At 72.8% G+C, this 57671-nt stretch carries 44 protein-coding genes and 3 tRNA genes (2 of these 47 cut by a window edge); 23 read left to right on the top strand and 24 right to left on the bottom strand.

Annotated features, from left to right (window positions below):
* The 3 genes in view from AB0M54_RS15050 to AB0M54_RS15040 are tightly spaced (at most 36 nt apart) and all read left to right on the top strand, a layout consistent with a single transcriptional unit that may run on beyond the window.
* A protein-coding gene (locus tag AB0M54_RS15050; RefSeq protein WP_364471516.1) for a M14 family zinc carboxypeptidase crosses the window boundary here: on the top strand, positions 1-2424 show its 3' portion. 54 nt of this gene lie to the left of the window's left edge; 2424 of the gene's 2478 nt are visible here — the last part of the coding sequence; the start codon falls outside the window, past its left edge; the stop codon is at positions 2422-2424.
* A gap of 10 nt (positions 2425-2434) precedes the next feature.
* The gene (gene lhgO / locus AB0M54_RS15045) at positions 2435-3589 is read left to right on the top strand and encodes an L-2-hydroxyglutarate oxidase (protein ID WP_364321152.1); all 1155 of its coding nucleotides are present in this window, start codon (positions 2435-2437) and stop codon (positions 3587-3589) included.
* Between the two features lie 36 nt (positions 3590-3625).
* Entirely contained in the window at positions 3626-4273 is a 648-nt protein-coding gene (locus AB0M54_RS15040) for a hypothetical protein (protein ID WP_364471514.1), read from the top strand.
* Positions 4274-4310: 37 nt separating this feature from the next.
* Here AB0M54_RS15040 and AB0M54_RS15035 read toward each other — a convergent pair whose 3' ends face one another.
* The 4 genes from AB0M54_RS15035 to AB0M54_RS15020 form a co-directional block, all read right to left on the bottom strand.
* Entirely contained in the window at positions 4311-5876 is a 1566-nt protein-coding gene (locus tag AB0M54_RS15035; RefSeq protein WP_364321158.1) for a tetratricopeptide repeat-containing diguanylate cyclase, read from the bottom strand.
* A complete protein-coding gene (locus AB0M54_RS15030; protein ID WP_364471511.1) occupies positions 5873-7108 on the bottom strand; it encodes an HDOD domain-containing protein in 1236 nt (411 codons plus the stop codon). The genes AB0M54_RS15035 and AB0M54_RS15030 overlap by 4 nt, the downstream gene beginning before the upstream one ends.
* Before the next feature lie 52 nt (positions 7109-7160).
* On the bottom strand, positions 7161-9749 hold the full coding sequence (locus AB0M54_RS15025; protein ID WP_364471508.1) for a glycoside hydrolase family 97 catalytic domain-containing protein: 2589 nt from the start codon (positions 9747-9749) through the stop codon (positions 7161-7163).
* A 95-nt stretch (positions 9750-9844) separates the two neighbouring features.
* Positions 9845-11194 (bottom strand): DUF1996 domain-containing protein, encoded by a 1350-nt coding sequence (locus AB0M54_RS15020; RefSeq protein WP_364471505.1) that lies wholly within the window; start codon positions 11192-11194, stop codon positions 9845-9847.
* A gap of 193 nt (positions 11195-11387) precedes the next feature.
* Between AB0M54_RS15020 and AB0M54_RS15015 the strand changes: the two genes are divergently transcribed.
* Both AB0M54_RS15015 and AB0M54_RS15010 read left to right on the top strand, forming a co-directional pair.
* Entirely contained in the window at positions 11388-13121 is a 1734-nt protein-coding gene (locus AB0M54_RS15015) for a BTAD domain-containing putative transcriptional regulator (protein WP_364321170.1), read from the top strand.
* Between the two features lie 434 nt (positions 13122-13555).
* A complete protein-coding gene (locus AB0M54_RS15010; RefSeq protein ID WP_364471503.1) occupies positions 13556-17494 on the top strand; it encodes a tetratricopeptide repeat protein in 3939 nt (1312 codons plus the stop codon).
* A gap of 72 nt (positions 17495-17566) precedes the next feature.
* On the opposite strand, the gene AB0M54_RS15005 is transcribed toward AB0M54_RS15010, so the two are convergent.
* The 8 genes from AB0M54_RS15005 to AB0M54_RS14970 all read right to left on the bottom strand — a co-directional run bounded on the left by AB0M54_RS15005 (position 17567) and on the right by AB0M54_RS14970 (position 26312).
* On the bottom strand, positions 17567-19696 hold the full coding sequence (locus AB0M54_RS15005) for a hypothetical protein (protein WP_364471500.1): 2130 nt from the start codon (positions 19694-19696) through the stop codon (positions 17567-17569).
* Positions 19697-19783: 87 nt separating this feature from the next.
* Positions 19784-20953, bottom strand: coding sequence for a glycosyltransferase family 4 protein (locus AB0M54_RS15000; protein WP_364321179.1), 1170 nt, complete (start codon positions 20951-20953; stop codon positions 19784-19786).
* Between the two features lie 53 nt (positions 20954-21006).
* Positions 21007-21669: a response regulator transcription factor gene (locus tag AB0M54_RS14995; RefSeq protein WP_364321182.1), complete on the bottom strand. Its 663-nt coding sequence runs from the start codon at positions 21667-21669 to the stop codon at positions 21007-21009.
* Positions 21670-21672: 3 nt separating this feature from the next.
* Complete coding sequence (locus AB0M54_RS14990) at positions 21673-22335, bottom strand: class F sortase (RefSeq protein ID WP_364471497.1); 663 nt, start codon at positions 22333-22335, stop codon at positions 21673-21675.
* On the bottom strand, positions 22332-22985 hold the full coding sequence (locus tag AB0M54_RS14985) for a DUF4142 domain-containing protein (protein ID WP_364321188.1): 654 nt from the start codon (positions 22983-22985) through the stop codon (positions 22332-22334). Before AB0M54_RS14985 ends, AB0M54_RS14990 begins: the two co-directional genes overlap by 4 nt.
* A 92-nt stretch (positions 22986-23077) precedes the next feature.
* Positions 23078-23671 (bottom strand): LuxR C-terminal-related transcriptional regulator, encoded by a 594-nt coding sequence (locus tag AB0M54_RS14980; protein ID WP_364321191.1) that lies wholly within the window; start codon positions 23669-23671, stop codon positions 23078-23080.
* On the bottom strand, positions 23671-24552 hold the full coding sequence (locus AB0M54_RS14975) for a hypothetical protein (RefSeq protein ID WP_364321194.1): 882 nt from the start codon (positions 24550-24552) through the stop codon (positions 23671-23673). Before AB0M54_RS14975 ends, AB0M54_RS14980 begins: the two co-directional genes overlap by 1 nt.
* A 419-nt stretch (positions 24553-24971) precedes the next feature.
* Positions 24972-26312, bottom strand: a complete 1341-nt coding sequence (locus AB0M54_RS14970; protein WP_364471494.1) for a BTAD domain-containing putative transcriptional regulator — start codon at positions 26310-26312, stop codon at positions 24972-24974.
* Between the two features lie 71 nt (positions 26313-26383).
* On the opposite strand from AB0M54_RS14970, the gene AB0M54_RS14965 reads away from it, so the two are divergent.
* The 6 genes from AB0M54_RS14965 to AB0M54_RS14940 are packed head-to-tail and all read left to right on the top strand — an operon-like array spanning position 26384 to position 34444.
* On the top strand, positions 26384-27043 hold the full coding sequence (locus AB0M54_RS14965; RefSeq protein ID WP_364321316.1) for a response regulator transcription factor: 660 nt from the start codon (positions 26384-26386) through the stop codon (positions 27041-27043).
* Positions 27040-28296 (top strand): HAMP domain-containing sensor histidine kinase, encoded by a 1257-nt coding sequence (locus tag AB0M54_RS14960; RefSeq protein ID WP_364321200.1) that lies wholly within the window; start codon positions 27040-27042, stop codon positions 28294-28296. The genes AB0M54_RS14965 and AB0M54_RS14960 overlap by 4 nt, the downstream gene beginning before the upstream one ends.
* A 55-nt stretch (positions 28297-28351) precedes the next feature.
* The gene (locus tag AB0M54_RS14955; RefSeq protein WP_364471491.1) at positions 28352-30271 is read left to right on the top strand and encodes a fibronectin type III domain-containing protein; all 1920 of its coding nucleotides are present in this window, start codon (positions 28352-28354) and stop codon (positions 30269-30271) included.
* Positions 30265-31215 (top strand): MoxR family ATPase, encoded by a 951-nt coding sequence (locus AB0M54_RS14950; protein ID WP_364321206.1) that lies wholly within the window; start codon positions 30265-30267, stop codon positions 31213-31215. The genes AB0M54_RS14955 and AB0M54_RS14950 overlap by 7 nt, the downstream gene beginning before the upstream one ends.
* A 2-nt stretch (positions 31216-31217) precedes the next feature.
* Positions 31218-32324, top strand: a complete 1107-nt coding sequence (locus tag AB0M54_RS14945) for a DUF58 domain-containing protein (RefSeq protein WP_364321209.1) — start codon at positions 31218-31220, stop codon at positions 32322-32324.
* A complete protein-coding gene (locus tag AB0M54_RS14940; protein WP_364471488.1) occupies positions 32303-34444 on the top strand; it encodes a transglutaminaseTgpA domain-containing protein in 2142 nt (713 codons plus the stop codon). Before AB0M54_RS14945 ends, AB0M54_RS14940 begins: the two co-directional genes overlap by 22 nt.
* Here AB0M54_RS14940 and AB0M54_RS14935 read toward each other — a convergent pair.
* The gene (locus AB0M54_RS14935) at positions 34401-35657 is read right to left on the bottom strand and encodes a hypothetical protein (protein WP_364471485.1); all 1257 of its coding nucleotides are present in this window, start codon (positions 35655-35657) and stop codon (positions 34401-34403) included. The genes AB0M54_RS14940 and AB0M54_RS14935 overlap by 44 nt on opposite strands.
* A gap of 133 nt (positions 35658-35790) precedes the next feature.
* On the opposite strand from AB0M54_RS14935, the gene eccD reads away from it, so the two are divergent.
* Positions 35791-37110, top strand: a complete 1320-nt coding sequence (eccD, locus tag AB0M54_RS14930) for a type VII secretion integral membrane protein EccD (RefSeq protein WP_364471482.1) — start codon at positions 35791-35793, stop codon at positions 37108-37110.
* A 1-nt stretch (position 37111) separates the two neighbouring features.
* Entirely contained in the window at positions 37112-38518 is a 1407-nt protein-coding gene (eccB, locus tag AB0M54_RS14925; protein WP_364321221.1) for a type VII secretion protein EccB, read from the top strand.
* A gap of 2 nt (positions 38519-38520) precedes the next feature.
* Here the strand turns inward: eccB and AB0M54_RS14920 are convergent, their stop codons facing one another.
* From AB0M54_RS14920 to AB0M54_RS14910, 3 genes are read right to left on the bottom strand one after another with little or no spacing between them, the layout of a single operon-like run.
* On the bottom strand, positions 38521-38895 hold the full coding sequence (locus AB0M54_RS14920) for a VOC family protein (protein WP_364471479.1): 375 nt from the start codon (positions 38893-38895) through the stop codon (positions 38521-38523).
* Between the two features lie 23 nt (positions 38896-38918).
* A complete protein-coding gene (locus tag AB0M54_RS14915; RefSeq protein WP_364471476.1) occupies positions 38919-39740 on the bottom strand; it encodes an alpha/beta hydrolase in 822 nt (273 codons plus the stop codon).
* A gap of 12 nt (positions 39741-39752) precedes the next feature.
* On the bottom strand, positions 39753-40541 hold the full coding sequence (locus AB0M54_RS14910) for a poly-gamma-glutamate hydrolase family protein (protein WP_364471473.1): 789 nt from the start codon (positions 40539-40541) through the stop codon (positions 39753-39755).
* 50 nt (positions 40542-40591) lie between these two features.
* Between AB0M54_RS14910 and AB0M54_RS14905 the strand changes: the two genes are divergently transcribed.
* Complete coding sequence (locus tag AB0M54_RS14905) at positions 40592-41173, top strand: nucleotidyltransferase family protein (RefSeq protein WP_364321233.1); 582 nt, start codon at positions 40592-40594, stop codon at positions 41171-41173.
* Between the two features lie 19 nt (positions 41174-41192).
* On the opposite strand, the gene AB0M54_RS14900 is transcribed toward AB0M54_RS14905, so the two are convergent.
* From AB0M54_RS14900 to eccCa, 3 genes are read right to left on the bottom strand one after another with little or no spacing between them, the layout of a single operon-like run.
* On the bottom strand, positions 41193-42497 hold the full coding sequence (locus tag AB0M54_RS14900; RefSeq protein WP_364471470.1) for a hypothetical protein: 1305 nt from the start codon (positions 42495-42497) through the stop codon (positions 41193-41195).
* Between the two features lie 3 nt (positions 42498-42500).
* A complete protein-coding gene (locus tag AB0M54_RS14895; RefSeq protein ID WP_364321239.1) occupies positions 42501-42800 on the bottom strand; it encodes a hypothetical protein in 300 nt (99 codons plus the stop codon).
* Positions 42801-42822: 22 nt separating this feature from the next.
* Positions 42823-46719, bottom strand: coding sequence for a type VII secretion protein EccCa (gene eccCa, locus AB0M54_RS14890; protein WP_364471467.1), 3897 nt, complete (start codon positions 46717-46719; stop codon positions 42823-42825).
* 123 nt (positions 46720-46842) lie between these two features.
* Between eccCa and AB0M54_RS14885 the strand changes: the two genes are divergently transcribed.
* Positions 46843-47187 (top strand): hypothetical protein, encoded by a 345-nt coding sequence (locus AB0M54_RS14885; protein ID WP_364471464.1) that lies wholly within the window; start codon positions 46843-46845, stop codon positions 47185-47187.
* Positions 47188-47189: 2 nt separating this feature from the next.
* The gene (locus tag AB0M54_RS14880) at positions 47190-47495 is read left to right on the top strand and encodes a hypothetical protein (RefSeq protein WP_364471461.1); all 306 of its coding nucleotides are present in this window, start codon (positions 47190-47192) and stop codon (positions 47493-47495) included.
* Positions 47496-47549: 54 nt separating this feature from the next.
* Here the strand turns inward: AB0M54_RS14880 and mycP are convergent, their stop codons facing one another.
* On the bottom strand, positions 47550-48746 hold the full coding sequence (gene mycP / locus AB0M54_RS14875; protein ID WP_364471458.1) for a type VII secretion-associated serine protease mycosin: 1197 nt from the start codon (positions 48744-48746) through the stop codon (positions 47550-47552).
* A gap of 195 nt (positions 48747-48941) precedes the next feature.
* On the opposite strand from mycP, the gene AB0M54_RS14870 reads away from it, so the two are divergent.
* Together AB0M54_RS14870 and AB0M54_RS14865 are read left to right on the top strand one after the other, a co-directional pair.
* Complete coding sequence (locus AB0M54_RS14870) at positions 48942-49382, top strand: hypothetical protein (RefSeq protein WP_364471455.1); 441 nt, start codon at positions 48942-48944, stop codon at positions 49380-49382.
* A gap of 14 nt (positions 49383-49396) precedes the next feature.
* Positions 49397-49822 carry a PPOX class F420-dependent oxidoreductase gene (locus AB0M54_RS14865; RefSeq protein WP_364471452.1) on the top strand — a complete coding sequence of 142 codons (426 nt, stop codon included), beginning with the start codon at positions 49397-49399 and terminating at the stop codon, positions 49820-49822.
* Here AB0M54_RS14865 and AB0M54_RS14860 read toward each other — a convergent pair.
* The 4 genes from AB0M54_RS14860 to AB0M54_RS14845 all read right to left on the bottom strand — a co-directional run bounded on the left by AB0M54_RS14860 (position 49819) and on the right by AB0M54_RS14845 (position 54628).
* Complete coding sequence (locus tag AB0M54_RS14860; RefSeq protein WP_364471450.1) at positions 49819-51312, bottom strand: FAD-binding oxidoreductase; 1494 nt, start codon at positions 51310-51312, stop codon at positions 49819-49821. The genes AB0M54_RS14865 and AB0M54_RS14860 overlap by 4 nt on opposite strands.
* Positions 51313-51339: 27 nt before the next feature.
* The gene (locus AB0M54_RS14855) at positions 51340-51597 is read right to left on the bottom strand and encodes a hypothetical protein (RefSeq protein WP_364471447.1); all 258 of its coding nucleotides are present in this window, start codon (positions 51595-51597) and stop codon (positions 51340-51342) included.
* Between the two features lie 57 nt (positions 51598-51654).
* Entirely contained in the window at positions 51655-53286 is a 1632-nt protein-coding gene (locus AB0M54_RS14850; protein WP_364471444.1) for a VWA domain-containing protein, read from the bottom strand.
* A 166-nt stretch (positions 53287-53452) separates the two neighbouring features.
* Positions 53453-54628 (bottom strand): GNAT family N-acetyltransferase, encoded by a 1176-nt coding sequence (locus AB0M54_RS14845; protein ID WP_364471441.1) that lies wholly within the window; start codon positions 54626-54628, stop codon positions 53453-53455.
* Between the two features lie 378 nt (positions 54629-55006).
* Here AB0M54_RS14845 and AB0M54_RS14840 point away from each other — a divergent pair.
* From AB0M54_RS14840 to AB0M54_RS14820, 5 genes are all read left to right on the top strand, one after another.
* Positions 55007-55079 (top strand) — tRNA-Gly (locus tag AB0M54_RS14840).
* A 39-nt stretch (positions 55080-55118) separates the two neighbouring features.
* Positions 55119-55189, top strand: a tRNA-Cys gene (locus AB0M54_RS14835).
* Positions 55190-55205: 16 nt separating this feature from the next.
* Positions 55206-55280, top strand: a tRNA-Val gene (locus AB0M54_RS14830).
* A gap of 788 nt (positions 55281-56068) precedes the next feature.
* Positions 56069-57205, top strand: a complete 1137-nt coding sequence (locus AB0M54_RS14825; protein ID WP_364334222.1) for an FIST N-terminal domain-containing protein — start codon at positions 56069-56071, stop codon at positions 57203-57205.
* Between the two features lie 18 nt (positions 57206-57223).
* Positions 57224-57671, top strand: the start of a protein-coding gene (locus AB0M54_RS14820) for an ATP-binding protein (protein ID WP_364471438.1). It continues 1760 nt past the right edge of the window; the window shows 448 of its 2208 coding nt (coding positions 1-448); its start codon is at positions 57224-57226; the stop codon falls past the right edge of the window.

Below are 57671 nucleotides of genomic sequence, written 5' to 3'. Positions count from 1 at the left end.
CTGCTCGGTAACCCCGCGCCGGCCGCACCGGACGACAGTCCCTCCACTCGCGACTTCGGCAACGGGCCGGAGCGCAACTCGGTCGCCGCGGAGATTCCGCCGATCGGGCAATCCGCGTCCACGTTCAAGATCGCTACGGGTACGACGGGTTACCCCCGCCAGAACGTGCTGCGCGTCTACCCGGAGAACCCCGCCGACAAGTCGATCAAGCTCGGGCTCGTGCCGTACCACGGGATCGCGCCGAAGCTGAACGCGTTGCAGCAGGCCTCGAACCGGGTGTCGGCCGAGGTGATCGGGCACTCCGCCCTGGGCCGCGACCTCTACCTGGTCACCGTGACCGCGCCCGAGACGGCCGCCCAGGCCCGGAAGCAGGACCGGTGGCGGGCGCTGATCGAGGACGATCCGCGTCAGGCGAACCGGGACGCGGCGCTGAAGCTGGGTTACAAGACCCCGGTCTGGATCAACGCGAACATCCACGGTGACGAGTGGGAGGGCACCGACGGGGCGCTGCGGGTGATCGAGCGGCTGGCCGGCGCGACCGACCCGGCCACGGCGGCGCTGCTCGCGCGTACCCGCGTGTATGTGACCGTGACCAACAACCCGGACGGTCGCATCGCCGGGACCCGGGTCAACGGCGCCGGTTTCGACATCAACCGCGACCACGCGACCGGGTCGCAGCCCGAGTCCCGGGCGGTGCGCGACGTGGTGATCGGGACGCAGCCGTTCGTGATGCTGGACGAGCACGGCTACACCGGCACCACGCTGATCGAACCGGCCACGCCGCCGCACGGCCAGAACTACGAGTACGACCTGTACATCAAGCACGCGCTGCCGAACGCGCTCGGCATGGAGGCGGCGATCCAGCGGCTCGGCCACCCGGAGACCGCGCGGGCGGACATCCCGTTCCGTGACTACGCGCCCGGCGACTGGGACGACTGGCCGCCGATCTTCACCCCGATGTACGGGATCTACCAGGGCGCGGTCGGCCACACCGTGGAGATTCCGCTACAGGTCAACCGGGGCGTCTACGACTCGCTGCCGGTCGAGGAGCTGCGCCGCCGCTCGGCGGTCAACACCGACGTGGCCTCGGCGACCATCACCGCGGCGATCTCGTACGCCGATGTGCACCGACGATCTCTGCTGGAGGGCCAGATCGAGCAGTTCCGGCGGGGCTGGGCGGGCGAGCCGTCGCCGGAGATCCCGGACGGTTTTGTCGAGGGCTTCGGCCCGGAGGACCGCTACTCGACGACCTTCCCGCGCGCGTACGTGATCCCGGACAGCGGCCCGGCCGCGGCCCGGCTGGTCGACCACCTGATCGCCAACGACGTGCGGGTGACCCGGGCGACGCACGCCTTCACGCTCACCGGCCGCTCCTACCCGCGCGGCACCTACCTCGTCGACATGCGCCAGCCGAAGCGTGGCCTGGCCAACGTGCTGCTCGAGGCCGGTCGCGACATCTCCCAGCTGGTGCCGCAGATGTACGACATCTCGGGCTGGAGCCACCGCCTGCTCTGGGGCGCGCCGGTCGACATCAGCCGCGCAGCCGCCCCGCGCGTGTCCACCCGTCCGGTGGTCGCCGCCGGTCCCGCCGGTCACGTGCCGTCGGGAGGTAGGGACCTCCTGCTGACCCTCCGGGACGGCAGCGACGTGCGGGCGCTCAACACGTTGCTCGATCTCGGGGTGGCGGTGCGGCAGACCACCGCGGCCACCGTGCTGGTACCGGCCGCGGCGCGCGACGCGGCCTCGTTGGTGGCCGACCGCTTCGGGGTACGGTTCACCGCCGCGCCCCGGTCCGCGACCGGCACCCCGCTGACCAGGCCCACGATCGCGGCCGCGGTCTCGGCCGACGAGTTGTTCGTGCTGCGGGACATGGGATTCCAGCCGCGCGTGGTCTCCACGGCGCGGCTCAACGCCGGCGCCGATCTGTCCGACGTGGACACCCTGGTCGTCTCGTCCGGGCTGTCCTACGCCGGGCTCAACGCGACCGGCCGGGCCGAGGTCGACGAGTTGCTGGCCCGCGGCGGCGTGGTCACCCGCGGCTCGACCGGCGCCGCGTTCAACGCCGCGGCCGGGCTGCTCCCGGCGACCGCGGTGGCCGCCCGGAGCGACGCCAACGGGGTGGTCGCGGTGGACAACACCGGGCCCGTGGTGGGCGCCGGCTCGCCGCCGCACTCGTTCGTCTACTCGCCGCTGTGGTTCACCGGCACCGGGTTCACCGTCGAGCAGCGGTACGCCTCGACCCCGCTCGTGGCCGGCCACTGGCTGCCGTCCTCGACCGAGGCGGCCGGGCGGGCGGCGGTGATCAGCGGGCCGACCGCGCGGGGCGGCCGGGCCGTCCTGTTCGGCACCGAGCCGCTGTTCCGGGCCCACCCCAAGGGCCTGTACGCCCCGTTCGCCCGGGCCCTGTACTGGACCGCGGGGTAGGTTCGCCGGTATGGACGCCGATCTTGTGGTGGTCGGCGCCGGCATCGTCGGGCTGGCCGTCGCGCGCGAGGTTCAGCGCCGGCGGCCGGCCGACACCATCGTCGTGCTCGACCGGGCCGACCGGGTGGCCGCCCACCAGACCGGCCACAACTCCGGCGTGATCCACGGCGGGATCTACTACCCGCCGGGGTCGCTGAAGGCGCGGCTGTGCGTGCGCGGCGCCCGGATGATGTACGAGTACTGCGCCGAGCACGACATCCCGCACGTCCGCTGCGGCAAGCTGATCGTGGCCACCTCGGCCGACGAGATCCCGCGCCTGGCCGCCCTCTTCGATCGAGGCGTGGCCAACCGGGTGCCCTCGCTCCGGCGGATCGGGGCGGCGGAGCTCACCGAGCTCGAACCGGCTGTACGCGGCGTGGCCGCCCTGCACGCGCCGGACACCGGGATCGCCGACTTCGCCGCCGTGGCCCGGTCGATCGCGGCGTCCCTGCCCGACGTGCGCCTCGGCGTCGACGTGACCCGGGTCGGCCCGGACGGGGTCGTCGACCATCGCGGCGGCTCCCTCCGCGCCCGCCGGGTGGTGGTCTGCGCCGGCCTCTGGTCCGACCGGCTGGGCGCGGCCGGTGGAACCCGGGTCATCCCGTTCCGGGGCGCCTACCTGCGGCTGCGGGAACCGTTCACCCGGCACATGATCTATCCGGTGCCCGACCCGCGGCTGCCGTTCCTCGGCGTGCACGTGACACCGCACGTGGACGGCCACACGATGCTGGGCCCGACCGCGCTGCTGGCGCCGGCCCGTGACGCGTACACCCTGGCCCGCTGGCGCCCCCGGGACGTCTGGCTGACCGCGACCTGGCCCGGCACCTGGCGGCTGGCCCGGCGGTTCTGGCGGACCGGCCTGCACGAGATGAGGATGGCCGTGGACAAGCGGGCGTTCGTCCGCGAGGCGGCCCGGTACGTGCCGTCGCTGTCCGTCGGCGACCTCGACGGCACGGTTCACGCCGGGGTGCGGGCGCAGCTGCTGGGCCGCGACGGCGCGCTGGTCGACGACTTCATGATCGACCGGATTGGTGTCGTCACCCACCTGCGGAATGCCCCGTCACCGGCGGCGACGTCGGCTTTCGCCCTCGCCGGGAAGATCGCCGACGGAATTCTCGAGCCCTGAGTGCACAGAACCGGGCGCTGGTGCATTTCAAGAGACGTGACCAACGAGAATCATGACTCCCACGAGCTCGGCGAGGCCCTGGAGTCGGCCGAGCACGCCAAGACCCGTCGCCGCCGCCTGATCCAGGCCGCGGGAGGCGCCGTGCTCGGCGCCGCGGTCATCACCGGCGCATTCTCGATCCCCGGCCTGCTCCGCGCCGACGACGCGGCCGCGGCCAGTTCCGGCGGGGTCGCCGTCGTGCAGGCCGGCGCCCCGGCCGCCGGCCCTAGCCCGGCCGCGAAGCCGGGCGCCACGGAGGACGCGTCGCGGCCGAACGCCGGCCCGGGCGTCTCCGACCAGGAGGAGAAGGCGCTCGACAAGTACTTCGCCTCCGGCTACGACCTGGGCGAGGGCAAGAAGCTCCAGAAGCTCTGGAAGATGCAGGACAAGGAGCTCATCCAGGTCAAGGCGATCGCCGGGCAGAAGCTGCTCGACGGCGAGAAGCTCCCGGTCAAGCCGGGCTACGTCGTGCCGGCCGACCAGCCGGTCAAGGACAAGCAGGTCGACGCCTTCTTCAAGGAGGGCTACGACTACGACGACGCCGCCCAGCTGGCCAAGCTGTGGAAGCTGCCCAGCCCCTACGACGCCAAGGTCGCCGGCGGCAAGAAGATCCTGGCCGGCGAGACCCTGCCGATCAAGCCCTGATCAACGGTGCCACCGCGGCCGTGACCGCGTCGTGCCGTCAGTCGGCGACGACGCGGTTGCGGCCCTGGTGCTTGGCGGCGTAGAGGTTGCGGTCGGCGCGGGACAGGATCGCTGACGACGGCAACTGACCGTCGAACACGGTGGTGATGCCGATGCTCGCGGTCACCGGCAGCGTGCCCGTGATCGTCGACCACGGGTAATCGGCGATCCGCCGGCGCAGCGCCTCACAGCGACGTTCCGCCTCGTCCGCCTCGGTCGCCGGGAAGATCAGCACGAACTCCTCGCCGCCCATCCGGGCCGCGATCTCCCCGCCGCCGGCCGCCTCGGCCATCAACAACTGGCCGAGGTGCTGGAGCACGGAGTCGCCGGTGCTGTGCGAGAGCGTGTCGTTGATCCGCTTGAAGTGGTCGAGGTCGATCAGCGCCAGCGACAACGGAGTGCCGTCGAAGGCCACCTCGCCGAGCAGCGCCGGCATCCGCTCGTTGACGTACCGGCGGTTGTAGAGGCCGGTCAGCGCGTCCCGGTGGGCCATCTCGCGGAAGTGCTCGCCGACCCGGCGGGCCTCCTCGGCGTCGTACACCGCCTGCAGCGCGTGGGCCCGGGCCTCCCGGGCCAGCGAGGACAGCGCGTTCATCTCGGTGTGGAACTCGCGGTGCTCCTCGTACGCCTTCTCGAACTGGCCGGTCGCGGCGTACAGGGCGGCCTGCTCCTCACGGGCCAGGGCCCGGATCCGGTGCAGGCTCCGCTCGTCGGCCAGCGTCAGGACGCCGTTGAGCGCCTCCTGGGCCTCGGCGTAGCGGCCGGCCAGCCGGTAGGCCAGCGCCAGCGAGTGCAGGCAGATGGCGATCGCGTCGCCCTCGTTGCCGACCACCGAGGACGACGGGTCGAGGACCGCGTTCAGGGTGGCGATGGCGGCGTCGTGATCGCCGATCATCATCTCGATGCGGGCGATCGTGTCGATCTGGCCGGCGCTGAACGAGAACGCGCTCTTCGCCTCGATGTCGCGCATGCGCTGCACCAGGGCCAGCGCGGACTCTTCGTTCTCCCGTTCGTACTCGGTGTAGGCCATGCTGTTCAGGATCTGCACGGTCTGCTCGATGTCGCCGGCCGCCGTGGCCAGGTCGAGCGCCTCCTGGAACCGGCGGTCGCCCTCGGCGTGGTGCCCGTTCTCGTCGACCGCGATGGCCATCCGCACCACGTGCCGGGCCATGATGTGCGGCGGCACGTCGTCGGGCAGCTTCGAGACGCACTCGACGCCGTGGGTGTGCGCGGACTCCAGGTCGCCGATCAGGCGGTAGAACATGCTGAGTTCCTGATGCGCCCGGGCGGTCAGGTACGCGTGGCCGTTCTGCTGCGCCCAGGCCAGCACCTGGTGCGCCTCGCGGCCACTCTGCTCGATCTTGCCCTCGCGCAGCCCGACGCTGATCACGAGCAGCCGGGCACGCTGGGCGATCTCGGACTCGCCGAGCTCCTCGGCCCGGCGGCGGATCTCGGTGGCCGGTTCGACGATCGTCCGCAGGGCCGACACCGGCCGGGCCTCGAGCTCGGCGACGCTCTCCAGCAGCGTCGCGCGCTCGTCGCGGAGCAGGGCCGGGGCGGTCACAGCGCCGCTCCCAGCGTCATCGTCGACCAGCGCATCGCGGCCATCACGCTGCCCACCAGGTCGTCGCCGCGGTACGCGGTGGCGGCCTCGGTCAGGTCGCCGTGCTCGTACGCGCTGACCACCCGCAGCACCTGGCCGAGCGGGCCGGCGCCGCGGGCCAGCGCGGTGCCGATCTCGAGGCTCAGCGGCAGCTCGTGGGCGAGCGCGGACGGGGAGGTGCCGAGCAACTGGGCCACGGCCGAGATCAGGCCGGCCATGAACGCCGCGTCCGGGCTCACCGTGAACGAGGGTGCGATGTTCTCGCAGAGCCGGGCTCTGGTCAGGGCGTCGGCCATCTGGGCCGGGGTGGCGTCGGCCGCCTCCTCGACGGCCATCAGCATCGCCCACCGGCGTACCTGGGCCAGACCCACCAGGACCACCGCCTGCCGCACCGAGGACACCCGGCCCGGGATGCCGACGGCGGCCGAGTTGGTGGCACGGAGCAGCCGCAGCGTCAGGGCCGGGTCGGCGGCGATGATCTCGAGCACGTGGTCGAGGTCGCCGTCGACGGTGCTGAGCGCGCCGAGCAGTTGCAGGCTGTGCATCCGGGACGGGGTCAGCGCGGTCGCGGTGAGCACCTGCGGGCGGCTGAGCACGTAGCCCTGGCGCAGCTCGATGCCGTACCGGTTGGTCAGCGCCAGCTGCTCGCCGGTCTCCAGGCCCTCGGCGACCAGCACGATGCCCGGGTAGGCCCGGCAGCGGCGGACCACCTCGGCGAGGTCGCCGGGCTTGGACTGCAGAAGATCGAGTTTGACGTACGAGGCCAGCGGGAGCAGCCGCTCGTGCGCCGTGCCGAGCTCGAAGTCGTCGAGCGCGATCCGGTAGCCGGCCTCGGCGAGCGCGGTCACGCCGGCCACCACCTCGTCGTCCACGGTGATGCTCTCGAGCACCTCGAGCACTACGCCCTCCGGGCCGAACGGGAGGGTGAGCTCGCCGATCAGGAACTCACGGGTCACGTTGATGAAGCAGGTGCGGTCGCCGACCACCGCGTCCACCCCGAACTCGGCGAACGCGTTCAGGATGACCTGGCTGGTGGCGTAGGCGTCCCGGCGTCCGGCGTCGATCGCGTCCATCCGGCCGCGGAAGAGCAACTCGTACGCCACGACATCACCGGCCGCATCGAAGATGGGCTGGCGAGCCACGTGCACCAGGCGGGTGCCGGGGCTGAGCGCGGGAACGGGCGGGGGGATCACGAAGCGTCAGATCGACCTGTCCGGCCGGGTCCTGAGGATTTGGACGGGTGTTTTACCGGCAAGCAAGGCGTGCGGCGGCCCAGTCGGCGTGGTCGTAGTTCTTGTTGTCGCCGCCGTCGGTGACCCGCAGGGTCAGCTGCCGGACGCCGGTCACGTCGGCCGTGACCGGGAAGCCCGGGTCGGTGCCCCGCAGCACGCCGGTGCTCGCCAGCGGGCGGCCGTCACCGAGAACCTCGAAGCTCACCGAGCCGGGCGAGGTCACCTCGTCGTCCACGCCGACGGTCGCGGCGAACGACGTGCAGGCGCCACCCAGCCAGACCGCCACCTCGGCCGGCGCGTGAGTGCCGAGTCCCTTGGGATAGGTGGTGCCGCGGAGCGAGATCGGACCACCGTCGCCCGGGGCGCTCTCGCCGTTGGCGCGGTCGCGTTCGATCGGGCCCCAGCCATTCGACTCGTTGAGGAACGCCAGGTCGCTCACCCACGTGTCGCCGGTCGGGGCGGGCGGCGGGATGAACAGGCGGACGGCCTGCTCGACGTGCACGGTCTCGCCATGCCAGGTGTAGGTGGCCACGATCGGCAGGTCGACGTCACCGGTGACGCCGGTGGGCGCGGTCAGGTCCCATTCACCCTCGACAGACTCGCCGCCGCGGAGACGGGCCTGGGTGACGGGCGCGTGGTCGATGGGCGCGAGTCGTACGTCGGTGATCGGGCCGCCGGCCGGAAGGGTGAACGTCGCTTTCACATGAACCGTGTCGCCGGGCTGAACCTCGGCCGAGGGCGGGTCGACGGTCAGGACCGTCGCCGGCACCGGCTCGATCGCCCGGTCGCAGGTCGCCGATCCGGTGTACGGGCAGAGCGCGGTCACGAAGCCGCCGTTGGTGGCGACCGGCACCGCCAGCGTGTCGGTCCTCCGCACGATCCGGCTCTCCCGGACCAGGCCGTGGCCGCCGTCCCGCAGCGTCTCGGCCAGCCAGCGGCCGGTGCCCAGGAAGTCGAGGCCGGTCGTCCAGGTGTGCGCGGGCGTCGCCGTGATCCCGCCGATCCACCAGCGTTTCCCGTCCCGCCGGGCCACCACCGCCTCGGTGCCCGGGGCGCCGGCGAGCAGCCGCGTCTCGTCCCACACCGTCGGGATCTGGCTGAGCGTGCGCAACGCCTCCGGATGGGCCTCGTACGTCTCGGGCTTGTCGGCCAGGTGCTGCCAGCCCGACTCGTAGACCACGGCCAGCGCCACCTCATGGGCATCGGTCGTGTCCCGGTCGGTGACCGCCCAGGTGACCGGCGTGTAGTCCATGCCACCGGTGACGTTGCGGGTGAACGGGAAGATCGTGTTGGTCGCCGCGCGGGTGCGGAACTGCTCGGCGCCGCGGACCGCCTCGAGGGTCATCACATGCGGCCAGGTGCGCTGGATGCCGCGCGGGATGGTGGCGCCGTGGAAGTTCACCATCAGCTTCTGTGCGGCCGTGGCGGGCAGGATCTGGTCGTACCACTGGAACCGGGCCTGACTGTCCGAGTCCATGAAGTCGATCTTCACGCCGGCCACGCCCCACGACTTCACCAGCGGGAGCATGGTGTCGCGTTCCTGCTCGGTGTCGAACGCGCTCCAGTGGAACCACAGCAGCACGTCGACGCCACGGGCCCGGGCGTAGCGGACCACCTCGGGCACCCAGGACGCGTTCCAGCCCTCGTCGATCAGCACGTAGGGCCAGCGGTTGCGCGCGGCGAAGTCGATGTACTGCTTCTGGCGCACCGGGTCGGCCGGGCTGGAGTGCTCGGACAGCCAGGACCACGCGACGACGCCCGGGCGTACCCAGGAGGTGTCGTCGATCTTCGATTTCGGCGCCAGGTCGTCGGTGAGCGTGCTCGCGGTCACGGTGGCCAGGTCGCCGACGACGGCGACGCGCCACGGGGTGCTCAGCGGGCCGGTCGCGGTGATCGCCGGGTCGGCCAGCCTGATGGTGTACGCCCCGCCGTCCGCAGCCCCGCCACCACCCAACGCCGGACTGAAGGCAGAGCTGCTTGCGTGGGTCAGCCGGGCGCCGTCGTAACGGCCGTCCACGTCCGACTCGCTGAGCATGGCGTAGGTGCCGCCGATCCGGAACAGCGACGGGAAGCCGTAGTCGCCGGCCGGCGCGGCGCCCGCCGTGGTCTGGATCCGGGTCTCCTCGTAGTTCGGGGAGTACGGCAGCAGCCAGGCCGCCGCTTCCGGGGGGATCGCCCAGGAGCTTGCTTCGGCCGTGACGGTGGCGCCGTCCGGGAGGACGTACCGATAGGCCGCGCCCTCGGCCGAGACCCGCACGACCACCTGGAGCCGCGCGCCACCGGCGCCGGTGAAGTCGAAGGTGGACTCACGCAGGGCGGTGTTCCGCTTGAGCTGCTTGCCGGTGGTCATCGTGTACTGCTCACGGACCGTGCGGCTGGTGCGCCCGGTGAAGGTCAGGCCGCCGCTGAGGTCGGCCGCGGTCGTCCGGATCCCGATCGGGGCCGGCGACAAGGGGCCCACGCCGAAACTCAGCCGGCCGCCGTCGAGGGTGAGCCGCGCGGTCATCGCGTCCTGGGCCACGGTCCATTCCTGCGCCGCCGGCGCCGCCGGAGCACCCGGTGCGAGCGAGAGGACAAGGGCGGCGGTCAGCAGAACATGCACAGAAGCTCCCAACGATGAACGTCGATGAACATCTGCGACGCTATGCGACCGCCGCCCTCATTTCTAGTGACCTTTCCTCTTTCGTTGCCGGCAGGTCAGTAGTTGCCGGCGCTGTTGCACTTCGCGTTCTGGACGACGCAGTTCTTGACCCGCTGTCCCAGAGCCGCGTTGTCCCAGGCCATCCACGAGTCACCGTGCATCGAGGACGCCATGCCCGAGGCCAGGGTGAAACCCTGAGCACTGCCCGACGTCGGGTACGCGATCAGGAACGACACCGACGGGATGGCCACCGGGAACTGTCCCGAGCAGGTGCCGGTGTAGGTGTAGGCCACGTGCTCCTTGTGTGACGGGCTGTCCAGGTGCACGCCGTCCCAGCAGTCCGGGAAGACCAGCTGGAACATCAGCGTGGCGGTCGGCGCGCAGATCGGCCAGTTGCCGTCGGTGCTCCGGCCGATCTCGCCACCCGGCCCGGCGCAGTAGAACGCGTTCACCGACCCGGCCGGCGTCGGCACCTGCAGCCGCGCGTCCCCGGCGATGTACCGGAAGCCCTGCGGGAACGGCTTCGTCCGGGTCGGGTCGGGCAGCCGCGAGCCGTAGTAGACGACCACGTCGTTGGGCTCGATCACCCGGCCGCGGTCGGTCAGGCTGGGAATCCAGTACGCCGACAGGTCCTGACCCGGCCGGCAGGTGGTGCCGGCGTTCTGCAGGAGCGTCTGCGTGGTGGTGGCCGCGTTGGTCGAGGGGTTGCCGAGGAAGCTGTGCATGTGTGAGGCGCCCGGCATGTTCGGGAACACGATCGGGTCGTCCGGCCGGGAGTGGCTGTACGAGCAGGTGGCGTTGAACTCGGGCACGCGGACCGCGCCGCCCGGGATGGTGCGGTTGGGGATGGCGTCGAACTGGGCCAGCTGCTGCTGCCACACCCCCTGGTCCATCACCACCCAGCCGGCGCCGCCGGGCTGGCCGTCGCCGAACGAGAACCAGTTGATGTTGACGAAGTCGCCGCCACCGTTGCGGAGCAGGGCGAACACGGTCTGCGCCCCGGTCGGATGGCTGGCCACGGTGGCGCTGGCGGTGGCCCAGTTCTGCCAGCCGCCGGTGCCGGTGACCGAGAACGTGGTGAGCAGCGGGCCGGTGGCCGAGCCGGTGCGCAGCTCGATCGTGCCGCCGCCGGGCACCGACGCGACCCGGGCCTGGATGACCAGGTTGCCGGCCGCGCCGAGGTCGACGTTGTCGTACCGCATCCAGTCGCCGTTGGCGAGATAGGAGGCGTTCTGGCCGCCGCCGGTATCGGCGGTCTGCTCCAGGACGACACCGGACTGAGCGGCGTACGACTCGGCCTGGACCGTGCGGGTGGCCGCCGTCGCCGGGGCGGCGGCGGCGATCACGGTGACGCTCGCGACCAGGGTGGCCGCGAGCAGGGATCTGAGGAAGGGGGATGAACGCATGGGCTACCTCCGCGGGGAAACGGGTGCCGGGAGTATGCGTCACGGGGAAGCGCTTCCTCATCATCAACGCACGTCTATCCGCGTCATCTGAGGAAATCAACGGGAGACATGGGGAAGCGGTTACCCGGGCGAAAGGCTTCAGCCCGGGCACTGCCCTGCCGATCAGAGCACCGGGTTCGTCAGGAGGGGCGCCATGCGGGTGAGAGTGCTCGGCCGGCTCGACGTGGCCGGTGACGACGGCGTGAGCCTGCCCGCCGCCGGGCTGCCCCGACGTGCCCGTCAGGTCCTCAGCGTGCTCGCCGCCCGCTACGACCGGATCCAGTCCAAGGATGCGCTGGCCGACGCCGTCTGGGGCCGTGACCTGCCCGGCAACCACGTGGCCGCGCTCGAGCACTACGTCTCGGTGATCCGCCGCCGCCTCCAGCCGGACGGCACCGCGGCCACCCACTTCATCGTCACCCGGGCCGGCGGCTACCTCTTCGACACGTCCCGGGCCTGGCTCGACCTGGCCGACCTGCACCACCGGATCCGCGGGCTCGACCTGGTGCCCACCGGCTCGCCCGAGCGCCTCCCGCTCCAGCAGGAGATCACCGCCCTGGCCCACGAGCTGCCGTTCGCCGACGACCCGTACGCCGACTGGGCCGAACCGGTCCGCAACGAGGTCCGCGTCGCGCTGCAGAACGCCCACCTGGAGATCGCCGACGGGATCATGGACCGCGACCCGGCCCGGGCGCTACGCCTGTCCCTGGCCGCCATCGAACTCGACCCGTTCCTGGAGTCCGCCTACCAGATCGGCATGGTCGCCGCCGCCGCCCTCGGCCGCCCCGACGACGCGCTGCGCCTCTACGAGCGCTGCCGCAAGGCGCTGGACGACGAACTGGGCGTGGCGCCGTCCGCCCGGACCGCCGAGCTCCAGCGCAACGTGCTGCTCAGCCGGTCGGCCACGCCCTCGCCGCCGCCTTCGCCGCCTTCGCTGACGGGAGAATCCCGGAGCGCCCCCAACCCCGCACCGGAACAGAACCGGCAGCGCTTCCTCGGCCGGAACGCCGAGATCGAACTGCTGCTCAGCAACGACCAGGTCCCGGTCGTGCACCTGGTCGGGCCCAGTGGCGCCGGCAAGACCGCGCTGCTGGACGAGCTGCGCCGGCGAGCGCCGGAACGGGTCGGCATCGGGCACGGCCCGGCCTCGGCCGGCGCGCTCCGGCTCACCTGGCTGCACAGCGCCCTCGCCGACCTCGGCGTCCGCGGCGTCGTGCCGGCCACCGTCGAGGCGGCGATGGCCGAGCAGCGCGCGCTGCGCCGCGAGGAACTGGCCGCGGTCGCCGACACCCTGTGCGGGCCGGTGCCGCTGCTGATCGCGGTCGACGACGCCGCCGGGCTGGACGAGGTGAGCGTGGCCGAGCTGGCCTGGCTGGGCCGGCACTGCGCGCGGCTGCGGGTGGTGCTCACCTACCGCTACCCGTCGCAGATCCGCGAGCGGCCGATCGCCGGCCTGGGCAGTCCGCTGGTGCTGCGGCTGAGCCCGCTCACCGAACTCGACCTGGCGCCGCTCGACCCCAAGCTGATCGAGCGCACCGGCGGCGTCGCCGCCCTGGTCGCGGTGGCCGACCGGAGCCCCGCGGTGACCGCCGCGGTGGCCATGCAGGTCGCCCGGACCCGGACCGAGTGGATGCCGGAGCCCAGCTGGGAGGTGCTGCGGTTGTGCGCGGCGCTGGGCGAGCTGACCGTGGACGACCTGGCCCGGCTCACCGGCCGCCCGGTCACCGACGTGCTGGCCTGCATCGACCGCCTGATGCACGCGCACCTGCTGGCCGAGGACGCCGACGGCCACGTGCGCCACCGAAGCACCCTGATCCGCGACGCGGTGGCCGAGCAGGTCTCCAGCGCTTCCAGCCGCCACCTGCGTTCCCAGCTGACCATCCACTAGCGACCCATCGTCCCGCCCGCCGCCGCTCCCGCCGGCCTTCGTCCTCGCCGCCGCCCGGATACCGTCAGGCTCTACCACTGTTGCGGGGGTGAGCGGCGGCGGGGTTGAGTGGGCAGCGTGGGCGCCTGACAGCCCAGCTCGGCCCATGACCAGCGTGACGGCGGGGATGGAACCTTCCGCCTCCTTCGACACAGCCACGGCACGGGCCAGCGCGCCACATCGGCCGAGGTGCCTCAGGACCCAGCGGATTGCCGGCATCGGTTTCGGCTGTGCTGTGGTGTCGCGTCCGAGACCTGTCCGTCAGATGTAGGCGGTCGTTGGCGGCGATCTCGGGTTCACCGATTTGGGGGAGTGTGCTCGGATGATGGGTGGGTCCGGATCGGCGTGGTCAGGGTTCGGTGCCTGTCGGCGGGGTGGAGAGGCGGGCGGGTGGCGTGACCGGTCTGGTGGTGGACGAGGCAGGCTTCGAGGTGCTGGTCGGCACGGAGAGTGTCGGGCCTCGGCGGGTGCTGGGCGCGGCCGACGAGGCGCTGCTGTCGGACCTTGGTGTGCGTTACGTGCGGGCGGTGCAGTCGGGCGCCGATGATCATGTCTTTGTCGGGCTCGGCCGGGAGTTGTGGTCCTGGCTGGACGGTGACGAGGGACAGCTGACGGCTCTGGTCGATCGGGCTCCGTCGCCGCTGGTGTTCGAGGTGCGGGGGCCGCGGTCGCCGTCGGACCGGGCGTGGGCGGTGTTGCGGGCGCCGTTCGAGTTGCTGGCCCGGCCCGGTGGTGGGTTCCTCGCGGCGGACGCGTTCGTGCGGTTCTGTGTGGTGCGTCGGCTGGGTGTGGCGGAGCCGCCGCCGGCGCTGGATGGGTTCCGGCTGGGGTTGGCGTTCATGGCGTCGTCGCCGCGTCGGCAGCATGAGCTGGACTTCGAGGCCGAGGAAGCGGCGATCCTCAAGGCGGTCGACGACACCCGGGTTGATCTTGTGGTGGAGGACACCGGGAACCCGGTCGAGCTGGGCCGGCGGCTGGCCGACCTGGGCGGGATGCCGGTGGTGCACCTGTCCTGCCATGGGGTGAACAGCTTCTCGGCGCGGCCGGGCGGGGCGGGGGTGCCGGCGTTGATGATGGAGGACGAGGTCGGCGACGACCGGCCGACCACCACGGACGAGCTGGTCAGATTGCTGACCAAGGTGCCGCGGCTGCTGTTCGTGTCGGCGTGCCTGACCGCCACGGCGGCCGGGGCCGCTGGACATCTGCCTGCGGGTTCAGGGCGGCGGACCGGGACCGGCGATGGTGGTGACTCTGGTGAGCTGCTCGCGCACTCGATGGCCACCGGGTTGGTCTCGGCGGGTGTGCCGGCGGTGCTCGGCTGGGATGGTTCGGTCGACGATCTGGCGGCGACCACCTTCGCCGAGAACCTGTATCAGCAGCTCAGCAACCAGGCGGATCTCGCCGTCGCGGTCGGGGATGCCCGGCGGGCGTTGCTGGGGTCGTCGACGCGGCGGGTGCGGTCGGACTGGCATCTGGCCAGGTTGTGGTTCGGCCCGTCCGGCGGTGGCCCGGTGGTGGGCGGGACCGGGCGGCGGTCGCGGGTGTCGGCGGTGCATGGCACCAAGGTGTTCCTGGACCGTAAACAGCATGTGCCGGTCGCGGCGCCGGCCATGTTCGTCGGCCGCCGACCGGAGCTGCAGCGCGCGTTGCGGGCGTTGCGGTCGCCGGATCGGGCTGGGGTGCTGCTGCATGGGCAGGGCCGGCTGGGGAAGTCGAGTCTGGCCGCCCGGATCGCGGATCGTCGTCCGGATCTCGCGCCTGCGGTGGTCTTCGGTGATTACAGCGCGGCCGCGATCCTGGACGTGCTCGACGACGCGGTGCGTTCGAATCCGGAAGCCCGCGAACTGATCAAGCACCGGCGAGCGGAGGTTCGTGACCACCCGGAGGCTCTCGGCGAACTGCTGACCGACCTGCTGAGCGGACCGTGTGGGCAGGCGGCCGATGGTGGGCGCCCAGTGTTGTTGATCATCGACGATCTGGAGCGGATCTTGGTGGCCGATCCGGACGGACCGCATCGGGTCGGTCCGCGGCTGGCGCCGGTGCTGGCCGGGGTGGTGCGGGCGTTCGACCCGGCCGAGACCGACAGCCGTCTGCTGCTGACCAGCCGCTTCCAGTTCACCCTCAACAGTCTGGAAGATCGGCTGGAGCAGATCGCGCTGCGCCCGTTGTCGTCGGTCGCCCAGCGTAAGTTGCTGAACCGGCAGCAGGCGCAGGTCACGGTGAAGCAGCGGATCGAGCGGTTCGAGCTGGCCGAGCGGGCGGTCAAGGTCAGCCGGGGCAATCCGGGCTTGCAGGATCTGATCGGTCTCCGTCTGGTGTTGAGCGATCAGGTCACCGAGGACCGGGCCGAGGCCGCGGTCGCCGGTATGGAGTCATACCTCGACCGGGGTGCGCTGCCCGAGGAAGCCGAGGTTCGCGCCTTCCTGGAGAACCTGGCCCTGGACACGCTGCTGGAGCAGGCCGGCCCGGCCCATCGCGCGTTGTTGCGTGAGCTGACCCTGTTCGACCTGCCGGTGCCGGAGCCGGTAGTCGAGGTCCTGGCCGGGCGCACGGGTGGGTCGGCCGCTCGGCTGGTCGGTCTCGGGCTGGTCGACCTGTTTCCGGACGGCTTTGATCCGCAGCGGCCGGCGCTGGCCGCCAACGCCTTGGCGGCCGGACGTCTCGACCCTCTTGACGCGGCCGAGGCCGCCGAGCTGGCCGGCGCGGTTGTGAACCCGTTGTTCACCGCGTGGGGCGGAACCACGGCCAACCGCCGCCGCGACCTGGCTCTTGACCTGCAGCTGACCCGGATCGCCCTGCACGCCGACAACCCGGCCGTCACCGCCGCCTGCGCGGCCGCCGCCGTCGACGAACTACGCGCCGGCCCGGCAACTGACGCGTTCCGGCTCGGCCAACAGGCGATCAGCCTGCTGGACCGGCGTCAGCATCCGGTGCCGGTTCTCCTGCTACGGCGGGTCGCCGATGCCGCCACCACCAGCGGAGACGGTGGCACCGCCGGGGAGCTGTTCACCCGGGCGCTCCGGGAGGCGCAGGTCGATGATCCGCAGAAGGGTGACCCGCTCGAACAGGCACGCGTCATGGCCGAACATGCCACGTACCTGATCCGCCGCGGCGAACTGGACAATGCAAAACACCTGCTCCAGCAAGCCCACGAGCTGTTCGAGGCCGCAGGCTCCGAAACGGAAGCCGCAAGCTGCCAGGGAACCATCGCTGACATCCTCTATCAGCGCGGCGACTACGACGAAGCCCTGCGCATCCACCGTGAAGTCGAACTACCCGTCTACGAGCGGCTCGGCAACACCCGCGAGGCCGCGATGACCTGGAGCCAGATCGCCGACATCTTCTACCAGCGTGGTGACTACGACGAGGCCCTGCGCATCCATCGCGACGAATCGCTGCCGGTCTACGAGCGGCTCGGCAACACCCGCGAGGCGGCGATCACCTGGGGCCAGATCGCCGACATCCTCTACCAGCGTGGTGACTACGACGAAGCCTTGCGCATCCGCCGCGACGTGCAGCTGCCGGTCTACGAGCGGCTCGGCGACACCCGTGAGGCGGCGGTCAGCTGGGGCAAGATCGCCGACATCTTCTTCCAGCGTGGTGACTACGACGAAGCCTTGCGCATCCACCGCGAAGAGGCTCTACCGGCATGCGAGCGGCTCGGCGACACCCGCGGCTCGGCGATCACCTGGGGCAAGATCGCCGACATCTTCTTCCAGCGTGGTGACTACGACGAGGCCCTGCGCATCCACCGCGACGAGGCCCTGCCGGTCTTCGGGCTGCTCGGCGACACTCGCGAGGCGGCGATCACTCGGGGCCAGATCGCCGACATCCTCTACCAGCGTGGTGACTATGACGAGGCCCTGCACATCCACCGCGAAGAAGTCCTGCCGGCGTGTGAGCGGCTCGGCGACACCCGCGGGTCGGCGGTCACCTGGGGCAAGATCGCCAACATCCTCTATCAGCGCGGCGACTACGACGAAGCCGCCGCGCTACACACCAAGGGATTGCAGGCCTTCGAGGTCATGCGCGACCTGGACAACATCGCGTCAGCCCAATGGGGACTCGCCCAAGTCGAATTCGCTCGCGGAAACTACAACACCGCATTCCCTTTGCTCGTCGACTCGTTCCAGTCTTTCCAGCAACTCCAACGCCCTGACGGCATCGCCGCAGTAGGCAACATGCTGGGACAAGTCCTGCTCGCAGCTAAACAACCAGACCGAGCTGTCGCCGTCCTGAAGATCAGCCGCGAAGCCGCGGGGAAGATCGGCGAATCGTCGTTCGCCGCCCATCTCGATGAATTGATTGGTCAGTCAAAGCACCAGTCCGAGTAGTCATACGAGAGCTCTCACCTGGCGGTACAAATGAGGGGCGGGGATGCCCCCGCCCCTCAGTCGTTCAGTGCGTCAGTTGGTGACGGTTACCGCCTGGGCCAGCGCGATCGCGCCGGTCGAGGAGACCACGCTGACCGTGCGGATGGTGCCCGGCGCCGGGCCGGTGACCCGGACGCTCCACGCGCCGACGGCGTCGACCGTGGCCGCCGTGCCGATGGTGCGGCCGGTTAGCGTGCTGCCCAGGACCACCTGCACCCGCTGGCCGGCGAGCAGGCTGTTGGTGCCGGAGATCCGCCATTCGTTGTTGCCGGTGCGGTAGCGGGTGGTGATGCCGCCGGTGAAGTTGTCGGTGGACGGCCGCACGATGACCTGGTCGGTGGCGATGCCGGCGGGGTTGCGTACGGTCAGCTCCAAGGTGACCGGCGCGTTGTCGTAGGCGAATGCCGGGTTGGGGCCGGGTGTTGCCGGCAGCGCCTGCACCGGGTAGGTGAAGGTGGGGCGGGCGCTGGTCGCGCCGGTCAGGGTCACCGCGGGCCCGGACACCTGCCGCCACGAGTAGGTCTCGACCGCCTTGGAGCGGCTGCCGTCGAGGGCCACCGCCCGGCCGCGGACCACGGTCTGGTCGACGCCGGCGTCGGCCGTGGGGGTCTGCACGTCGATCACCTGCGTTGTCACCGTCACCGGGGGGCTGACGCCGCCGGGGCCGGTCACCACCAGGGTGAAGGCGTAGGTGCCGACCCCGGCGGGCACGAACGTCGCGGTCGCCTGGTCGGCGCCGGTGAGCGTCACCTCGGGGCCGGCGACCTGGGTCCAGGCGTACGAGTCGATCTGGCCCGTGGAACCGGTGCCGTCCAGCTGCACGTTCTGGCCGACCACGACCGGGTTGCCGGTGGTCGCCGCCGCGACGGGACGGTCGGGCAGGAACAGCCGCCCGGTGCCGGTCAGCATGGCCGTGGCCGAGCCGCCGCCCGAGGACCGCACCGTGATCGACGGCGGGGGCGCCTGCACGCCGGTGAACGGTGAGCCGGTGATCGGGCCGAAACCGTCGGCGGTGAGTACGCCGGGACTGGCGTCGCCGTCCGACGAGGTGGCGGCCACCTTCAGCCGGCCGTTGTCGGCGTTGTACTCGACGTCCGTGATGCGTACGACGTCGATCAGCTTCGCCGTCTTGTGCGCCACCGGCCGGTCGCTGTTGTTCACCACCTCGACGGTCGCGCCGTCCGGCACCGAGTTCGTCACCGGGAAGCGGCCGTAGTACCGGCCGTTCACGCCGCGCAGCCGGGTGCCGCGGAAGCCGAGCGCCGGGTTGCTGACGACCTCGACGGCCTGGCCGGGCTCGCTGGTGGCGAAGACCTCGATGAAGCCGGCGCCGTCCGCGTCGGTGGTGTACGTGGCCCGGTCGATGTCGACGCCGGCGTTGGTGGCCATCCGGCCCTGGACGCTGAACAGGTCGTTGAAGCCGACCTGGCCGATGACCCCGCCGGTGGCCGGGTCGAGCTGCTCGATCCGGACGAAGTTCGTGTTGTACGGGCTGCCGGTGATCTTGTGGTCGACGCCCGGGTCACCGGTGTAGCCCGCCGGGGCGGCCGGGAGCACGGCCGGGTCCCACTTCAGGAACGGGCCGATCCGGCTGTTCAGGGCCTGTCCGAAGGCGAGCGGCGTGGTGCCGATGTCCTCGGTCATGTTGACGCCCCGGTCGGTCGCCACGATGTCGTCGATGCCGTACGGGTGGGTGATCCGGAACCGCTGACCCTCCGGCGCGGCGAACCGGATGCGGACCCGGCCGAACACCATCTGGTCGCCGTCGACCACCTCCTCGCCGGCCCAGGCGCCCTCGAGGTCCATGCCGATCGTCGCGCGTACGCCGTTGGTCAGCGTCACCGTCGAGCCGGCCAGCTGGTAGAAGAACTCGCCGGGGAAGTTGTCCGGGTACGAGACCGGCTCGTCCGGGTTCGGCACCTCGTCCAGCAGCACCGGGCACAGCGGGTCGTCCGCGGTGACGCAGGCCTCCAGGCGGAGGTTGTCGCTGTCGCGGTACCAGGCCGGGAAGCCGTGTTCGGCAGTCGGGCCGACCTGCGCCAGCCTTCCGGTCCGCGGGGTGGACGGGGTGACGACGACGGCCGAGGCGGTGGTGGCGACCGGGGCGATGACCGCCACCATCACGCCGCAGGTGAGGCCGAGACGGCTGAGCGTTCTCCTCATGGGACTCCTATCGGGGTCAGCACAGAGGGGAAGATTCGGACACGCTCCAGTGGCCCGGCTCATGCCTTCCTGAATGAAAGCTGAGTGCTACCGATCTTTCGCCAGTTCCGCGAAGAAACGTTCCCAGTGGGCGGATACCGACGGCATCGAGAACGGCTCGCTGCTCGTCAACGCCGCGGCGCCCATGGCCCGCAGCCGCTCCGGGTCCTCGATCAGCTCGCACAGCGCCGCGGCCAGGGCGTCCACGTCCTCCGGGGGCACCAGGCGGCCGTTGACGCCGTCCTCGATGACCTCCCGCGGGCCGGTCGGGCAGTCGTACGCGACCGCCGGCAGCCCCTGGGTCATCGCCTCCAGCAGCACCATCGGCAGCCCCTCGAAGCGGGAGCTCAGAACGTAGATCGAGGCGGCGGCCAGCTCCTGGTCGAGCTTGCGGGTGATGCCGGGCATGCGTACCGAATCGCTCATCTCCAGCTCCTCGGCCCGGGCGATGAGCTTCTCGCGGTCGGGGCCGTTGCCGAAGATCGCCAGCCGCCACTCGGGGTGTTTGGCGTGCACCGCCGCCCACGCCTCGACCAGCAGGTCGAAGCCCTTCTGCCGGGAGAACCGGCCGGCCGCGACGACCACCTTGGCGTCCGGCGACGAACCGGGCTCGGCGGCCGGCGGGATGCCGTTGGGCACCTGCTCGAGCCGTACCCGGTCGCCCAGCGCGGCCCGCCAGTCGGCCAGGTCGTGCTGGGTCAGCACGGCGACCGCGTCCAGCCGGGGATAGCCGCGGACGAGTTCCTTGCGCAGCCTCGGCCGGTAGGTGCCCAGGTTCATGTGGTCCTGGCCGATCCGGATCAGCCGGCGCGGGGCGCCCCAGGCGGCGAGCAGGTTCAGGCCTGGCCGGGTGGTGATGAGCACGCCGTCCCGTTCGCGCCGGAAATACCGGATCACGGCCAGGTCGAGCATCGGATCGAAGCGCTTGAACCGGTAGTCCCGGCCGTGCGGCAGGAAGTTGCGGAGGCGACGGGTCTTGCGCCAGAAGCGCGAGTTCCCGCCGGGCGGGTCGGTGAAGCGGGAGCCGTCGTCGCGCAGGCCGGTCAGCGAGACCAGGTTCACCCTCGGGTCGATGGCGAACACCGGCTGCGCCCGGGTCTGCAGCACGCTGGCAATCTCGACGTCGTGCTCGGCGCACAGGGCGTTGGCCTGATTGATGACCGTGCGAATGGTTCCGCCGGCGCCGTAGGCGTTGTTGAGCACGTACCGAATTCTCACCGGCCACACGATAGCGGCCAGATGCACAGCCGGTTGACCGCGGCCGAGCGCGCTCAATTCGCCCGGATCAGGTAGCCGACGCCTCGCACCGTGTGCAGCACGGCCGGCTTGCCGAGCTTGCCGCGCAGCTGGGCGACCAGCACGTCGAGCACGTTCGAGGCCGGCGGCACCAGCTCGTCCCAGGCCGCGGCGATCAGCACGGCCCGCGGCACCGGCCGACCGGCCGCCCGCACGAGACGTTCCAGGACCACGAACTGCTTCGCGGTCAACGTCAGCGGGCGGCCGTCGCGGCTGGCCTCGTACCGCTCGGGGTCGATCTCGATGCCCGCGAACCGCACTGTGACCGGCGCCGGGCGGTCACCCGCCCACCGGCACAGCTTGCGCACCCGGACCACCAGCTCGGCCGTCGCGAACGGCTTGCTCAGGTAGTCGTCGCCCCAGGCGAGGCCCTCGACCCGGTCGGTGGTGTCGCCGCGTCCGGTGAGGAACAACACCGGCACGGTCCACCCGTCCCGCCGGCGCCGCGCCACGTAGTCGAGCGAGTCGCCGGTCGGCAGCATCCGGTCGAAGACCGCGCAGTCGTACACGTTCACGCTCAGGGCCAGATCGACCTCGGGCAGGTCACCGGCGGTGTCCACAGCGAAACCGGCGACACGCAACGAGGAGTCGACAGCGATCCGGAGATTCTCGTCGTCCTCGGTGACCAGTACCCGCACGCTCTACATATTGCCGGTTCCCAGCGGTTCCGCATAAACCACGACGTTGTGGCTGTACACGCCGTTGTGGAAGGTGCCGCCGCAGGTGATCAGGACCAGCCGCGGCGAGGAGTCGGTCCGGTAGAGATCCGCGGGCAGCCGCTGTTTGACGTAGCTGCGCCGGGCCACCGCGCGGTACGTGATCACCCGGTCGCCGGCGCGGACGTCGATGCGGGCGCCCATGCTGAGCCTCTCCAGCCGGAACAGCGCGCCGGCGCCGTCCCGGGCGGTGTCGACGTGGCCGGCGAGCAGGACGGTGCCCTTCGGCGTGCCCGGCGCCGCGGAACCGATCCACCAGCCCAGCCGATCGGGATCCTCGGGCACGGCCAGCGAGCGGTCCGGGCGTACCCCCGCGGGATCGACCGGCGCGTCCACCCGCAACGCGCCGATCGTCACCCGGGTGGGCACCGCCCAGGCCGGTGCACTCTTTCCGGACCTGTTCCCGGGAACGGGCCCGGAAACAGGCCCGGGCGCGGCCTCCGACGGCGTGCTCAGTCGTAGCGCCGGAGGTGGGCCCACGGCGGCCGGCGGACGGCTCGACTCGACACCGAGCCGAACGCCGCCGGCCACCGTGAGCAGTCCGGCCGCCAGAGCCGTCCAGCCGGCCAGGCGCCGGTTCACGGTCATCGGTAGGCGGGCCGGCGCCGCAGCAGCAGGGCCGCGGCGCAGACGAGCAGCACCAGGCCGCCGCCGACCAGCCCGAAGACCGGGGCGGTGAACCAGTCGCTCGCCGCCGCCCCGCCGGTCCCGGTGCCGATCGTGTCGGGAACGCCCAGCTCACGGGCGGCGCCGGAGAGCGCGTCATGATGTGAGGCGATCACCGGAGCGGCGTCCTGGGCGACCTTCTTCGCCTGGGCGTCGCTGCCGCGGGCGATCTCGGTACGCCCGGCCGCCATGGCCGCCATGTGCGCTTCCATCTGGGTGGACACGAAGAGCGCGTCGAAGTCGTCGCCGGACGTGGCCGCGTACCGCTTGGCGACCGCCTGCTGCTTCGAGTTGGGTGTGGACGGCAGGTCGACCCCGAGCGCCTCGGCGGCCTCCCGCACGGCGGCGTCGAGCTTCGTGTGGTCGGTGACGAAGCGTTCCCCGAGGTCCTTGACCTCCTGGCTGGCGCCCTTCTGCTGGGCCAGCTTGCCACCGGCGATCTCCGCGAGGTTGGACTGGTGTGCCGACTTCAGGAAGGCGGTGTCCTGGTCGGAGGGAGCGGCCTGGGCGGCGGCGGGCTGCAGGAGCAGCAGTCCGGCCACGCCCAGGGCCGCGGCGACACGCTTGAACATGATGGTTGTCCTTTCATCCGTCTCTGACGCGGGGCGCATACCCATGGCCTCCGGGGTCATGCCAGAAAGGACGCAGAAATCGACGCAACTTGTCAGGCGGTCCGCGCGAGCAGGCCGCGGTCGGCCGCCTTGAGACCCGCCTGGAACCGGCTGCGGGCGCCCAGGCGGATCATGATCGCCGCCATCATCCGGCGGACAGTCCGCACCGAGATCCCCAGGCGGGCCGCCGCCGACTCGTCGGTGCAGCCCGCGCTCAGCAACGCGAGCAGCTCGCGCTCCCGGACGTTCAGCCCGGCGCCGTTGGTCACCTCGCACGGGGTCAGCGGGGCGGCCGACGCCCACAGCTGCTCGAACAGCGCCACCACCGTGCCGACCACGCTGGGCAGGCGCACCATCGCCCCCGGCAGCATGGCCAGCGCACCGTCCACAACGGTCGCTTCGGTGGGAACGACCGGCACCGTGCGTACCTCGGCCCCAGCCGGAGCGAGCCGTCCCAACCGCAACGCCAGCACGGGGTTGTCCCGCACCGCGTCCGGCAGCAGAATCCGGTAGCGCACACCGCGCCGCAGGTTGTCGTGGTCGGCCCGCCGCAGCGGCGCGCTCCGGTCGAGCGCCACCAGCACCTCACGGGTGGCCGTGGCCAGCGCCGCGTCGATTCCGGCGTGGGGCATGACGTGGACGGTCATCAGAGCAGTCCTCCGATCGGCAGCGAGGCGAGGACGGCGGGTCCGTGCCGCCCGTCCAGCCTTTCCAGGCTTGTGACTTCGGTCATCCGGCGCGCGGCGCGTTCCGCGGCCCGGGCTTCGGGGGCGGCGACCCGGACGACCCCGGTGCCGTCCGGCCGCAACGCGACCGTGACCGCGGCCTCCCGCCCCTCCGCGAGCAGCCGTTCCATCACGGCGAGGCTGCCGTTCGCCAGGCGGAACGTGATCTGGGTGATCGACCCCGACCGCCAGTGCCGCCAGGTCTCCCGCGACGGCCCGGCATGCGCCAGCCCGCGCACGGCCGCCTCGACCTCCCGCCCCGTCAGCAGCGCGAACTCCTTGCGCACCCGCCGGACCACGTTGTCGAGCGGAACGCGCAGCTGCTCGTCCGTGGCGGTCTCGGCATCGCGGCGCACGGTGATCGCGAGCCAGGCGCCCGGCCCCGCTTGACGCGGGCCGCGATGACCGATCAGCTGCAGATCGGCGCCGGCTTCGAGGGTGGGAAAGGCGAATTCAGATGTACGCACGACGACCGTCATGCCTTCCGCTGAGACGAGCACGCCGGCCGAGGTGAGCGTGGAGTCCCGGGGGAGCGGCAGGTGCTCGCCGGGCCACTCCTTCGACCGGGCCGCGAAGGCCAGCCACCGGACGGCGACCGTGGAGAGCCACTCGCCGCGCATCCGGCCGGCGCTCAGCCCAAGCGTGAGCGCGGCCAGCGTGCCGAAGGCGACGGCGCCGGCCGGACCCTGTCCCGTGGCGACGAAGGCGAGCACGAACGCGACCTGCCACGCGGCGATCCGCAACACCGGCAACGCAGCCAGCCGCCGAGCGCCGGCCGTCGCCTCGGGCGCCGGTGTCGTCACGCGCTCGCGTGTGGCCGGCAGGTCACGTGGCGTCGTGCGATTCCGCGGGGTCGCCCGGTCCAGGGGTGCCGTGTGGTCGCGTGGCAGCGTCCAGTCGCGTGGGTCCGTGCGGTCCTGTGGCGACGGCGAAAGAAGTCGATCTTGGCGGCCGCCGCCTCCCCCGCCCGGGTCACTGGGTGGGCCGGAAGGTAGCCGCGGGGTACGACGATTTTCGTCGGCTGTCCACAGGCGCGGCGGAGCAGTCGCTCCTGTGGACGGGGCGGCCGGCGACGTGGCAGCTCCGAGCGTTGCCGGAGGCGGCGACGTGGCAGCTCCGAGTGTGGCAGGAGCCGACCGCGTGGCAGTTTCGGGCGCGGCGGGAGCCGGCGGCTCAGGTGCGGCCGGACGGCGGGCCGCCGTCACCACAAAACGGGCCGTTGTCATACCGCCGCCCTCCGCTGCATCGCCGGGGCGGTCGCCGCGAGCAGCAGCGCGCCCGGGTTGCCCCGCCCGGCCGCGATCCCGGCCGGATTCGGGTGGGTGGCCGACGCCGCCGCGTAGAGCGACTTCGCCGCCGTGGGGCTGAGCGGATGCAGCGGGATGCGGGTGGCGCCGTCGAGGTGGCCGGCCAGGGATCGGGCCGTGACCAGGGTCAGGCTGCCCGGTGTGGCGGGGAGCAGCGGCCACACCTGGTCCCTGGTCAGGGCGTCGTCGAGGACCAGCAGGATGCGCCGGCCGGCCACCGACGAGCGCCACAGGGAGGCCCGCTCGTCGAGGTCGGGCGGGATCCGGAGGCGGGACAGGCCGAGGCCGCGGAGCAGCCGGTCGAGCAGGGCGCCGGCCGGCTGTCGCATGTGGATGAAGAACTGGCCGTCGGGGAAGTTCGGGGCCAGCTGGTGGGCAGCATGCACGGCCAGGGCGGTCTTGCCGATGCCGGGTGGGCCGGTGAGCAGGACGAGGGGGGCGGGGGCGGTCGCGGCCCGGCGGATGTGGGCGATCTCCGGCGCCCGGCCGATCAGGCGCACGTCGCGCGGCAGTTCGCGTCGGGGTGAGACGTCGGTCAGGGGCGGGGCGAGCGAGTGGGACGCCGCGGCCAGGACCGGGCCCGGTGTCACGCCGAGCTCGCTCCGCAGGATCTCGGCGGCGCGGCGGGCGGCCAGCAGCGCCTCGGTCCGCTGGCCGGCGGCGGTCAGCGCGCGGACCAGCAGCGCCCAGGCCGGTTCGCGGAGCGGGGCCTCGGACGTGACTTCGCGCAGCGTACCCACCGCGTTGGTGTGGTCGCCCAGCTCGAGCTGCACCTCGGCGAGCTGTTCGCTCAGCTCGAGCCGCAGCTCGGTCAGGGCGAGCGCCGCCGACGCCGCCGGCTCGACACCGCAGTAGGGGCGGCCGCGCCACAGCGACAGCGCCTCGCGGAGCAGCGGGAGCCGGGCCGGCGGCGGAGCGGCGAGGGCGGAGGCGCCGAGCGAGCGGGCCCGGTCGGCGTCCACCTCGCCGGGGGCGACCCGCAGCCGGTAGGCGTCGGCGCGGCGGTCGATGCGGCCGGCACCGTCCAGATCGGGCAGCAGGCGGCGGAGCTGCCACACGTACGTCTTCAGGTTGGCCGACGCCGACGCGGGCATGGCCGCTCCCGGCCAGGTCGCCTCGGCGAGCTGATCCACCGTGACCCACGCGTTAGGCTGCTGCAGCAGCGTGGCCAGCACGGTCGCCGGTTTGCCCGCGCCGAGCTGATGCACCGCCGCGGGCGTGTGCAGCTCGATCGGACCGAGGATGCGAAACAGCATGGGGCTACCATCCGCCGGCGCGCATGAAGTTCCGATGACACATCCCAGGGGAGGCGCGGCGGGTGCGGGTGATGGTGGTCGAGGACGACGACGACCTGCGGCTGGCGGTGACGACCGAGCTGGCCGGGGCCGGTCTGGAGGTGGCGCAGGCGGGGGACATCGCCGCCGCGGACGAGATCCTCTCGCGCCAGGGAACGGACTGCGTCGTGTTCGACCGGATGCTGCCGGACGGTGACGCGATCAACTACGTGCACCGGCGGCGGCAGGAGGGGTGGGCCGTCCCGGTGCTGTTCCTGACCGCCCGGGACACGATCGCCGACCTGGTGGCGGGCTTCGAGCACGGTGGCGACGACTATCTGGTCAAGCCGTTCGCGGTGGCCGAGATGACGGCCCGGGTGCTGACCCTGTGCCGCCGTGGGGGCTCGGGCCGGCCGTCGGTGCTGCGGCACGCCGACCTGGAGCTCGACTCGGCCCGCCGGCAGGTGCGCCGGGCCGGTGTCCTGCTCGGGCTGACCAGCAAGGAGTACGCCGTCCTGGAGTTCCTGATGAGCCGGGCCGGGTCGGCGGTGAGCCGGACCGATCTGATCGAGCACTGCTGGGACGCCAACGCCGACCCGATGTCGAACGTGGTCGACGTGGTGATCAAGCGGCTGCGCGGGAAGCTCGGCGAGCCGGAGCTGCTGCACACCGTACGCGGGCGGGGTTATCGGATCGGGGGTGACGCCCCGTGACCGGCGCGTCGGTGCTGGACCAGTTGCGCGGGCTGCCCGGCCGGCTCGCCCTGTGGGTGACGCTGATCTGCGCGGTGGGCTATCTGATCTGCGCCGCGTTGCTGGTCCGGTCGGACACCGAGCTGCGCGAGATCCGGATGGACGGCCTGCTCAGCCGGGTCACCGGCAGCGTGTCGCGGCTGGTGCACGACAACGAGGACGGCACGGTCGACACCCAGTCGCTGCCCGATGACCCGCTGAGCGAGAACTGCCCGGAGTTCGCGGTGCTGCCCGGTCCCACCGAGACGTTCACCGCCTTCCGGAGCGAGCGCGACTGTGTGCCGGTGCCCGACGAGGTCATGCAGCGCCTGGCCCGGGCGGCGGTGGCGACCGGCCGGATCCAGACGGGCTACGAGACCGTCGACGGCCGGCTGATCCGGGTGTACGCCGAGCCGTTCCGCTTCAAGACCGGCAAGTATGCCGGCGCCGTGGTCGCCATGTGGGACCCGTCGGCCGAGCTGGCCGAGCACCGGGAGCTGACCCTCTATCTGCTCGGCGGCGGCATCCTGCTGCTGGGCGGCGTCGGGGTCGCGTCGTTCCTGCTGGCGACCCGGGCGATCCGGCCGGCCGCGGTGGCCCTGGAGCAGCAGGAGGCGTTGCTGGCCGACACCGCGCACGATCTGCGTACGCCCACCGCGGCCCTGCGCGCCCTGGCCGAGGCCGCGGTGGCCAACCCGCAGGACCGCGCCGAGCTGCTGCCCCGGACGGTCGAGCTGGCCCGCCGGATGGGCACCATCGTCGAGGGGGTGCTGATGCGCGCCCGGCTGGCGGCCGGTGTGGAGCCGATGGTGATCGAGCCGGTGTGGCTGGACCAGCTGGTCGCGGCCGTGGTCGAGGAGACGCCGACCGGCGAGGCCACGGTCACGGTGACCACGGCGCCGACCAAGGTGCGGGCCGACGCGGGCCTGATGCAGCGGGCGGTGGGCAACCTGCTGGAGAACGCGCTGCGGCACGGCCGGGTCGAGGGCAAGCCGGCGGTCGTCCAGGTGACCGTGGCCGGTGGCCGGGTGATCGTGGCCGACCAGGGTCCGGGCATCGATCCGGCGATGGCCAAGGAGACGTTCGAGCGGTTCAAGAGCCACGGCGGGTCGAACGGGCTGGGTCTGGCCATCGTGCGCTGGGTGGCCCAGTCGCACGGTGGCACGCTGCGGGTCTTCAACGCCGACCGGGGCGGGGCGATCTTCGAGTTGTCGTTGCCCACGACCGGTGATTGACCGTGATGTATCCGTAATGGACCGATCATGTACACCTTCTTCTATGCTCGCGAGAGTGACGAGCCGACTTCTTCGCGTGTTGCGGCCGCGCCGTGGTGGGCGCCTGCCGCTGATCCTGCTCGCCCTCGTCGTGGCGGCCGGGGTGACCGCGGCCGTCACCGACGCCTCCGCCTCCTCCGGCGGCCTCCGGTTCGCCCAGCTCGGGCACTGGATCGCCCAGCCCAAGGAGAACACGGTCTTCCACGTGAACGGCAACGGCGCGGTGGACGCCAAGTTCCGGGCGGAAGGCATGGACTCCGAAGACACCCAGGTGGTCCAGGGCGACACGGCCGGGTACGTGCTCGGCGGCAACCGCGCCGTGCGCTTCGGCAAGTCCACGCTCGAGGTCGAAGAGGGCTACAAGCTGCAGGCCCCGGCTAACGGCGAGGAGCCGGTGGCGCTGGAGGCCAAGGGCGGCCCCTACTACGTCTATCCGGAGCAGGGGCGGATCGTCCGCTTCGGTGGCGACGACCCGGTCACCATCCCGGCCGGTCCCGGCGGTCCGCTCGGCACCCCCGTGGTCACCCCGGACGGCACCCTGTGGCTTCAGCACCGCGACTCGAACGGGCTGTGTCTGCTGACGCCGGAGGCGGAGCAGGTGGATTGCCGGGCGAGCGCGCCGGCCGGACACGCCGGCTCGCTGACCGTGGTCGGCAAGCAGGCCGTCTTCGTGGACACCGACGCCGACACGTTCACCCCGGTCGACGGCAACGGGCTGGGCCGCCCGGTCCGGATCGGCCGCGACCTGCCCGCCGACGCCAAGATCGCGACGGCTGACATGTCCGGCCGGGTGGCCGTGCTCGATCCGGGCGCCAGTCAGATGCACATCGTCGACGCCACCGGCCTCGGCCAGGGCCGGGTGTCGGCCGACATCTCGGTGACGCTGCCGCCGGGCAAGTACGAGACGCCGGTCGCGGGGCGCGACGCGGTGGTCCTGCTCGACAACCAGGGCAAATCGGTCCGCACGTTCGACCGGGACGGCCGGCAGCAGCGTGAGGGCCTCCTGCCGAAGGACAAGCAGACGACCCGGCTGTCCCGCGGCGAGGACCAGCGGGTGTACGTCGAGGGCAGCCAGGGCGACCAGGTGTACGTGGTCGGCGACCGCGGCCGGCTCGACAAGGTGACGCCGCCCGCCCCGGCCGGCAAGGACGACCGGCGGCCGGTGCCGCCGCCGGGCGAGACGACCCCGCCGGCCAACCCCGGCCCGACGGTGAACGGGCCGACGCAGCAGTCCGCCAACCGGCCGCGCAACCAGGGCACCACGACGACGCCGCCGAACCGTCCGACCGGGCGGACGCAGAACCAGGCGCCGGCCGACCCACCGCCGAACCGGCCGACGCCGCAGAGGACGACCACCACCAACCCGCCGTCACCACCGGGCCTGCCGCCGGGGCTGCGGGCCACGGTGTCCGGCGGGAACATCCGGGTGTCCTGGGGGGCGGCGAAGGAGAACGGCTCGGCCGTCACCGGTTATCGGGTGACCTGGTCGGGCGGGTCGAGCGGCAGCCGCACGGTCGGCCGGAACACCCGGTCGACCACGCTCAGCGGGCTGACCCGGGCCAAGAATTACAAGATCACGGTGGCGGCGCAGAACGCGGCCGGGCGCGGGACGGCCGCCTCGACGAGGGTGCTGCTGCCGGCCGCCGCCACGTCGAGATCGGTGAGGGTGTCGCGGGGCGGGGGGACCACACACAGCCCCGACTGCAATCGGCCCGACTGCGCCTGGATCAAGACCGAGATCCGAGGTTTCCCGCCCAACTCCAGCATGGACATCGACATCTACTCGTCGAGGTGGGGAAGATTCAACGGCGTCAAGCTGACGACGAATGAGAAGGGCTATCTGATGGTGGACGACCGTTTCGCGTACAACGGTTCGGGCGGAACGATCTGGGCGACCGTCAACGGCGTCTCCTCCAACCGCCTCTCGTCGTGGTAGCGGCGAGCGCCGCCGAGATCGCCGCGGCGATCTCGGCCAACGTCCGTGAGGTCATCAAGGGCAAGGACGAGCTGGTCCGGCTGGCCGTGGCCGGGCTGCTGGCCGAGGGGCACCTGCTCATCGAGGACGTTCCCGGCCTGGGCAAGACCACGCTGGCCCGGGCGATGGCGCGCAGCATCGGCGGCAAGTGGAGCCGGATCCAGTTCACCCCCGACCTGCTGCCCAGCGACATCACCGGGGTGACCGTCTACCGCCAGCGGGAGGAGACGTTCGCCTTCCACCCGGGCGCGGTGTTCGCCAACGTGGTGGTGGCCGACGAGATCAACCGCGGCACCCCCAAGACCCAGTCGGCGCTGCTCGAGGTGCTGGAGGAGCGGCGGGTCACGGTGGACGGCGAGTCGCACGAGGTGCCGCGCCCGTTCCTGGTCGTCGCCACCCAGAACCCGATCGAGCTGGAAGGCACCTACCGCCTGCCCGAGGCCCAGCTCGACCGCTTCCTGATGCGGCTGTCGGTGGGCTATCCCGACCGCGAGTCCGAGGTGGGCGTGGTGCTGGGCAGCGCGGCGGGCGCGAGCGCCGACGACCTCTCGGCGGTCGTCGACACGGCCGCGCTGCGGAAGGCGATCGATGAGGTACGCGGACAGCACGTCGACCCGGCGGTGGCCGACTACGCCGTACGCCTCTCCGAAGCCACCCGCGACCACGCCGCCCTGCGCTACGGCGCCAGCGTCCGGGGCAGCATCGCGCTGGTCCGGGCGGCTCGGGCGATCGCCGCGATCGACGGCCGCAGCTATGTCACCCCGGACGACATCAAGGACGTGGCCGTGCCGGTGCTGGGCCACCGCCTGATCCGCACCGCCGAGGCCGAGCTCAACCTGCGCAGCACCGACGGAATCGTGGCCGAGGTGCTGGCCGCGGTGCCGGTGCCGACCGCGAGCGCCTGACCGTGCGGCTCACCGGCCGGGGCATCGCGGCCTCTGTGGCGGCGGTGCTGCTGCTGGCGGCCGGCCTGTGGCTGCGGTTCCCGGTGCTGACCACGCTGGGCGCGATCCTGGCCGGGGCGGTGCTGGTCGCGGTCGCGCTGACCGCGCCGCCGCTGGAGGTCCGGGTGCACCGGGTGGTGCATCCCGATCGGGTCGAGCGGGGCCGGCCGGCGCTGGCCCGGCTGCGCGTCCGCAGCACCGGGAAGCGTCGCCAGGCCGGCTTCACCGCCGAGGACGCCGCCGGTGGGGCGACGCGCGAGGTGCGGTTGCCCGGGCTGCTGCCGGGGGCGGAAGCGACCCGCAACTACGAGTTGCCCACGGCCGTACGCGGACGGTTGACGGTCGGCCCGCTGACCCTGCACCGCGCCGACCCGTTCGATCTGGCCCGGCGGGCGCTGGCCACCGGCGAGACCACCACGCTGTGGGTGCATCCGCGTCAGCACGCCGCCCGGGCGCTGGTCGCGGGCGTGCCCCGGCACCACCACGAGGGCGCGCCGGACGTCACCCTGCGCGGGTCGGTCGAGCTGCTCGACGTCCGCGAGTACGTGCCCGGCGACGAGGTGCGCCACCTGCACTGGAAGGCGACCGCGCGAACCGGCCGGCTGATGGTCCGTGACCTGGCCGACCCGCGCCGCGGCCGTACCACGGTGCTGCTGGACAACCGGCCGGGCGCGCTGACCCCGGCGTTCTTCGAGGAGGCGGTGGATCTGGCCGCCTCGCTGCTGTGCGCGTCGACCCGGGCCGCCCAGGACACCCGCCTGCTCACCTGGTCGGGCCGGGAGGTCGCGGTGCAGGGCGGGCCGCTGGCCACGAGACGGCTGCTGGACGAGCTGAGCGAGGTGCGGCAGGACGCCGCCGGCGACGTCCCGCGGGTGCGGCCCGGCGGGGGACTGGTGCTGATCACCGGGGGCGGCACAACGGTGGAGGCGGTGCTGGCCCGGCGGTCCGGGTTCGCCGAGGTGGTGGTGGTCGCCCTGGGCGGGTGGCTGGAGGCTCCGGCCGGGGTACGCGTGTTCCGCGCGCTCGGTGCGGCACAGGCGGTGCGGCAGTGGAACGAATCACTGGGCTGACCTGGCGTGCGGCCGGCCCGGTGCTGGCCGCCGTCATCGCCGGGCTGTTCTTCGCGCCGGTCTACGGCCTGACCCCGCTGCTCGCGCCGGTCCTGATCCCGGCGGCCGTGGTGCTGGCCGTGACGCTGATCTGCGGGCGCCGCCCGGTCCTGCTCGACTGGCGCCCCCTGCTGTCCACCGTGGCCGGTCTGCTGGCCGTGGCCGAGACGCTGCTGTTCGGCACGACGCTGGCCGGGCTGCCGACCGGGTCCACCATCACCGCCCTGGCCGGCGGGGTGACCTCCTCCTGGCAGCAGGTGCTGGAGTCGACCTGGCCGGCCCGGCCCGACGCCGGCCTGCTGCTGTTCGTCCCGCTGCTGGTCACGGTGGCCGCGGTGCTGGGCGCGGAACTGGTGCTGCGGCTGCGGTCGCCGCTGGCCGCGCTGCTGCCGAGCCTGGCCGTGGTGGTGCTGAGCCAGTGCTACGCCGCGCTGACGCCGGGCGCCGCGGTGGCCGGGGCGCTGGCCTACGCCGTGGCGGCGGCGCTCACGCTGGCCACCCGGGCGACGCTGCCGAGGCTGGTGGCGGCCGGCGCGGCGAGCGTACTCCTGGCCGGTCTGTGTCTGGTTCTGCTGCCGGACGGCCGGGCCCGGTTCTCGTTGTACAACGGCCGGCCCGCGCCCGTGCCGGCGTTGCTGCCGGCCAACCCGCTGGACGAGGTCGCCTTCCGGCTCGGAAATCGGAACACCGAGGTGTTCCGGGTCGCCCGTGGGTCCGATGTGGACCGCTGGCCGCTGGTGGTGCTCGACGACTTCGACGGGGTGAGCTGGAATCCGTCGGCGAGGTACCGGCGGATGGGCACGCTGCTGCCGCCGGGACCGCAGGTGCTGATCGGCACCAGCCTCCGGACGGCCGACCTGACCGTCACCGACACCGGCGGGCCGTGGCTGCCCAGCCAGACCTGGCCCGCCTCGGTGACCGGGATCGAGCCGCTGGTCATCCCCGAGTACGGCACCCTGCTGCGGGAGGACGTGCCGTCCGGGCCGACGGAGTACACGCTGAGCTGGTGGCAGCCTGACGTGGCCGTGGACGGGACGACGCTCGGCAGCGCCGCGATCGACCCGACGGCGTCCAGCGGTCTGAACGACCTCCCCGACGTGCCCGACGAGGTGCAGCGGCTGGCCGACGAGGCGATGAGCGGCCAGCTGCCGACGTTCCAGGGCGCGCTGGTGCTCGAGAAGTTCCTGAGCACCCACTACCACGCGGCGGACGGGCGGCCCCTGCCTACCGGGCACGGCTGGCCGCAGATCAAGAAGTTCCTGCTGGACACCAAGGACGGCACGAGCGAGCAGTTCGCCGCGGCGTACGTCGCGCTGGCCCGGATCGTCGGCATCCCGGCGCGGCTCGTGGTCGGCTACCGCACGCCCCGGCCCGAGGCGAACGGCGACATCGTGGTCCGGAACGGCAACATCTACGCCTGGCCCGAGGTGGCGGTCCAAGGGGTCGGCTGGGTGCCGCTGGACCCGTTCGAGTCGGCCTCCGGCGCCACGGCCACGGCCGGGACCGGGCTGGCCGCGGCGGTCTCCGGCGCCCGGGCCGCGCTGCCGCCGACCCAGGACCTGCGCGAGCCGCAGATCACGACGATCGGGCCGGCGCCGTCGCCCGCCCCGGACCGGCCGGTCCTGACCTGGACGGCCGTGCTGGCGGTGCTGCTCCTGGGCTGGCCGGTCGGCGTGCCGGCACTGTGGACGGTGCGGTCGTGGCGGCGCCGGCGGCGGGACGGCGCGGCGGCCGTGCTGGGCGCGTGGGCCGAGGTGCGGGACCGGCTGCGGGCGTACGGCGTGCCGGTCACGCCCGGCATGACCGTGCGTGACCTGGGCGCCGCCGCCGGTCCGGTCGCCGACGACGGGACGGTGGCCGAGATCCGTACCCTCGCGAAGACCGTCGACCGGACGCTGTGGTCGGGCGCGCGGCCGGCCGACGAGGAGGTCGTCCGGGCCTGGACGTCGGTCCGGGCGGTTCGTGGCGGCCTGGCCCGGCGCGGTCGCCTCGCCCGCGTCCGCGCCCTGCTCAACCCCCGCCCCCTGCTTCCGCCGGCTAGCGACGGCAGACGGCGCCGCGGATGGCCTTGGGCGCGCTGACCCAGCTCTCCAGTCCGTTCGTGGCCTGGACCTCGAAGCAGTACATGCGGCCCCGCTCCACCTGCACCCGGTGGGTCGTCCGACGACCCACGGGCTTTGTCTCGGCCTTCCCACCGCCCGGGGCCCAGGCCACCACGAAGTCCAGGTTGGGCAGGTCGCTGGTCCAGGTCAGTTCGACCACGGTGCCGAGGTCCTTGGGCGGGGCCAGCACCAGGTGTACGCCGGGGGCGCTCGCGCCCGGCGACGGCGCGGCGCTGGACGCGGCGGCGACCGGCGGGGTCACCGGCGGCACGTCCATGTCCCGGGGCTGGTTGAGCACGACCAGGGCCACCACCACGGCGAGCAGCGCCGCCACCGCCGCGGCGGCCAGCACCGAGGGCCGGGGCAGACGTCGTGGTTTCTCCGGGCCGAACTCGATGATCGGGGCGCCGGCCGGCCGCGGTCCGATGTGAGCCACCGGTCCGGCCAGCCGACCGGCCACCTCGGCCGGCCGTCGCTCCGGGTCCTTCTCCAGCAGGTCGCGGACCAGGTCGGCCAGCCAGGACGGCAGGTCGTCGCGTTCGATCGGGGGCGGCGGCTCGGTCAGCACCCGCAGCAGGTGATCGCCCTCGGGCTCGCCGGGCCGGGCCGGGAACGGCGGCGACCCGGCCAGGGCCAGGTGCAGGATCGCGCCCAGCCCGTACCGGTCGGCGCGCTCGTCCAGCACGCCGTCCCGGATCGTCTCCGGCGCCCGGTAGCCGGTGTCGTGCTCCGGCGGGTACGCCCGCCGCACGGCCACCCCGAAGTCGGTCAGCACCGGCTCGCCCGACTCCCGGAACAGCACGTTGCCCGGGGTCACGCCGCCGTGCACGACCCCGGCCACGGCCAGCGCCTCGGCCAGCGCCCCGCCCAGCGCGACCGTGTCCGGCACGGACAGCGGGCCGAACGCCTCGATCAGCTCGGGCAGCGACTGCGTGCACAACTCCCGGCGCAGCGCCGTGCGGCCGTCGGGCAGGTCGACGAGCCGGTCGGCCACCACGATCGGCGCGCCCGCCGCCGGACCGGCGAGCTTGCGCAGCTCACCCTCCACCTCGGAGCGGGTCCGCCGGTCGAGTCGCCCCGGCAGCACCTTCAGCACCCACGCCGCACCGCTGCCGGCCTGCACCGCGGCCAGGGCCGAGCCCGGGCCGTCGCCCAGCGGCACCAGGTCGCCGTACTCGTCGTCGATCGTCATGGCGCGCTCATCCTCATGTCCGCTAGCGGCCGTTGCCGTTCCCTCGCACCCACTGCCCGCCCATCGTAGGAAGGCGGGCCACCGCGCACCCACCGCCCGGCAGGATGCTGCCTCGTCAACAGGGGGATCCATCATGAACACCACCGGCCTGGTGCGGGTGACCGTGGCGGCCCCGGCCCGCCGGATCGACCTGGCCCTGCCCGACCGGGCCCCGGTCGCCGACCTGCTGCCCGGCCTGCTGCGCCGGGCCGCGCCCACCGACACCACCCCGGACGCGGGTTGGGTGCTGCGCCGCCCGGACGGCGCCCCGATCGAGCCGGCCGCCACCCTCGCCGCCCAGCATGTCCGCGACGGCGAGGTGCTGCACCTGGTGCCGGGCTCGCTGGTCTGGCCCGAGTTGGAGTACGACGACCTGGTCGACGCGATCGCCGGCGCGGCCGGGCGGGCGGGCCGGCTGTGGGGACCGCGGCACACCCGGATCGCCGGGCTGGCGGCGGCCGCCCCCGCGGTCGGGCTGATCCTGGTGGCCGTCGCGCGGGCCGGGGCCGGGCCGGCGGCGTTGCTGGTGGCGGCGGCCCTGCTGGCCGGCGGGACACTGCTGGCCCGGACCGGCGGCGACTCCGGCGCCGGGGCGGTGCTGGCCGGGCTGGCGCTGCCGGCCGCGTTCCTGGGCGGGGAGCTGACCATCGGCGTGCCGATCCTGGGGGGATGTGCGGCGGTGCTGGTGGCGGCCACGGCCGGGGTGATCGGGGTGGCCGACCGGGTGCCGGTGTTCGTCGCGGCGGCGGTGGCGGCGCTGCTCTGCGGACCGGCGGCCGCGTTCGTCCTGATCGGCCTGGCCACGCCGGCCGGAGCGGCGGCGGCCGCGGCGTCGGTGGTGTTCCTGTTCTCGCCGCTGCTGGGGCCGCTGGCCGCACGGCTCGGCCGGCTGCCCGCGCCGACGCTGCCACGCACCGCGGCCGACCTGGTGCGCGACGACCCGCAGCCGGCCCGGTCGGCGGTCGAGCAGGCGGTGATCCGGTCCGACGCGCTGCTCACCGGGATGCTCTGGGGCGGGGCGCTGACCGCGTCGGTCGCCGCCCTGCTGCTCGCCACCGGGCGGGGCGTGTCGACGGTGATCCTGCTGGCCGTGCTGGCGCTCGGGTACGGCGTACGCGCGCGCCTCTATCCGGCCGTACGCCACCGCCTGCCGTTGCTGATCGCGGCCGTGACCATCGCCGTGGCCCTGGCCGCCACCTGGCGCGCGATCCATCCGCCGGAGTTCGCCGTGCCGATCCTGCTCGCCCTGGTCGCGCTGGCCGTGGCGGCCGGGCTCACCTACAGCCGCCGCCCGCCCGGCGCCGCCCTCGGCCGGTACGCCGAGCACTTCGAGACCGTGCTGGTGCTCGCCTGTGTGCCGGTGCTGTGCGCCGTGCTGCAGCTGTTCGGCCTGGTCCGCGGGCTGGCGGGCTGACATGGCCACCCGCCGCGACCTGCTTCAGGCGCACCGCTTCCTGGGCCAGCGGGTGCACTCCGCCCTGGTCATCCACGAGACCGACCCGGAACAGCCGCCGTTCCGCCGCCCGGCCATCGCCGCCTGGGGGAGCGTCGCGCTGGCCGTGCTGGGGCTGGTCGCCGTGGGCGCGTACGGCTTCTTCCGGCCCGGCGGCAACAACGCCTGGCGGGACGGGAAGGCGGTGATCGTGGTCAAGGAGACCGGCGCCCGCTACGTCTACCTCGACCAGACGCTGCACCCGGTCCTCAACTACACGTCCGCGCTGCTCGCGCTGGGTGCCAACGGTCCCACCCGCTCGGTCTCCCGGGAGTCGCTGATGGGCGTCGCGCGCGGCCCGGCGATCGGCATCCCGGACGCCCCCGACACGCTGCCCGCCGCCGCCGGCGTGCTCGGCGCGGGCTGGTCGCTGTGCTCGCAGACGTCGGCCGACGCGACCGGCGCCGCCGTCGACACCTCGACTCTGCTGGTCGGCGCCGACCCGGCCGGCGCCCGCCCGATCGGGGAGCAGGCGCTGCTGGTCAAGGTGCCCGAGTCCGGCGACGAACACCTGATCTGGCACGGCCGGCGGCACCGGATCCGGCACACGGACGCGACCTTGGTCGGGCTCGCGCTGCGCGCGGAGCCGGTGGCCCGGGTGGGAACCGCGCTGGTCGACGTGCTTCCGGCGGGCGAGGCGATCGGCCCGCTTCCGGTACGCCGGGCCGGCCGCCCGTCGCGGGCCGTGCCGGGCCGGGCCGACCTGAGGGCCGGTCAGCTGCTCGTGGTCGACACCGGCGGCGAGGCGCAGTACTACCTGGCCGAGGAGGACCGGCTGCGGCCGATCACCGCGTTCCAGTCCGAGATCCAGCTCGCCGCCCCGGTCACGGCCGACGCCTACCCCGGCAACGAGCCGGCGCTGATCCCGCTCGGGGTGTCGGCGGCGGCCACCGCGGCTACCGGCGGGCCCGAGGCGTCACCCGGCGCGGCGCCCGCGACCCGTCCGCAGTTCGCCCCGGCCGGCGGCGGCCCGGTGTGTGTCACGTACGACGACGGCGCGGGGGTTCCGCGGGTGCGCGTGGGTGGCCGGCTGCCCGCGACCTCGGTGCCGACCCGGGGGCGTACGGCCGGCGGGCTGCCCCTGGCCGACCGCGTGCACGTCCCGCCGGGCCGGGTGGCGGTGGCCGAGGTGCTGCCCAGCGCGGCGGCCGGCGCCGGCACGCTGATGGTGGTCACCGACCAGGGGCGGGCGTATCCGCTGGCCGGCCGGGAGGTGCTGGGCATGCTCGGCTACGGCAAGGTCCGGCCGGTGCGGCTTCCGGCGACCCTGGTGTCCCGGGTGCCGCTGGGCGCGGGCCTCGACCCGGCCCATGCCCGTGATCCGGTCTGACCTCAGGCGTTCTGCCAGAGGCCGACCAGGTTGCCCTCGGTGTCGTGGAAGTAGGCGCTCCAGCCCATGTTGCCAACCGGCTGGCGGCCGATCGCCACCGTGCCGCCCAGCTTCTCCACCCGGGCCAGCGCGTCGTCGAGGTCGTCGACCCCGATCGTGATCAGCGGCGCCTGGATCGGGCCCTGCCGCTTCAGCATGCCGCCGTTGATGCCGCCGGCCTCACCGGCCCGCCCCGACTCGTCGCTGGGCGTGGTCGTCGCCAGCACGTACTGGTACTGGGGCATCGGGTTGAGATCCCACCCGAACGCCTCACGGTAGAACGACGTCGCCCGTTCGCCGTCGTCGAACGGCACCTCGAAATGGACCACCTTGTCCATGCTGACCTCCTGTTTTTCGCAGGTTAGCCCGCCGCGGTGATCCGGGCCAGCGCCGCGTGGGCCAGCGCGCCGGGCGCCTCCTCGGGGATCCAGTGGCTGACGCCCTCGAGCGTGACGAGGCGGTAGTCGGCGGTCACCCAGTCGGCGCAGAGGCGCGCGGCGGTCTCGCCGACCGCCGAGTCCTGATCGCTCCAGACGAAGGTGGTGGGCACCGTGACCGGGTCGAGCTCGACCCGCCCGGCCACCTGGATCGCGCGGTACCAGTTGACCCCGCCGGTCAGCCGGGCCGGGTCGCGCATCGCGTCGACGTACAGCTCGCCGCGCTCGCCGATCGGGGCGAGGATCTCGCGGAACCAGGCGAAGTCGTCGGCCCGGCAGGTGTCCTCGCCGTCCGGCGCGGACAGGACGGCCTGGTAGCCGAAGCGCTCGCGCTGGCTCTCGTCCGTCCGGAGCGCCTCGCCCATCGCGTTCAGATGGGGCACCGAGACCGCGGTCAGGGTGTGCACCCGATCGGCGTGCCGGGCGGCGATCACCCAGGCGACGCCGGCGCCCCAGTCATGTCCGATCAGGTGGACCCGGTCGATCCCGAGCTGGTCGAGGACGGCGACGGCGTCCTCGGCCGCCTCGGCCGTCGTGTACGCCGCCACGTCGGCCGGGCGGGCGCCCGGGGCGTAACCGCGCTGGTCGTACGCGATGGTCCGCAGCCCCGCGGCGTGCAGCTTGGGCCGGATCAGATCGAACTCGCGCTGGTCCTGCGGGAACCCGTGCAGGAGCAGCACCGGAGTGCCGTCCTCGGGCCCGCCGGTCACCACGTCGAACGTCAGTCCGCGTGCCTCGATCCGCATCGTTGCGACTCCTCAGCTCAGTGCTGTCCGGGTGGCGGCGACGAACCGCCAGAACAGGTCGGTCGTGGTGTTCTTCCGCTCGGCGGCCGTGTTGGTGCCGAACATCGCGTCTCGCAGCGGCGTGGTCAGCTCGAGCTGGGCGCCGGCGCCGGTGAAGGTGCGGTTGCAGATGTTGCGCGGGTCGGTGCCGCCCAGGTCGGTGGCGTCGGCCGCGTCGACCGCCTGGACGCCCGCGTTCTGGAAGGCGGTCAGCAGCCGGCCCTTGAGCGTGGCGTCGAGCCCGCCGACCAGCACCGCCTGGGTGTTCGCGGGCAGACCGGCCTGCTGGGTGGTGCACCCGTGCAGGCTCACCACGCGGGTGGCGCCGGCCGCGAGCAGCACGGCCACCGGGTCGTCGCAGTGCGTGGCGGTCACGTGCAGCTCACTGTTCCCGCTGCGCCGCAGCCCCTCGAACATCCAGTAGTCGTGCGCCGGCGCCGTGGCCGCCATCGTCGCCGGGTGGTAGCCGGCCACGGCCAGGCCCAGCTCCGACGTGCCCAGCTCGATCCCGCCGCCGTGCAGCGCCAGGATCGTCGTCTGCGGGAAGGGGCCCTGGTCCTGCTGCGATGCGGCGTGGCGACGGTAGCGCCGGCCGTAGTCGACCCCCTCGGTCAGCGCCGGGTCGGCGTAAAGAGCGGTGTTCGACGGGTACGCGTCGTCGGCCGCACTGGCGACCCCCGGCGCCATCCACTCCAGACCGCCGGCCACCGCCGCCGTCCCACCCAATGCCAGCAATGCCCGCCGTCGCGAAATAGCCCCCATGCCGACCCACCTTAGGAGGCGCCCGCAGCCGACCGGTGAACAATGTGTGCATGGCCACCGACGCCGAGCGACTCCGGGCAATCGTCACCTCGTCCCGCTGGATGACCCGGGTTCTCGACACCGTCGCGGCGTCCGGGCTGCCCGACGCCTGGGTCGGCGCGGGCGCGCTGCGCGACCTGGTGTGGGGTGAGCTGTACGGTCCGGGTTTCGACCCGTCGGTGGTACGCGACGTCGACGTCGTCTACTTCGACCCGGCCCACCTCGACCGCGGCGACGACGACCGGGCGACCGGGCGGCTGGCCGAGCTCTGGCCCGAGCCGCCCTGGGAGGCCAAGAACCAGGCCGCCGTCCACACCTGGTACCACGTGAAGTTCGGCGGCCCGCCCGTCCCGCCCTTCCCGTCGGTCGCCGACGCGGTCGCCACCTGGCCGGAATTCGCGACCGCGGTGGCCGTACGCCGCAATCGCCCGGGCGAGATCGACATCTGCGCGCCGCACGGCCTCGGCGATCTCCTGGCCGGCGTCTGGCGCCGCAACCCGGCCCGCGTCGACGTCCCGTTCTCCCGCACCCGCCTGGCCCGCCACCGCCCGGCCGCCCGCTGGCCCGGCGTGACCGTCATCGAGCCCTCCTGACTCGACGCCCCAAGGCGGTTCAGCGTCGGTGGAAGGGGTCCGGCGGGCGCTCGGCCTCCCACATGTCCTCGCGGAGCGGCTCGGCGGGGTCGGCCGGGGTGGTGGTGCCGGTGAGGAAGTCGGGGGTGGCGGCCATCGGGCCGGTGCGGCCTCGCAGGGCCGGTGGCACGCCGGGGACGTCGTGGAGCGGGCGGTGGCGATGGGTGTCGGCCTCGTCGCCGGGGCCGGGCCGGCCGCCGCTGCCGCCGCCGAGGCCGTGCATGCCCGCGCCGTACAGCGGCGGGATGAGCCGCCCGCGCGCCGCGCCGGAGCCGGCAACGCCCGCCGGGGCACGACCCACCGCACCGGCCGCCGGCGCGCCACCGGCCACGGGCGCCCCGCCGGTGAGATTGCGCCCGGCTTGCGGAATCACGCCCGCCCCGACGACCGGGGCGATCCCGCCGCCGATCCCGCCGATCCCGCCGCCGCCCAGCCCGGCCGAGCCGATGCCCGCCGGGGAGATGCCACTGATCGGGGTGATGGCCCCGCCGGCCAGCGAAGGGGTGAGTGAGGGGGTGTAGGGGGGCGTGAGAGAGGGGCTCGGGCTCAACGGCGGGACCGACCCGGCGAGTCCGGGGGAGACCGGGGACATGGGCGGGATGGTCGCGCCGGGTGAGACCAGCGCGGGAGCGGAACCACCACCACCGACGCCCTCGGGGGCCGTCGCCGCCATTGTCGAGGGGTCGGCGCCGGCGCCCGCGCCGGCGCCGGCGGGTTCGGCCCCACCGATCTCGGCCCCGGCGGCCGCCGCCGCGCCGGCGCCCGGCCCGTCCCAGGCCGTGCCGGCGGACGCGCCGGAGACCCGGGCGGCCGCATCCGCGAACTGGCCGTCGAGCTCCGCCAGCATCGCCGCCGCCGCCTGCACGATCCCGGCGAGCTCGATCTCGAGGGCCGCGAGGCCGGCCTCGTCGGCGACGACCGTGGCCGCGACCTGGTTGTACTCGTTCGCCTTGTCGCGGATGCCCTGCACGGTGGTTCGCACCGCCGCCCCCAGCTGCGCGACCATGGCCGGCAGGTTCGCCGCGGTCAGCGCCGTCTCCCAGCCGCCGACCGTGCCGGCGCTGCCGTCCAGCTGTTCGCTGCACGACGTGCCGATCTCGTCCTTCCACGTGTCGGACACCCCGAGCGACGTGTTGCGGAGGGTTCCGGCGGTGACACCCAAGCCGTCGGCCACGGTCTGCCAGGCCGCGCCGCTGTCCTCCAGGGCCGGAACGTGGCCGTTCAGCTGCGCCACGGCCTGGTCGAGGATCCGCTGCATGGCGCCGGTCAGGTCAGGCTGTCCCACGGTTCATCTCATCTCCTTGACGGCGTTGGTCTCGCCGGCGTCGTAGTTGTCGGCGCCGGCCTGGATCATCGCGGCGTACGCCGGGACCCCGGCCTCCACCGCCGTGCAGAACGTGATGATGTCGTCCGCGACCTGGGCGGCCGCCAGGCTGAACTGCCGGCAGCCGGGCATCGGGTCGCCACATAGTGCCGTGGACGCCTTCGCCCTCGTCGCCGCTTCCTTCGCGGCCATGATGTCCGCCGGGTCGAGCGCTTGGGCCACGTCGCGCAGCCCGCCGGTCTCGGCGTCCATGAGATCCGCCATGTCGTCAACCTTCCTCACGATGTCAGTCCTCATCGGACGGTGGGTGCCAGGCGAGCTGGATCATCCGGGGTGGCTCGCCGCGGGTGATGAGCCGGCCGCGCCCGGGCGGCAGGTGCTCGGCGCGCAGCCCGCCGAGCAGCGGTCCCTCGGCGCGGTCGCCGCTGAGCAGCACGCCGGGCGTGCCGACGTCCCGGAGCCGGGACAGGAACGGTTCGAACAGCGCCCGCCCGGCCCCGCCGCTGCGCCGGGTCACCACGAGGTGCAGGCCGAGTTCGCGGCCCTGCGGCAGGAACTCGAACATCGGCTGGAGCGGATCGTCCATCCGGCTGGCCACCAGGTCGAGGTCGTCGATCAGGACGAACAGCTCGGGTCCCGTCCACCACGACCGTTTGCGCAGCTGATCCGGCGTCACATCGGGCCCGGGGAGCCGCTGCCGCAGGGCCAGCGCCGCCTCGGTCATCAGCTTGCGGGTGCCGCCGGCGCTGGTGCCGTGGCCGAGCAGATGGGTCTCGGGCACCTCGCCGAGCAGCCCGCGCCGGTGGTCGACCAGGATGATCCGGGCCTGCTGCGGCGACCGGCCGGCGACGATCCGCTTGGCCAGCGTACGCAGGAAGCCGGTTTTTCCGGACCGTCCGTCACCGACCAGGACCAGGTGCGGCTCGGCCGCGAAGTCCACCCGCGCCGGCCCGAGATCCTGTTCGTCGAGGCCGATCGGCAGGGCCAGGCCGTCGTCCGGCGCCGGCAGGTCGGTGTGCGGAACCAGAGCGGGAAGCAGCCGTACGCGCGGAGCACGCTCCCGCGGCCACTGCTGGGCGACGGCCTGCACCAGCGCGGCGGTGGCCTCCCGCAGCCCGTCCTCCGCGCGTACCCCGTCGATCCGCGGCAGCGCCAGGTGCATCTGATGCTTGGACGGCGCGATGCCCCGGCCCGGCGCGTTCTCCGGCACCCGCTGCGCCGCGGCCCGGTCGATCATGGTGTCGACCGGCTCGCCGAGCCGCAGCTCGACCCTGGTGGCGAACAGGTCCCGCATGGCCGGCCGCAGCTCGAACGACCGCGCCGCCGAGACGATCAGGTGCACCCCGTAGGCGAGGCCCCGCGCCGCCAGGTCGGTGAACGGGTCCTCCAGGTCGTCGAACTCCTTGCGGACCGTGCCCCAGCCGTCCGCGACCAGGAACACGTCGCCGTACGCCTGCCCGGCGTGCTCGCCCCGGGCCCGGGCCTCGCGGTAGTCGGCGATCCCGTCGATCTCGTGCTCGGCGAACCACCGTTCCCGCTCGTTCAGCAGCGTGGTCACCTGGGCGACGGTCCGCCGTACCGCGCCGGTGTTCTGCCGGTTGGCGATCCCGCCGACGTGCGGCAGCCCGCGCAGCGCGCTGAGCCCGCCGCCGCCGAAGTCGAGGCAGTAGAACTGCACGTCGCGCGGCGAGTGGGCGAGGGCCAGCGAGGCGATCACGGTACGCAGCGCGGTGCTCTTGCCGCTGCGCGGCCCGCCCATCACCAGCAGGTGCCCGGCGCCCGCGGAGAGATCGATCAGGTACGGGTCCCGGCACTGCTCCAGCGGCTTGTCGACGATGCCGATGAACGCGTTGAGGGGCTCGAACCCGCCGCTGGCCGCCACGTCCAGCGTGGGCGGGGCGGACAGCGGTGGCAGCCACACCTGATGGGCCGGTGTGCCCTGCCCGGCGAGCCGCCCGACCAGGATGTCCAGCAGGCTGTCTCCGGTGTCCCGGTCCGGGTCCGACACCGGTGTCACGGGCGCGGCGGCCGGGCGCAGGTAGGCGGTGGTCCAGTCCAGCAGCTCGATGTCATCGGTGTCGTCGCCCGTGATCGCGCCGGGTCCGGGCCGCCGGTGCACCCCGGACACGTACGCCGACTTGAAGCGCACCAGCGGCTCCATGCCGTACTGGAAATAGCCGTGCCCCGGCGCGCGCGGCAGCTCGAACGCGTCGGTCACCCCGATCACCGCCCGGCTCTCCATCGCCGAGAACGTGCGCAGCCCGATCCGGTAGGAGAGGTGCCCGTCCAGCCCGCGGAGCCGCCCCTCCTCGAGCCGCTGACTGGCCAGCAGCAGGTGCACGCCCAGCGACCGGCCCAACCGTCCGATCTGGACGAACATGTCGATGAAGTCGGGCTTGGCCGACAGCAGCTCGCTGAACTCGTCGCAGACCACCAGCAGGGTGGGCACCTGGGGGAGCGGGGCGCCGGCCACCCGGGCCCGCTCGTAGTCCCGGAACGACGCGAAGTTCCCGGCCGCGTGCAACAGTTCCTGCCGGCGTCTCAGCTCGCCGTTGAGCGCGTCGGTCATGCGGTCGACCAGCGGCAACGCGTCGACCAGGTTGGTGATCACGGCGCTGGTGTGCGGCAGCGCGTCCATCCGCGCGAACGTCGCGCCGCCCTTGAAGTCGATCAGCGCGAAGTTCAGCTCGTTCGGCGGATGCGTGACCGCGAGCCCGAGCACCAGCGTGCGCAGCAGCTCCGACTTGCCCGAGCCGGTGGCGCCGATCAGCAGCCCGTGCGGGCCCATGCCGTCCTCGGCCGACTCCTTCAGATCCAGTTCGATGGGTACGCCGTCCGCGCCCACGCCGAACCGCACCCGCAGCCGGTCCCGGGCCGGCCGCGGCCGCCAGCCGTGCTCCGGCCGGTGCGTCCACGGGTCGCCCAGGCCGAGCAGGTCCTCCAGCCCCAGGTCGGCGGCCAGGGCCGGCTCGCCCGGGTCGGAGCCGGACAGCCGCAGCGGCGCGAGCTGCCGGGCCAGCCCTTCGGCGGCCGTGGTGGCCAGCCCGTCCGCGGCGCCCAGCACGGTGCGCCCGTCCATCCCCAGCACCGCCAGCTCACCCTCCGGCGACACCTCCAGCACCAGCGTGCCCCGGTCCATCGCCCGTGGCGCCGGCCCGAGGTCGAGCACCACCACGCCTTCCAGCCCGCCGCCCAGGTGCTCGGGACCGTGCAGGTCGGCGCCGTCACGGACGACCACGAGCTGCGGCGATCCGACCGGGTAGCGGCCGTTCGGGTCGAACCGGGGCCGGTTGGCGAGCATCCCGGCCAGCAGCTGCTCCAGCGCGTTGAGGCTCGGCGCGACCAGCCGCACCGGCCCGGCCGCGTCGGTCAGCGCCGGGTGTCCCGCGTGCGGCAGCCACTTCACCCAGTCCCATTCGGGGAGGCGATCGTGCGGCGCGCAGACCGCGACGCGTACGTCGTCCGGGGCGTGCAGCGCGACCAGCTGGCCGAGCATGGCCCGGACCAGCGCCGCGCCCCGCTCCCGGTCGCCCTGCACATGCACCCGGGCGAACCCGGTCAGCGGCATCGCCAGCGGCATCCCCGGCACCGCCGCGTGCGCCCGGATGAACCGGCGCAGGGCCAGGGCGGACAACGGTTCCAGCTCCTCGAGCGGCTTGGTGCTGGGCGGGACCAGGGTGGTCGCCGGCGACTGCGGCCCGGTGCCCACCCGTACCACCGCGAAGTCCTCGTCGTCGGCCCGCCGCTCCCACAGCCGGGGTCCGGCGGCGACCGCCCACAGCGCGTCCGGCGCCGGGTGCAGGAACGCGGTCGCCGCCCGCTGCCGCTCGATGTCGCGCCGCATCCGGGCCCGGTGCTGGGCCAACCGGCGCAGGTAGAGCCGCCGCGCCTGGGCCATCGCCGAGCTGCTCGGGCCGCTGCCGCGCATGAGCATCACGATGATCACCAGGACCAGCACCGCGCCGACCACGCCGACCACGATCAGCCGCGTCGACGAGCCGTTCGAGCCGGAGTTCAGCCCGTAGAAACCCAGGAGGCCGACCATCGGCAGCAGGTAGAGGATCTGCGAGAGCTGCCGCTGGGTGGGCTCGGGGATCTCCGGCGGAGCCTCCAGGATCAGCTCGCCGGAGGGCGGCTCGGGGGCCGGCCGGCGCGCCGGGCGCCGGACGATGACCGTACTCATGAAGCGATCGTCGCGCCGGCGGCGCCGCGCGAACGGGCGCTGGCAGGAAGGTGACGACCCCGGTCCCGGCCCGGCGCCCCGACCTACCTTCGGCACCAGGACGAAGGACGGGAAGGAGTGAACGTGATTTTCGAAGGAATGAACGGCGAGACCGAGGCGATTGCCGGCGGCGGTCAGAACATGGTGACCGTGTCCAGCGACATGGCGGGGTACCAGCAGCGGGTGGCCGGGCTCGGCGACCAGCTGCGACCGTACTTCAACACCGGCGGGTCGTCGGTGATGTGGGAACAGCTGCTGGAGGACTTCCACCAGGCGTCGGGCAAGTTGATCTCGTCGTCCGAGCTGATGGGCACCACGTTCGGCCGCACGGCGAACATCATGGACGACTCGGAGGCGTTCGCCAGCCGGCAGCTCAGCAACGTCAAGATGGAGCGGGCGCTCAACCCGTCCGCCGCAGGGAGGGCATGACGATGGCACGGATCATGGTTGGCCTCGAGTCGATGGGTGACGCCCACCAGCAGATGATCGCGCTGGTGTCGGAGATCATCGACAACGTTTTCCACCTCAAGACCGGCAACGCGGCGGCCTTCGAGGAGTGGCAGGACATCGTCGCGCAGATGGCCGCGACGGACGGCACCACCCCGATGGAACAGTTCGCCCTCTCCCTCTCCAACATGTGGGAGATGCTCACCGGTGGCATGGGCGAGGTGCACAGGGGCTTCTCGGACGCGCACACGCAGAACAAACAGCTGGTCCAGAGCGCTAGGTTCAACTGAGCGGACGAAGGAGGGGAGCGACCGGCCGGTCGCTCCCCTCCTTCGTGCTGTTCCTCAGAAGAGGCGATCAGGCACATCGACCGTGGCGGGGCGATCCGCCAGTGGCGCGGCGCGACGCGGGGGGCGGACGCCGCGGGCCACCACGAACCGGCCGAGCAGCAGGACCAGGCACACCGCCACGGCGACCGCGAGGATCGGCAGCGCCGGGACCGGGGCGCGTGGCACCGGGGCGAGCGGCCGGGACACCGGCGGCACGCTGGCCGGCGCCGAAGTTACCAACTGGTCGGTAACAGCGCGGTACGGGTTCACCAACCCCGCCCCGTACGCCCGGCTGCCCTGCCCGCCCGGCGCCGGCGTGGCCGTGGCCAGGATCCGCTTCGCCACCTCGAGCGCGGACAGCTCCGGCCAGGCCGAGCGGACCAGCGCCGCGGTGGCCGCCACGAACGGCGCCGCGAAGCTGGTGCCCTGCCAGTACTGGTGCCCGCCGGCCCGGCTCGCGGCGAGCACGTCGCCGCCCGGCGCGACCAGGTCGACCTGCGAGCCGATCTGCGAGCCGTCCAGTCGCTGCCCGGCCTCGTCGATCGCGCCGACCCCGAGCACCCCGTCGTAGGCCGCCGGGTACGACACCTGCGGCGCCCGGCCCCGCTGCCCGTTCCCGGCCGCCGCCACCACGACCACGTCCTTGGCCACGGCGTGCCGGATCGCGTCCCGGATCCGCGGGTGGTCGCCGGCGCCGGCCAGGGACAGGTTCATCACCTTGGCGCCGTGGTCGGCCGCGTACCAGATGCCGCGGGCGAGCACGTCCGGGTCGATCATCTCCACGGCGCCGTCATCGGTGAGGCCGCGATCGCTCACCCGTACCGGCAGGATCGTGGCCCCCGGAGCGAGCCCCGCGAAACCGGCCCCGGCCACCGGCCGCGCCGCGACGATGCTGGCCACGGCCGTACCGTGCGAGTCGCAGTCGAACGCGCCGGGCAGGCTGCCGACCAGGTGGAAGTCCTCGCCGCGGAGCACCGCCCCGCGCGCCCGCAGCTGCGGATGATCGCGGTCGACGCCGGAGTCGACGACCGCGACGGTGACCCCCCGGCCGGTGCTGAACGGCCACACCGAGGCCGGGTCCAGCGTCCGCTGCGCCCACGGCAGCGCGGTGATCACCGGCTGGGCCGGCTGCGGGTTCGAGCAGGCGCCGGCCGGTGGGGCCGCCACCGGCACGGTGGCCGCCATCAGAAGCACAACGTGCGCGATTCCCATGCCCGCATGGTCGCCGCACCGGGGTGGCCGGGTGATTCGCTGACCGGATGCGGTCACCGCGGTTGGGGTCCGGCGCCGGCGAGTTTGATGTACGCCAGGTCACGACCCAATCCGGGCGAGGTGGCGGTGCACAGAACCGACGCGGAATCCGTCTAAGGGGATGTGTCTCACCCGAAGCATCGTCTCCTGAAGGCGATGGAGGACCACGAGTACCTCGCACCCCACCCCGGCGTGGTCTACGCCCGCGTCCAACTGCTGTCCCGCATCTACCGGCGCCGCCGGATGATCATGCAGTCGGCGGGCAGCGCGGTGCTGGGTGCGGGCCTGCTGGTCGGCCTGGTGCAGATGCACGGGTTCATCCAGGGCGACGCGATCCCGTCCGCGCAGGCGCCCGGGGTGGGAACCTTCGTCTCCGCACCGCCGCCGCTCCCGCCGCCCTCACCCAGCGTGACCCCGTCCGAGCCGCATGACCCCGATGAGCCCGAGCGGAACGCGTACTTCGCCGCCGGGTACGGCTGGGAAGAGGCCGAGAAGCTGGCCGCTCTCTGGAACCTGGAGGACCCCGCCGAGGCCAAGGTCAAGGCCGGCGCCCGCCTCCTCGACGGCAAGCGCCTGCCCTTCCGGCCGTTCCACTGAGGCATGATTCGACCATGACTGATTTCGACCCGCGGGCCCTGCTCGCGTCGAGCCGCCTGGGTGTGCTGGCCACCATCAAGGCGAGCGGCCTGCCTCAGCTCTCGCCGGTCACGCCGTACTACGACCAGACCGCCGAGAAGATCTATGTCTCGGTGACCGCGGGCCGCGCGAAGACGGCCAACCTGCGCCGCGACCCGCGCGCCGCGCTCGAGGTGACCAGCGCCGACGGGCGGTCGTGGGCCACCGCCGAGGGCCCGGTCGAGCTGATCGGGCCGGGCGCCGGCCCGAACGGCCCCGAGGTCGAGGCCCTGGTCGACTACTACCGCAGCGCGGCCGGCGAGCACCCCGACTGGGACGAGTACCGGTCGGTGATGGTCGCCGACCGCCGCGTCCTGCTGGTCCTGAACGTCAACAAGGTCTACGGCGAAAAGATCGGCTAAAGCGCGTACGCCGACCGGAACAGCTTGCCCGGGTCGGCCGTCGCGCGGACGCGGCGCAGCCGGGCCAGGTTCGGCCCGTGATAGCGGGCCAGCCGCGCCGGGTCGGGTTCGAGGTAGTTGACGTAGCGCCCGGCCGACCACGGGGCGACCGCGCGATGGCCGCGGTCGATCCAGGCGTACGCGTCCCGGACGGTCGCCGCGTCGCCCGCCCCGGGCATGATCAGCCACTGCATCAGCGTGTGGGAGCCGCGCCACGGGAAGGCGGTGGCGTCGGTCCGCACCCGGGCCGGGGCGCCCGTGAGCTGCTTGAGCTTGGCGACGCCGGGCCGTCCCGCGTTGGCCCGGTCACGCACCGCGGCCATGATCGCGGCGATCGCCCGCTCGGGCAGCGGCCCGGCGAAGACGTCACTGCCGACGATCTCGGTGCGGCTGTCGAGGCTGTTCGTCCGGTCGTGCACGACGTCCAGGTAGGGCCGCCGGCTCAGCTTCACCGACTGCGGCTCGCGGCCGATCGCCCGCTCGATGGCGCGGGCCTGGTCGTCCGGTGCGGCGCCGATGACAAACCCGTTGATGCGTACGCCCAGAGAACGATCCGCCCCGGCGATGAACTGGAACGACGACCAGGCGCCGCCCGCGCCCGTGATGGCGCGCTGCCAACCGGCCACCGCCGCGGACGCGTCGGCCCACGGGTAGGCGAGGGTGAACTGTCCCGTGGTCGCGGCCGGAAAGGTCCGCATCCGCCACTGCGTGACCACCCCGAACTGCCCGCCGCCACCACCGCGCAACGCCCAGAACAACTCCGGGTCCCGGGCCGCGTCGACGACGCGTTCCCGCCCGTCCGCGGTGACGAGCCGCGCCCCGACCACGGCGTCACAGGTCATCCCGTGCGCGGCCGACGCCATCCCGATCCCGCCGCCCGAGGTGATGCCGCTGATCCCCACGGTGCCGCAGGACCCGGACGGGATGGACACGCCGCGGGCGCCCAGCCGCTCGTACACCTCCATCAGCCGCGCCCCACCGCCGATGGTGGCGGTCCGGCTCGCCGCGTCGTAGCCGACCGCGGCGAGCCGTCGCAGATCCAGCACCAGGGCGGACGCACTGGTCGAGGCGCCGACATAGGAGTGCCCGCCGCCGCGCAGCACCACCGGCACCCCGTTGCGCCGGGCGAAGTTCACCGCCTCGGCGACGTCGGCGGCATGGGCGCAGCGAGCAACCGCGGGTGGCCGTACGCCATCGAACCGCGGGTCGTACAACCGCCGGGCCGCGTCGTACCCGCTGCTCCCCGGCCGTTCCACCGACCCGTCGAGCGAGGCGTCAAGCGCGGCCCAGTCCTTCTCCGACCCGCGCGCGCCGCCGGCAGCCGAGCCGCGCGCGACCCCGGTCGTCGAGCCGTGCGCGACCTCGGTCGCCGAGCCGCGCGCGACCCCGGTCGTCGAGCCGACCAGCGCGGCCGCGCCGGTGGCCAGCAGTGTCCGTCGAGCAAGCACCATGCCGCAATGCTCGCATATCGGACAGCGTTACTCGGCTGCGGCAGCCTCGGTCGGCTCCTCCTCGGTCGTCTCACCTTCGTGGACCGGCGACCCGGTGAGCAGCTCGACCTCCCAGCGCTCGATCAGCCCGTCGAGCTCCTCGTCGGTCTCGAGGTAGCTGCGCACCCGGACGCCCAGGCCCAGCTGGTTCGCGGCCCGCAGGTGCTCGGTCACTTCATCGATGCTCGTCAGGTAGTGCGTGGCAATGAGATCGGGCTGTACGAGGGTCTCGTCGAGATCAGTCACCGCACCAGGGTAGAAGGCGGCCGGACATCGATTCCCGTGGGACCTGTCCGTGGCGCCTCAGTGGTGCAGTCCACCCGCCACGACGTGGATGAACACCGCCGACACCTCGTCCGCCGACCGCAGCACGTCCACATAGCCGGCCACCGGCTGAAGCGCGTTCTCGACGACCTTCGCCTCGCTCACATCACCGAACGTGACCACACTGAGCAGCACCGGCCGCTTCGGGTCGGCCGCCTTGGCCAGCGCGGCCGCCAGTTGCGGCGCGGTCAGCGACTTCTCGTCCGACTCGTTCTTACCGTCGGTGAAGACCAGAACCTGATTGGGTACGCCGGACCGGTACGAGTCGCGAGCCGACCGGTACGCCGCCAGGATCGTGTCGTACAACCCCGTCCCAGTCTCCTGCGCGGTGAGCCGCCCGACCGACGCGCGTAACGCGCGCCGGTGACCGTCGGTCAGGGCACCCATCCCCAGCAACTGCTTGTAGTCACGGCTCCCGTCGAGCTCGCTGCCGAACTCCCACAGCCCCATCCGCGAGTCGTCCGGCAGCAACCCGCCCACCGACGACACTCCCCGCCGTACCAGAGCGATCTTGGATTGTGCGGAACCCGGTGTGTCGGCGGCCATCGAGCCGGACACGTCCACCGCCACCAGCAGGTCGGTCCGCCGGTCGGCCTGGTACCAGGTGGCGAAGACGTGGTCGACGTTGTGCGCCCCGAGCGCCCCCAGCGGCCTGGCCGACGGCGCCGGCAGCGACCCGACCGCCGCCTGCGCCTGCGCCGGCGTGCGAAGGCCGGCGTCCCGCAGCGGCTGGTCGGCCGTGGTCAGGCGCAGCCGGAGCCGTTCCAGCGCCGCCGCCCGGCCCGGGTCGGTGAGCGCCGAGGCCAGCGGATACCAGGTGTAGCGCAGCATCGCGGCGTGGTCGGTGCCCGGCAGCACGGCCGGCTTCGTCTTCGCCGCGGGGAGGGCCTTCGTCAGGGCGTACTCCGGGATCACCCCCACCTCGCCGGACCGCCCCGGCATGGCCGGCTCGCTTCCCGCGACGATCCTGGTGCGGTGTTGCGCCCGCGAGAGCCAGAGCGCGGACGCGTCCATGTCCCGGGCCAGCCAGACCGCCTCGGCCGGGGCGCCGGCGCCGAGCATGCCGTCGCCGGAGCCCTGCGGATCGCGGATCACCAGCCGCACCGCGCTGTCCGAGCCGACGAGCTGGGACAGCGCCAGCCAGCTGCCGCCCCGGTCCCGCAACTTCCTGCCGGTGGCCGGGTCGGTGACCATGTAGAGCGGGCTGGTGGCCAGCGTGGTGCCCGCGCCGGCCAGGGGCGCCTGGGCCAGGTTGAGCCGGCCCGCCGACCCCGACCAGGCCGCGTCGTCCGGGATCCAGACGTCGGCGCCGATCTTCTCGGCCTTGGCGATCGCGTCCCGGCCGTCGGCCACGGTCAATTCCACGCGTACGCACACATCGCCGCGGTCGAGTTGCGGCTGGAGCGCGGTCAGCACCGGCGCGAACGAGGAGGCGGTCACCACCCGCACCGGGTTCTCGCAGCCCAGCCGGGTCGAGTTGCCCGCACGCGAAGCATCGTCCCCGCCAAGCGCGGCGACACCGCCGGCCACCGCCAGCCCCGCGACCGCGACCACGCCGACGGCCGGGAGAATCCACCGGTCGACGCCGCGCCCCGCGCGATGCTTGGCCATCTGTGCTTTCCGTCCCTTGTCAGGCCCCGCCAGGCCCTGTGCGCTCCGATCATGGCCGGATCCGGAGCGTGCTGACAAGGTCTGTTCGGCCTGGTTAAGGGCTGTTCTTGCGCGGAGGTTCTTGCTCAGAAGCCCTTGCTCAGAGGCTCTGCTCAGAAGTTCTTGCTCAGAAGTCGGCGAACAGGTACGGCATCTCGCGTGGGAACATCGCCCGCAGCTTCTCGACGGCCGGGTACTCGATCTCGCCCAGGCCGCGGGACATCACCTCGACCGGATCCAGCACCCCGTACACCAGCGCACTGAGACCGGCGACGGTCAACCGCGCCTGCGACGCCCCGCCGGTGGTCACGCTGAGCTGGCCGCCGTCGCCGACCAGCCGGTGCACGCCGCCGATGAACGCGTCATCGACCACCTCGACGGTCACGTCACCGTCGAGCGCCGCGATCCCGTCCAGCCCCCGCATGTCCAGCACCCGAGCCATCGGCCCGCCGTGCGTGGGGAAGTCGACCAGCCCCTCGAGCGTCACTTCCAGGTCGGTGCCCCACAGCTCCGGCACCACATCAGCGCCGACCGACAGCGTCACCTTCCGGACCTGGTCGACGTGGCGCCCGAGGAACTGCAGCAGCAGAGCCCGCCCCAACGGCCCCGTGGCCAGCAGATCCCGCCCGTCGAGCACATCACCGAAATTCTTGATCTCGTACGCCAGAGCGCCGAGCACCTCGCCCTGTTCCGCGCGCGCCAGCGCCAGCCACACTTTCGCTTCCCCGAACTCCCGGGTGCGCAACTCGTCGAACAGCGCGAACCCATGCGTCTGCGCGCACATCCGGCTGAGCAGCCCCGTGTATTCGGCGAACCCCTCAGCCATCGGCACCTGCTCGACGTACCCCGGAAGTTCGACGGCAGGCAACCCACCAGGCGCAAACCCGACCCGCCGCCGCCGGGGCATCCCGACAAACCCGAACCGCCCATAGAACGACGGCCGGAACGGGTAGAGCGTGCTGACCACGGCCCCTTGATCACGCATCTGCCGCAGAAGCTGCCACAGCAGCTCCCGCACGTACCCCTTGCGCCGGCTCGCGGGTTGCGACGCAACCGACGAGACGCCGGCCATGTCCAGCACCCGCCCCCGAACATTCTGAAGCATCGGATAGGCCGCCACGCAGGCCACGGCCTCGCCACCCGTTTCCTCAGCCACCAGCGTCGTCACATGCTCGAAGTACCGCATCCGAGCCCGATATTTTTCCCGCAGACCCTCGAAGTCGGCAGTCGGCTCAAACGCGTAAGCGGTAAGCGGAAACACCACCTCAGCCCGCTCCGCCGCAGTGACCTGACGGATCTTCATACCCTTCATCTAATCGCGCCCCGCCCGCATCCGCTGCCCTCCACCCCCAACTTCCCCTCCGCCGCGCCCCTGGTCGTCTCCCGCACACCCTTGCGACTCAGCCGCCCCCCGCGCCTTACCCCTCCCCGCGCCTTACCTCTCCCCACGCCTTACCTCTCCTCGCGCCGGTCAGGCACCGTCTCCGCGCCGTGCCTCTCCCCGTGCTGGTCAGGCTCCCTCCCCGCGCCGTCATCCCCTCCACCCGTCCGCGCCGTCCGTGATCACCGCGTTTCCGCTGGTAGAACTCCATGCGACGCGCCGGGGGTACCCCGGTTTGGCAAGGGGTGCTGGGACCGGCTAAAGTTTCTCCTCGTCAGCCGGGAACGTGCCGGGGGACAAGCGGACGTAGCGCAGCTGGTAGCGCATCACCTTGCCAAGGTGAGGGTCGCGGGTTCGAATCCCGTCGTCCGCTCGGAGAGGCCGCCACAGCTAAACCGTGCGGGGTCAACTCGGTGGAGTGGCCGAGAGGCGAGGCAACGGCCTGCAAAGCCGTCTACACGGGTTCAAATCCCGTCTCCACCTCGGCGAATAGCCAAGCGGGCGATTGGCGCAGCGGGAGCGCGCTTCCTTGACACGGAAGAGGTCACTGGTTCGATCCCAGTATCGCCCACCAAATGAACAAGCAGGTCGCAGCGGGTTTCGCTCTTACGAGCGGGGCCCGTTTCCCGTTGATAGAGCCCATGTTCGGCCTGTTCCTCGACGACCCACTTCGCCCATGGGTTCCTGATGAGTGACAGCCGCGCCGGCTATCAACGGCTCAGCCCTTGGGTCAGGGCGCTCTGGGATGTCCCCACCCCGTTCTAGAAACATTGCGCACCTGAGGCCAACAGACCGCACTCGCCTGGTCCAGGTGGAGTGCCCCAGCGGACGAACGACCTGGACCAGGCGAGCGCGGCCCGGCTGAGCGAAGCTTGCGCGACGGGATGCCCCGTAAGGTTGGCCGGCCCCGCGCTTGGGAGAAATCTGGGAGACGATCTTGCAAGGTCGACGTCCTGAGCCAAACCCAACCGATGACGGCCAACGCTCTGGATCTCCGAATCGCAGGAAGTCAAGGTCGACAAGGATTAGTTCGCTACGGGTCGGTAGGCGGTCACCGACGCTGTCCTGTGTCTGGGCCGTGTCATCGACCGGATGGTTGTCGCCGAGGGCGCCGAGGCCCACGCGGAGTTCAAATACTTGCGCGAGCGCAGCTGCGACACGGTCCATGGCTACCCGCCAGGCCGTTGCAGGTCGGCCAGGTCACGGCCTGGCTTGCCGAGTCCGACCGATTCCGGCCGGGGCGCGCCGTCGCAAGTGCGTGATCCACGCTTCGCCGGGCCGGGCAACAAACAGTTCGTGGGGCTCATTCGCTGCCCGTTCCGGTCGAACAGTGCGTTGAGGGCCCGGATGCGAGGAGCGAAGATGTCGACGATGACCGAGCGCCGCAGCGGTGCACGGGTCACTCTGGCCTCAGCGGTGTCGCACGCGCAGGATGGGCGGGCCGCGGTGGGGGAGTTGGCCGAGGCGCTGGGACCGCACGCCGATGTCTACGCCGTGTTCGTGGCCCCGGGCTACGACCTCGACGCCGTGGGGGGTGCTATTCGCGACGCCTTCGGTGAGCGGGCTATCGGGTGTACCAGTTCGGGCAACATCACGGCCGACGGTTACGACAGTCGAGGGGTCTGTGCGGTCGCGCTGACCGGAGGCGGTCTCCGCGCCCGGACGATTGTGCTGCGGCCGTTGCATGACGCGGTGGCGGCTGTGGAGCAGGCGGGCGCCCAGCTGATGGCGCTTCGTTCCGAGATCGCGGGGCAGGACGGGTTCGCGATTCTTCTCGCTGATGGGCTCGCCCGTCGTGAGGACACGCTCGCCGCCACCTTGATGGCGACGCTGGGCGACGTGCCGGTGATCGGCGGCTCGGCCGGTGACGGCCTGGAGTTTCGGCGGACGGCGGTCTACCACGACGGCGGGTTCACCGATGATTGCGCGACGGTGACGTTTGTCGGGTCGGACGCGCCGTTCCGCCTGTTGCGGCTGCAACATCATGAGGCCACCGAGACCGTGCTGGTCGCCACCGACGTCGATCCGGAGCAGCGGATCATTCATACGCTCAACGGGCAGCCCGCCGCCGAGGCCTACGCCGACGCGGTGAACCAACCACTTCAGCACATCACGCCGGCGACGTTCTCCAGGCACCCGCTGCTGCTGGGGGCCGGCGGCTCCAGCTGGGTCCGCAGCATCGCGGAGGCCCGGCCGGACGGGTCGCTGAGGATGCTCGCCCGGGTCGACCTGGGTGATGTGCTGCGCCTGGGTGAGTCCACCGGGATGCTGGAAAGGCTGGACGAGGGAATCGCCGCGGTCCGCGCCGACCTGGGCTCGCTCGGCGGCATGCTGGTCTTCGACTGCGTCCTGCGGCGGCTCGAGTCCGAGGAGCGGGGCCTGGCCGACCGGATGGGAGGCCTTCTGGCCGCGAACCACGCCGCCGGGTTCAGCACGTACGGCGAGCAGTTCAACGGCATGCACATGAACCAGACACTTGTCGCCGTGGCGTTCGGCTGACTTGATCCCGGGAGCGACATGGTTGACGCGCTGAGCACGGTCGAGGACCGCGAACAGGTGACCGCCGAGGTGGCGGAGTTGCGGCGCACCGTGGAACGGCAGCGCCGCACCATCGATGCGCTGGTGGTCGCGGCGGAACGGCGGACCGCCGGGGAACCGGACAGCGCGGCGCTGGCCACCTGGCAGCGCAACCTGACGCTGCAACGACGGCTGGCCGAACGCACCGACCGCACCCGCGAGGCCGAACAGCTCCTCCGCGCGGTGATCGACTCCATCGACGCCGGCCTGTGCATCCTCGACGGTGACGGGCTCATCATCGACACCAACCAGGTGTGGAGCACGATGCTGGCTCGCGTCGGCGACGTCACCATCGACGCCGGCTGCTTCTTCTCCGTGGCCGCGGATCAGCCCGGCGGCCTCGGCGAATTGCTGACCGGGGCCGCTGACGCGCTCCGGCAGGTGCTCG

It is taken from the genome of Actinoplanes sp. NPDC051470, from assembly GCF_040682035.1.
Taxonomy (GTDB): domain Bacteria; phylum Actinomycetota; class Actinomycetes; order Mycobacteriales; family Micromonosporaceae; genus Actinoplanes.
The sequence above is the reverse complement of the archived record's forward strand: the minus strand, read 5'-3'. Positions and strand labels throughout refer to the sequence as shown.

Bases quoted from the DNA above. Each gene is read 5' to 3' on its own strand.
- AB0M54_RS14990 (WP_364471497.1), bottom strand. From the start codon at position 22,335: ATGACCGTGAACCGGCGCCTGGCCGGCTGGACGGCTCTGGCGGCCGGA.
- AB0M54_RS14980 (WP_364321191.1), bottom strand. From the start codon at position 23,671: ATGACCGTCCACGTCATGCCCCACGCCGGAATCGACGCGGCGCTGGCC.
- AB0M54_RS15015 (WP_364321170.1), top strand. From the start codon at position 11,388: ATGCGGGTGAGAGTGCTCGGCCGGCTCGACGTGGCCGGTGACGACGGC.
- AB0M54_RS14910 (WP_364471473.1), bottom strand. From the start codon at position 40,541: ATGGGGGCTATTTCGCGACGGCGGGCATTGCTGGCATTGGGTGGGACG.
- AB0M54_RS14895 (WP_364321239.1), bottom strand. From the start codon at position 42,800: ATGGCGGATCTCATGGACGCCGAGACCGGCGGGCTGCGCGACGTGGCC.
- lhgO (WP_364321152.1), top strand. From the start codon at position 2,435: ATGGACGCCGATCTTGTGGTGGTCGGCGCCGGCATCGTCGGGCTGGCC.
- eccCa (WP_364471467.1), bottom strand. From the start codon at position 46,719: ATGAGTACGGTCATCGTCCGGCGCCCGGCGCGCCGGCCGGCCCCCGAG.
- AB0M54_RS14965 (WP_364321316.1), top strand. From the start codon at position 26,384: ATGGTGGTCGAGGACGACGACGACCTGCGGCTGGCGGTGACGACCGAG.
- eccB (WP_364321221.1), top strand. From the start codon at position 37,112: ATGGCCACCCGCCGCGACCTGCTTCAGGCGCACCGCTTCCTGGGCCAG.
- AB0M54_RS15020 (WP_364471505.1), bottom strand. From the start codon at position 11,194: ATGCGTTCATCCCCCTTCCTCAGATCCCTGCTCGCGGCCACCCTGGTC.
- AB0M54_RS14920 (WP_364471479.1), bottom strand. From the start codon at position 38,895: ATGGACAAGGTGGTCCATTTCGAGGTGCCGTTCGACGACGGCGAACGG.
- AB0M54_RS14935 (WP_364471485.1), bottom strand. From the start codon at position 35,657: ATGACGATCGACGACGAGTACGGCGACCTGGTGCCGCTGGGCGACGGC.
- AB0M54_RS14905 (WP_364321233.1), top strand. From the start codon at position 40,592: ATGGCCACCGACGCCGAGCGACTCCGGGCAATCGTCACCTCGTCCCGC.
- AB0M54_RS14915 (WP_364471476.1), bottom strand. From the start codon at position 39,740: ATGCGGATCGAGGCACGCGGACTGACGTTCGACGTGGTGACCGGCGGG.
- AB0M54_RS14860 (WP_364471450.1), bottom strand. From the start codon at position 51,312: ATGGTGCTTGCTCGACGGACACTGCTGGCCACCGGCGCGGCCGCGCTG.
- AB0M54_RS14865 (WP_364471452.1), top strand. From the start codon at position 49,397: ATGACTGATTTCGACCCGCGGGCCCTGCTCGCGTCGAGCCGCCTGGGT.
- AB0M54_RS14970 (WP_364471494.1), bottom strand. From the start codon at position 26,312: ATGCTGTTTCGCATCCTCGGTCCGATCGAGCTGCACACGCCCGCGGCG.
- AB0M54_RS14845 (WP_364471441.1), bottom strand. From the start codon at position 54,628: ATGAAGATCCGTCAGGTCACTGCGGCGGAGCGGGCTGAGGTGGTGTTT.
- mycP (WP_364471458.1), bottom strand. From the start codon at position 48,746: ATGGGAATCGCGCACGTTGTGCTTCTGATGGCGGCCACCGTGCCGGTG.
- AB0M54_RS14880 (WP_364471461.1), top strand. From the start codon at position 47,190: ATGGCACGGATCATGGTTGGCCTCGAGTCGATGGGTGACGCCCACCAG.
- eccD (WP_364471482.1), top strand. From the start codon at position 35,791: ATGAACACCACCGGCCTGGTGCGGGTGACCGTGGCGGCCCCGGCCCGC.
- AB0M54_RS14825 (WP_364334222.1), top strand. From the start codon at position 56,069: ATGTCGACGATGACCGAGCGCCGCAGCGGTGCACGGGTCACTCTGGCC.
- AB0M54_RS14870 (WP_364471455.1), top strand. From the start codon at position 48,942: ATGGAGGACCACGAGTACCTCGCACCCCACCCCGGCGTGGTCTACGCC.
- AB0M54_RS15005 (WP_364471500.1), bottom strand. From the start codon at position 19,696: ATGAGGAGAACGCTCAGCCGTCTCGGCCTCACCTGCGGCGTGATGGTG.
- AB0M54_RS14985 (WP_364321188.1), bottom strand. From the start codon at position 22,985: ATGTTCAAGCGTGTCGCCGCGGCCCTGGGCGTGGCCGGACTGCTGCTC.
- AB0M54_RS14850 (WP_364471444.1), bottom strand. From the start codon at position 53,286: ATGGCCAAGCATCGCGCGGGGCGCGGCGTCGACCGGTGGATTCTCCCG.